The organism is Nitrospirota bacterium (assembly GCA_030684575.1).
In the GTDB taxonomy this organism is placed as follows: Bacteria; Nitrospirota; Nitrospiria; order Nitrospirales; family Nitrospiraceae; genus Palsa-1315.
Map to the genome: position 1 here is coordinate 1 of JAUXVD010000015.1, position 57671 is coordinate 57671.

The window sequence follows — 57671 nt, forward strand, 5'->3', positions numbered from 1 at the left end:
AGGAGCCTGACCTGAAGCGGGCCCTGGGAATGAACGCGAACCATGACGGCATCGACGGAGCCCGGAAGGCTCCCTAACCCGGAGGACGGACCCCACAGTTCTAATTGTCGCCAACCATCAATTCTAATTGACGTCAGACACCCCTGCTGCGACAGAGAGGCGGCATAATGCCCTGCGGCAGTGATCGCCAAGAGCTGATCCCCACTTGAGAGCTTGAAAAACAACACCCTCGTCGCCTCCCTCTCCAACTTCTTGCCGTTCCGATGTGGGTAGATCCGCCAAAACTCATCAAACAACGCCTGCACCACTACCGCTGACTGTTTCCCTATCGCTGGTACCGCCTTCACAACCGCGCGCTGTTCAATTGACTGTTCATCTGACTGTTCAGATGAAGATTTGGGTGCATGTGGTGCACCCTCCCCCCGCACCTGGTGCACCCTCCCCGGTGCATGTGGTGCACCCTCCCCCCGCACCTGGTGCACCCCTATGGGTGCATCTGCTGCACCCTCCCCACAAGCTGTAGTGGGTCGCTCGGCGCCGACATTCAGACGATAGAGATTACTATCCTGTCTCAGCGAGGCCTTAAAACGAGGGGAGACGGAGATCAATTGCTCCTCGACCAGACGCCGGAGCGCCACCTGAATGGCCCGCGTTTTCCAGCCAGTGCGCCGCTCTAAATCTCCAATGCCTGGCCAGCAGTAGCCGTCCTCATCGGACCGATTCGCCAACGCCACCAACACGCTTTTCGGACAGGGCGGCAAGTCCACAGTAAACGCCCATGTCATGGCTTCCACGCTCATAGGTGAACTCCATCTTTAACTATCAAATTCAGTTGTTCTAATTTCCTGGACAACTGACCCCTCACCATCCCGGCAGCAAGGCTGCCACTTTGCCGGTCTTGTAGGCCTCTGCGATCAGAGGCCGGGCATGCTCCGCCACCGTCTGGCCATCCGGCATCACAATATGAGCCATGAATTCATCCTCGAACCCGACAATGCCACTCTGTACCGCCTCCAGTTTCGCCTTCACCACGAGCGCCAGCGCCCGCCAGAGCCGTCGCAACTCCTGCTCCCAGGCCTTCACCGCCTCGCCCTGCGTGCGAGGCTTCCAGTCGTACCTAGCCTGATGCGTGAACCTCTTCTCAGTCTTGTCCGGGATCGGCAAGACGAAGCGCACATAGCGCCCGTTCGCCCGGAACTGGATCCGGGCTTCCGACTCCGCCCATCCGGACACGAACTGATCCGCCCCATAGCGCGTCAACATCCCCTCGATCTCCGCCTTCGACCGCTCCACCGGGACGCTGGTGCCTTCCGCAAAGCTCATCGCATCCTCCTCATGGCTCAATTCCTTCTTTCCACTTAAAATGCAACTTCGCCTTATCAGTCCATTCATCACCGCACAGGCCCCTCACTGCCCGCTCCAGGCAGTACTGTTTGCTGGCTGCCAAATCGGTAATCAGCCCCATCAGGAGATCCTCAAGAACAGGATCAATGGCAGCCCTTACTTGCTTCTCAACCAGGTCCATCTCGCCACTCCATTCATCCACCTCAACCGATCCAACAACGGCCCCGCCGCCACTGCGAGGGGCAAGCCAGGGATGCGCCGGTCGATCGAGGTATTAGTCACCATCACTCTCCCCTTTCAGCCACCGCACAAACCAAATGCCCAACAGAATGCACACCACCACGCCGAGCTCGGGCCAGCCGATCATGCTGGCACCATTGGAAACTCCCGCACGCGCAGATCCGCGGGCCACTCGGCCATGTCTCCGCCCTTCTTGTCCTTCGTGTGAATCCAGCCGCAGTCGTCCATGATCGCCGTGGCATTGTTCGCATACCACTCCTTGGCAGTACGGCTCCCCTCGACCACACACGGCCGTGCCCCCAGCTGCTTCACAAACACCGGCACTCCCGACGCTTGGCATTGGTCCTTGATCGACCGAATCCACGTTACGTTACAAGGCCTGGCGCGAGGCCCACTCTCGCCACCGACGACGACCCAATTCAGATGCCACGGCGTTTCAGGCCGACAACCACCAGTCAAGGCGTCAAGATGAATACCCTTCGCTTCAGGATCGAGCACGGCCCCATCGATGCGCGTCAGATCCACAGGCCCCAGCAATGGCTCGGCCGACACGAACCGCACTGCGGCTGGCGTCTCCAGGAGAATCGGAATGCGCTCATCGGCCGTCGCTTGGTCCTCGACGGAGACGCCAAGATGGACGTTCGGAAGCGGCCATGGACGAGTCGTAACCTTTTGATGATCGAAGGTGGGCATCTTGCCAAGCATTGACCAGGATTCACCTCGCACGGCTTGCCCTAAAGTGTTCAGCGAGAGCCAGTCCTGCATCCTATTCGGTCGCTTGGTCAGAATTTGATAGGTATGTTGAGGCGTGAGCGCCATGACGGCGAATACTTTTACGAGGAATTCGTGCGGAACATCCCGATGAAACAGATCGCTCATCGAGTTCACGAAGATCTTGCGCGGGTTCCGCCAATGCAACGGCTGGAGGAGCGCATCAGGCACCAGCCGGATCTCTCCCGTCCACCGTGCCCCCTGCGGGCCGAGCTCCGTCAGACCGTCGTAGGCTTGATCTGGTCCACTGAACCGGTGCGCCTGCTTCATCGCGTAGCAGTTCGTGCAGCCCGCGCTCACCATCGAACAGCCACGCACGGGATTCCAGGTTTTGTCGGTCCATTCGATCGAGGTTGCGGTGCTCATACCGACTCCTGCATCAGGTGCTGCGCCTCGTCCATCCGTTCCTTCTTCTGCCGTCGATACTCGGTGAAATAATCCAGATGTCGCTGGCAATAGTGATGTCCCGCTTTCGCATCGTCTTTACAGTTCGAGCACGGTCGTCGGCGGCCCTGCCTCGGCTCCTCCGGCGCGCGCAGGACCACCAGAGGCCTCGCCCCACAATTCATGCAACGCACATCGCCAAAGTCATCCACGACCAGCCCCTGGCATCTCTCGCAGATCATGCCATCCCCTTCAGCATGGCCATCGCCTCACCCACCGCCGCCAGGTGCGCAGGACTGCCCTTGTACCGGTGATAGCCCAGCATCAGCCGCCGGCGCAGCTCGACCGGCAAGTGCGACCAATGGAACGCGCAGGCGAGCTGCGAATCTTTGCGACTCTCCGGACAGGTCGTCACGGAACAGGGTTTCATCGAGATCCGCCTCTCGCCACGTTGGTTTTCGAAAAGCGTGCACCCTTCAGTTTCGCCAGCGTCAGGATGACGGGCTTGACCTCCGGAGACGCCTGGTCGTAGTTCGGTCCGCGATGGCCGTTGAGAAAGGGAAGCAGACTGCGCGGGATCGGGTTCCAGTTCGACGGGTCGGTATTGAGGCGATTCCCGTCGAGGCTTTTCAGCACATGGCCATCAGGGACGGGACCATGCTGCTGTTCCCACAGATGCCGATGCTTCAACACGTAGCGACGGCCATACCCGGTATGCGGGTTGGTGTCCGCGATGCTGATTCCCACATAGCCATCGACGGTGACGCGCTCATGACCGAGATATTTGACGTTGGGAGGGACGCCGCCTTTTTTGAATTGAGTCCTCGCGCTGTTGGCGTTATAGGGCATCGTCTTGCCGAGGTTGGCGGGCGCGTGACCCTTGGGAAAGCACCCGGTGCGGCCGGTCGTCCATCCCTTCCTGGTGCAGAGGCTCTTGAAATTGTCGTAGGACACGTCGGGGCGGCTGAATGTGCGGCAGAACAGGGCATGCGCGGCTCTGCGTGGCAAGGAGCCATGCCTCTTGATCCAGGCGAGCTCCTTGGGCGAATAGGGAATCGCGCGTCCTTTTCCGCTCATTTCTTGGGCCCCTCGATGACCTTCGTCGATCCGCCCATCATCGGCAGCAGGTGCTGGAATGCGTCTTTCCCACCGTATTCCGCGACCAGCGCCGCGCCGCGCAACACCATGTTGGCATTGCTGATGATCTGCTCGCTCACCTTCACGAGGGCATCGGTGCGAGTGACTTCCTTCGCGATGGCCTCAGCGGTCAATTCTTCGTCATTCAACCGTTCGAGTTGCGCGAAGAGATGATCGCTCAGGTCGGTCAGTTTGTTCTTCATCACGCCGCCTTTCTCCGCGCCGTGGCCTTCTTCGCCTTCTTCGGTGCAGACGTCTGCGCGTTCTGGTCTTTCTCCGGCTTGGCCAGGAACGTCTTCGGATCCAAGCCGCACGCCTTCATCGTTTTCGCGCCATAGTCTTCCCCGTGTTCGATCTTTCTCGAAAAATACAGCCATCCGAGATGGCGCAACAGCTCCTCGGCCGTGGTCCCCGGCGGGACCATCTGCTGGAGCGCCTTCGAGCACCCATATCCGCGCACCTGCTCGATCAACGCCGAGGCCAGCACGCTGCCCGCCTTCACCGGCAGCTTCTTCACCTGTGCCGCCAGCGCCGTGCGCATGGCCGGCACCGCCGCATCCCACCGTTCACGCGCTTTCCGCTCGCGTTCCTGCTGTTGTTGCCAGGTGTCCGCTTTGGGCTTCTCCGCCTTCTTCGACGGCGCCGCGCCACCGGCCTTCTCCTTCTCGCGTTTCTGTTTGGCCCGGATCTCGGCGCCCCAATGGACCTCGCAGCGCTCCTTGTTCGTGCAGACGAGAAAGGCCTCGCCCTGCCCCGCGCCGGTCGCCACCACGCCCATCACCGAGCGGTCGCAAGTCTTCGAGCCCTCTTTCCCGTCCGCCCGCCTCCAGGCCCGTTCGCCGTAGACCTTGTCCTTCGAGACTCGCCGGACATCCTCATCCGCCAGGTAGTCGTGGGTGATCTCGATGATCTTCGTCTTCGCCTGTGCCGCCTCCTGGATCTTCGAGACTGTGTCGGGGAAGAGAAACCCGTCCGCCTCTTGCGCGTTGAAACGGATATGCCGCTTGATATAGTCAGCCAGCTCCCGCACCGAAACGGCCTTGATCGGTGGATTCCCCTCACCCTCCGCGTGCTCGTCATAGAGCAGCTGCTCGATCCGGAAGAGCCCGCCGTTCCGATAGTCGTTTGGCAGATCGCCGATCACCTTGGCCTGGTCCGTGAGCGGCAGCCGAGCGAGCAAAATGGCATGGCCCGCCTCGATCTTGCCTTCCCAGAACAGGGCCCGCGCGGCCTTGGACAGCGCCAGCAACTTCACGCGATCGTAGATATATTTCACCGACTTCCCGACCCGCTCCGCGATCTTCGCCGGGTCCATTTTGTAGGGCGCCGCCATCAGCGCCTCATAGCCCTTCGCTTCATCGAGCGGATGCACGTCCTCACGCTGGAGATTCTCGATCGTGAGGACCTCCATGAACTGCTGATCCGTCATGGTCCGCACGATGCAAGGCAAATGCGTCAGCCCCGCCAGCTTCGAGGCACGGTAGCGGCGATGGCCCGCCGCCAACTCAAAACCATGTGCTTTCGGCCGCACCGTCGCCGGGGTAATCACGCCGACCTTGCGGATGCTCTCGGCCAGCTGCTCCAGCGCGGGCCCATCGAAATGCCGACGCGGGTTGTGCGTCGATTCGTGCACGTCGGCAAGGGGAATCAATTTGTATTCGCTGGTCGTCGTCATGATGGAATGCCTCCGAAGCTGGATTGAAACTCGTCACGCCCTCACCGCATCTGCATCAGCCAATAGTTCAGCTGCAGCACCGCAAACCAATACCCCACATTCCGCCAGTGCCCCTGCCACGCATAGGCCACGCCCGCCGCGACGTTCAGGGCCATCGAGATGCCCAGCACATAGTCGCCAACTCTCACGGTCTAGGCCATCACCGGCATGCCGAGGTTTTTGGATTCGAGCCAGGTCTTGATGGCCAACACCGCGTCGAGCTTCCACTTGCCGCCGTCCGCCTCAAAGAGCGCACAGTCAGGCACCGCGCCATCTCTGGATTTCAAGCGAAAGATGAAATCCGAGGCCGGTTGCTCAATCTCACGGAACGTGCGGTAGGGCTGGAGGCACACGCGCCCTTTGACTGTCACCGTTTCTTTGAGGGAGATGCCCTGCTTCACGGTCGTGCGCTGCGAGATCCCGTCGTCCTCCGCCATCACGACCGTCGAGACCTCCAGATTGCTGCACAGCTTCACCACGCCCTGCTGGTCAGGGCTTTGCACGAATTGAGAATGCAGCCCAATGACGAACTCCTCGCGATTCAGAAACCGCCCAAACGGGAACGGCTGCCCATCGTCGAGCTTGACGGAGGCCAGTCGCACGCGGCGGCCATAGGCATCGGTTGCGCGATGCAGGAGCGAGACATCGGCGTGACTCCCGACATGCAACACCCAGTCGTCCGCCTTCAGCGCGTCCAGGTGACACTGAATGAGATCCACTAGCCCGGTCAGCGTGAGCAGGGAGACGCCAGCCAGACACGGCGGCGCGACGACATGCAGCGCGCGATCCGTATAATCCAATGTGCCGATCGTCACCAGATTGACCTCTGCGAGACTGAGTATTTTTTCCACGAACTCTTTCAACATCGGACCCTCCTTCGGCACGGTAAAAGATGGCGGCCGCTATTTCACAATCGAGATCGATTTCCCGTCCGCATCGGCCCCGCCGAACATCGACACCTGCCGATGGTCGAGCGCATAGGCCTGCAGCTGGCCACTGTGCCGCGACAAGAACACGGGACTCGTCGCCACCTTCACCGGCTGCAGCACCGGCCGACAACTGAAGGAGACAATCGCCCCCGAGCGATCGTCCAATGGTTTGAACGTGAACTTCAGCGTGAGCCCGCGGGGCTTGCCCGGCTCCGTATTCGGGTCCGAGATATTCGCCAGCACCTCCGCCAGCTCCCGCGCAAACACTTCCGGCACCCCGCCATTGCAAATCGTCGCGATCGTAATGACATTCGACTCAGACTCAGACATGCGAGACTCCTCCCTTCGTGACATTTTTGGTTGCGGGGGCTGGACTCGAACCAGCGACCTCCTGGTTATGAGCCAGGCAAGCTACCCCTGCTCCACCCCGCACCGCGCACAGCATTCGACTCTCGCCGCACTAGCGGCCCTCTTTACCAGGCACGCCAGGCAAGTATGGATCGCATAGGTCGGAGAGATGCGCCTCTGACGTGCAGACGTCCGTGCCAATCTGGACGAGCAGCCATCCACCCAGGAGAATCAACGTGATCCCCACCGCGAGGAAGAGCAGAAATGCACAGACCCTCCACCAGCGCGGCACAGTGAGAGGGTCAGGCGTGCCATGTGTCCGCTGAGTCATAGTCGATCTCCTTTCACGAGGAACCCCAATCGTTTCACCACCGCCCGCGCCCGCTTGGCCACCGACGCCAATCCCTGCGCCCGCCTCGCCCGCCACTGACGATGCCGCTGGCGCATCAGCCGCCCGTTGCAATGGCGACAACGCTCCGTGCTGCGCGTACTCACTGGCCGGTCGCACTCGCAGCAATGGCCGCTCATGCTGAGCGCCTGGCCTCCTCCGGCGACATCCCGCGACGAGATTGCTTCAGATGTTGATAGGCGCGACGCAGAGGATCGGCCGTCACACGAGTCGTCCATAACCGTCGCAACGCAATCCCGATCTCCTGGCCAATCCGATCCTTCAAGCGAATCCCCCATACCTTCGGCGCGTCCGCGCTCGACCATTCCCGCATGCGGCTGCTCATGCCCTCGCCATAGATCTGGCGCCGCAACGCCTTCGCTCGCAATCCTCGCATCTCATCCTCCTCTTCGATCGAGCCCCCGAACGGGGACTCCCAGAGTTCAATTTTTCGCACCAGCGCCGCATCGGCCAGTGCCTTGCAGGTACCGCAAATAATCAGATAGCAGGGCTGCGCATTCACCAGGATCGGGCGCGTAAAGAGCGGCACCGTCCACCCCAAGACCCCGCATCCATCACAGACCGCCATGGCCGCCCCCTTTCGCTAGACCGTGAACAGCAAGGCCCCTAACACCACCGCCATCCCCGCCAGCACCAGCCCGCCGAACAGCTCACCAATCTGGATACTCGCCACAGGGAGACGGCGGTTGGGCCTGGGCGTCCGTCCGAATAGCCGAATCATCCGACTCGCCATTTCCTCGTCCTGCATCGGCAACCGTGACTCCCGCACCGTGAGTAGCATCCGCATGAGCAACCTCCATCCTGATCGTTAAGAGCGCCTTCCCGTCCCGAAACCCCTGCTCGAACCGTTGCTGTAAGTACAGGTCGGTGGAATAGGGAAAGTGGCAGGTCTCAAATCGTGCCGCCGCCCGCAGCCCCTGCCCCTCCGCCCCTTGCCCCGCCTCCAAGCGATCGCACTCGGCAATGCGCGCCAATAATCGTGCGTTCATCGCCCCACCTGCTCAATCTCCGCCGCCGTCGACAGCAATTTCGCCACCATCCAGTTCTGCGGAATGCCGATGATGTCGTGCAGCACGGCCTGCGTGAGCGACCAGGCCCAGGCGATCCGCTGCAGCTCATCCGGCACCGAAGCCAGCACTTCCCCACAGGCCTGCACCCAGCCGGGGAACCGATCCGCATCCCACGGCTTGATCTCGCCCGCCTGGCGCTCCAGATCTACCCGCATCTCCGAGAGGCAATCGTGCTCGCGCAGCCGTGTCGTCACGATTGAACCGCCTTTCTCGTGAAAGGCCAATTCCGCGCCTTCTCTTTCAGATAGCCGACCATGTCGATCGACTTCGGCGCCGCACTTGGTCTCGACACCATCACCGGCCCCTTCGGCAAGGCCGATACGACCTCGGCCCACACAAACCGCTTCACGGTGCCCACCAGGCGAAACGGAATGGCCCCCGCCGCCACCAATCGCCGCACCGAGCGCAGCGAGAGCCGGAGCCGAACCGCGAGTTCTTGGGGGGTAAGGAGATCGTCGGTGGCAGACATTGGCGGACACGATTTCATTTGTCAGACACCTTTTCTGATTGTCTGCCAATCGCGCCCATGAGCGCCGAATGGCCGACATCGTCGCCTAGTCCGCCGGCCAACAACGCTCTAAGCTGGCCGTAGTAATCGAGGCGATAGGTGCCAATGCGAGAGAGATCGTTTTCAAAACAGCAGAGCGCGACTTCGTTGACGCTGACTCCCCGGCGCGTCGCCGCCGTCGTCAGATCAGCCAACAGTTCCTCGGGAAGGCGAAGCGTGATGCGTTCAGTGAGTTTCGGTCGTCCCATCAGGCCACCTGCCGTACTGAGGTGGCGAGATCCTGCTTCACGAGGAACTCACCATGCTTGGAGACAGACCGGCTCTGCTCAGCCGCGCGCGCCATGAAGGCCTCGACGAGTTCTCGCGTGGTGTAAATCTTGATGCAGGGCTGCTTCGATGTTTTCGAGTGGGGGTGTTTCGTGCGCTTCATAATGGGCGCATGATAGGCCCACGTTGCGCCCATGTCAAGACCATTGCATAAAATAATTCTAGACCTAGAATGGGCCTAGCTATGACCGACAAGCACGAAAATGATAAGCCGCGGGAAGTAAAGGTATATTTCACGCCTTCCGAGCTTGATGCGATCGAATCCTTTCGGATGGAATCCACCACACTGAGGTCCCGCAATCATTTATTTCATGTTGCGATCGACTACTACATGGAGATGGTCAAACGGAGCGGGGGCGTCTTAACTGGCAAGGGTTTTCCCGTACAAATGGCGGCGGAATCTCATGGGGAATATCGTATCCGCGGGAGCACTGATCAGAAAAAGAAGGGCGGCTCCTAGTTCTAGCGCTGGGCTAGTGGCATTGGTGGGCGGGCAACATCACAGCGTCGTCGAGAAGTCACACCGGTACAAGTACTGTCCTCGGCATCAGCAGGCGCTCATCGATGGCACCTATTGCGAGACCTGTCCACTCAATCGATAGGACGATCATGGCCTTCTTCCTCGTCATCATACTGAGTCTGCTTGCACCGGGATGCGTGGCGCAGAACGCCGCCGATATTCGCGCGAAGAAATTCGCTCAACGCAGCGCCACACCTACACCGATCGCGATCAATACACGTACGTGCGCGAGCGATTCCTTGGAGCTGGCTCGTATGGGTAAATTTCTGTATCAAGGGAAAGCGGTCTGCTCGGGATGTCATGGCAGGGAAGGCAAGGGAGACGGAGACCCGGCTTCCCTGCAGCTGATGAACCCAAAACCAACAGACCTCAGCAATGACGCCATGCTAAAGCACCGAACCGACGAAGCACGATATTCGGCCATTCGTCATGGCATCCCAGGAACCGCCATGCCCCCATTCCGTGGGCATCTGACCGATCAGGAAACTCGCCTGATCATCGAATACCTGGAAGTCCTTCGAACTGGACAGTGCTGAGGAGCGATTATGCGTAGAGCGGCCCTCACCTAGGCACTGACTCGACTACTTGAGTCAGTGCCATTTTTACTGAGTAGGGTATTTTATGTGGCATATCATGCTAGTGGTGGCGGCGCTCTTCACGTTCCCTGGCTGCATCAATATGACGACGAATCTGCAGCCGATTGACCAGACGGTGCGAGCCGTCGTACAGGGGCACGATTGCATCCCGATCATCTTCGGCATCGGCATCGGTGTCAATACGGTTGAACAGGCCAAAATAGCCGATCTGCATCGCGCCACGGAGAGCCGGCTCGACGAGGGAGTTCCCGTCACCACGCCAATCACGCGCGTCCGAAGCATTGCCCTCACGGATATGCAATTCCTCATGTTCGGTGAGCGCTGCCTCGATGTCGAGGGCGAGCCGTAGCCGATGGCCCTCCCCCGCAACCCCGATCGCGGCCTCTATGCTCGCGTGAATGTTCACGGTGAGGAGCGCTGGTACGTGCGCATCGCGGTCAATGGCCGGATGCGCACCTTCGCTCCACATGGCGGTTTTCCCGCCGAGAAGGAAGCGCGGGAATTTCTCGACAACACCCGTGCCGATATCCGCAGGGGGAAATTCTTCCCCGACTCCTTCACGCGCCAAGTCCTGCCCCTCAAGGCGCTTCTTGAGCAGCAAGAAAAACGGCGCCGGAACACACCCAACAGCAAGAACGATGCGCAGTATCAGACCTGGTGGATCCAGCACTACGGCCAGCGCGACCTGCGGACGCTCGACCCGGCCCTCATCGATGAGGCGAGACGGCAATTAGAGACCGACAAGAAACGTCCGCAGACCATCCATCACTATCTCAAGTTCCTCCGCCACGCACTCAACCTCGCCATCCGGGACGAGCAGCTCGACCGTTCCCCGTTTCAACGTGTCAAGTTGCCACCGGTCCACAATCTGCGCGAGCGGTTTTATTCCATGAAAGAACGCAGGGCCCTCTATGCGGCGCTGGGGCCCATCTGGCGGGAGGCGGCGGAACTGGCAGGACTCACCGGCCTCCGTTGGTCGGAGCAGTTCGGGCTCGAACGCAGCCGCGTGAACGTGAAGGCGGGCCATCTCGTGCTGGCGACCACCAAGGCCGGACGGCCACAGACCAGGCTGCTCAATACTCGAGCCCGAGAACTCTGCCGGATCCAACTGAAACGCGCGGGCACAAGCCGCTGGCTCTATCCCAACCAGACCAAGACCGGCCCGATCGACTATGCCAATTTCCGGAAACGCATCTGGCTCCCCGCCTGTGAGGCCGCAGGCTTGACGAACGCGAGGTGGAACGACTGGCGGCACACGTTCGGCAGCGATCTCACGATGGCGGGCCATTCCGACCGCACCGTGGCCCATCTCCTCGGCCATACCAGCACGCAAATGGTCAAACGGTACGCCCACCTCGCGCCGAGCCACCTGAAGGAAGCCGTCGAAGGGTTGGGCACTGCGAAGCAACTGCAAACTCGCCGACCATCCAAAAAGCGGAAGTCGTTGTAAGTGGTTGATTTATTTGGTGCGCCCGGTTGGGATCGAACCAACGACCCTCAGCTTAGAAGGCTGATGCTCTATCCAACTGAGCTACGGGCGCACTCTATTTATCAATCACTGATGTGCAGAGTAATCGGCCATGGTCTCGACAACTGTTCCCAGCTTGTTCGCCTGGAGGTATTTGTGAACCTTTTGCGCTGCTTGCGTCAAGCCCCGCTCACGCGAGGGATTATACCGGCCTAGAATCTAAATTCCCACATGCCTGCGCATCAGCCAGGTACCACGGGAAAATAGACTGCGCATGCTCTGTCGGGACAGGAACGGTCCGGAAAGGACATGACCCTGGCCGCCCCCTCCGTCACTCGTTACCGAGGCTGACATAGCCGCGCCCAAGACTGCCACGGCGAGCCAGCCGGTGAAGGAAGCCTCACAAAAAGCGGCCTATCTTGCATCCGGGATCTACCTATCAAATGAAGCAGCGTGCGAACGATTTTTTACGCAGATGAATACCTCTCCATCATTGATCCGACTCACACCCGTGATATACTTGACCGCGATACGTTGCATATCCCGACCGATCGAACCGGGAAAGGTAGATGATGCTCATCACGACCATGTTTCCAGGCCAAGCCCTTGTGTCCCTCCTCCTCAGTCTGCTGATGCTTGCAACCACGTCATGCGACACCCTGGACGCACTCACGGAAAGCACAAAAGAGAAGATGCTTGAGAACAAGGAAGCGCTAATCGGCAGCCTCGCCGGCGGCACAGCAGGTGCGACGATTGGGGGCCTGGCCGGGAAGAAAAAAGGAGCCATCATCGGGGGAACCGTCGGCCTCGTATCCGGTGGGCTGATTGGAAACTACTACGCCAAACGAGAGCGCGATCGGACTCAAACGACGGCCTCCGTTGGGTATCGCCCCGAACAAGGCAACATTCTGACGATCAGCGACACACTGGCATCGCCCTCTGTTGCCAAACAGGGAGACTCCGTAAAGATCAATGCCAAGTACACCATCCTCAGACCAGACGAAAACAAGGCGACCATCAAGGAAACACGTGAGATCCGTTATAATGGAACAGTCGTGGACACACAAACAGCCGAAATTCAGCTGGATCAGGGTGTGCAGAACATTACCTGGGAATATCCCATCTCCCGTGAAGCCAAATCCGGCAACTACCAAGTCTTAACCACCGTCGCCATCGATGACAAAAACGCTGCAGCCACAGCCACGTTTTCGATTAAATAAGTCTGTCGGTCGTTGCTCCACCGCTTTTCAGCAGGTCATCCTGTGACGCGGTGGCTTTCGGCCTCAGCTTGGGCATGCCTGCTGCTGCTGACCGGTACAGTCGTTCAATCTGTACCGAGCGGGTGGGCCGCCTCACCGACTCAACCAGAGCCACCTCCTTCTTCACCTCCCCTCCTCCGTATCGAAGCCGGTCGGCACACCAGCAGCATTCTGCGAATCAGCACTGACGAACACAACCGCTACTTAGCAACGGTCTCCCTCGACAAGACGGTACGCATCTGGGGACTGCCGAAACTTGAGCTTCAAACCGTCCTCCGTCCACCGATCGGCAGTGGAATGAAAGGCACCTTGTATGCCGTTGCCATATCCCCCAATGGCCTCAGCATTGCGTGTGGAGGTGTGGAGGGAGAAGTCCTGATATTTGATCGGGAAACAGGGCGTCTGACCAATCGATTGCATGGCTTTCCCAACATCATCAATCATCTCACCTACTCGCGGGACGGTCGGTGGCTCGTCATTACGCTAGGAGGCCAACAGGGTATCCGGCTCTACGCCACCAAGACCTACACCCAGGTCGATCAGGACTCCGCCTATGCGGCGGCGAGCCATTATGCAGAGTTCAGCCATGACGGACGATTGATCACCGTATCGGACGATGGCCATCTTCGTCTCTACGAGGTAGGCGCAACCAGCACGTCACCGCTCACGCTCATCGGCAAACGAAAACTAGCCGGTGACCGCCCTCGTTCTGCCAGCTTCTCCCCTGACGGCAACACATTGGCGGTGGGATTTGTGGACCATCCCAGGGTGGATCTGGTATCGGGAAAGGACCTCACCGCGCTGACCTCCCTCCCCACGTCCAAAGTGGACGAAGATCAGTATTTCATATCCGTCGCATGGTCCGGCGATGGTCAAGGCCTCTATGCGGCAGGAAGTTATCAAGAACGCGGCAAGACCGGACATGCACGCGGCACGACCTTCATCCGCCGGTGGACGATCGGTGCAAACAAAACCTTCCAAGACTATCCCGTGTCAGAAGGCTCTATCGAGCAATTACTCTCCCTGAAAAACGGGGACGTGATCTTCGCCTCGCACGATCCTGCGTTGGGTGCCATCGACAGCTCCGGCATTCGCACTCAATATCTTGGCCGTCCTATTCCGGACTTTCGCGGCATGGGCGAAGAGTTCATGATCTCGGAAGATGCCGCAGTCGTGAAGTTTGCCTACAACCGCGGCAACTCGTTTACCATGTTTTCGCTCCCTGCCAGATCCTTCGCGCAAGATCCCCCGCCAGGCCTTGTGTTGCATGGCCCAGACCGTGGAGAGTCCACCTTCACGATGTTCGGGCTGCTCGGAGACGACAAGAAAGATCTCCGGATCACAGACTGGCATGACTCGCCGGCGCCTCGACTCAACGGCCGGCCGCTCCCCCTCCAGCCGGGGGAACTCTCTCGCAGTCTCGCCATCGCACCGGACCAAAACAGCTTTCTGCTCGGCACGGAATCCAAGCTACGGCTCTTCGCACGTGACGGGACCCCACGGTGGCACATTTCCGTTCCCGGCATTGCCTGGAACGTGACCATTTCGAAAAACGGTCGCCTGGCTGTCGCCGCACTAGGAGACGGCACGATCCGATGGTTTCGCCTCCAGGACGGTCAGGAACTACTGGCGCTCTACCCCCACACCGATCGAAAGCGCTGGATCGTCTGGACGCCCAAAGGCTATTTCGACGCCGAGACAGATGCGGAAGCACTCATCGGGTGGCATCTGAATCGCGGCAACAACCGCGAAGCCGAGTTCTACGATGCCTCGCACTTCTTCGAGCAGTTCTACCACCCGGAACTCGTGGCACGAGTGCTTCACACAACAGAGGCCGATACAGCCGCGCTCCAATATTTCGGCCAACAGGAGCGAGTCAACTTGGCCGTCGGATTTACTTCCCCGCCGACGGCCACCATCACGGCCCCTACGCTGAATGCCCAGTTGAACCAAGAAGAGATCGACGTGACCGTAACCGCTGAGGATCAAGGAGGCGGGATCGGCGAGATACGCCTCTACCACAACGACAAGCTCGTCGGAGCCGACATTCGCGGGATCGCCGTGGCAGCAGATACCGCGGTACGGAAGCAGCGAACCCTCCCGTTTCATATCCGCCTCATTCAGGGAGAGAACAACCTGAGAGCCGTGGCCATCAGCACGGCCAGGATCGAAGGGAAATCGGTCGAGCTGCGAATGACCTTTAACGGGCCGCAGAAACAAGCCGTCCTGCATCTCATTGCAGTCGGTATCAATCAGTATCAGAACTCTGCGTTGAACCTCAATTTCGCCCAACCTGATGCCGCGGGCATTCTGAAGTTTTTCTCTGCGTCATCGTCCAGTCTGTTTCGAACCGTCAAAATCACCGAGCTGTTCAACAACGGTGCAACCAAGACCGAGTTACTCACGAAACTCCAGAGCCTGAAAGGCACGGCTCCGGAAGACGTCGTCATCGTGTATCTTGCCGGACATGGTGAAAGTGTTGGCGCAGACTGGTACTTCCTCCCACACGAAGTCGTGTATCCCGAGCGGCCGGAAGAAATACGGCAGAAGGGCATCTCGTCACAAGAGATAAAAGACCTGGTGATGCAGATCGGAGCCAAGAAGGTGCTCTTGCTCATGGATGCCTGCAAATCGGGCTTTGCCCTGCAAGCATTTTCAGCCAGAGGCGTGGACGAACGCCAGGCCTTGGCTCAGTTGGCGCGGGCCAATGGCGTTCATATCGTGGCTGCGTCCACAAAAGATCAGTTCGCCAGCGAAGTCAAAGAACTCGGACATGGGGTGTTCACCTATACCCTCCTCGAAGCGCTCCAAGGGCAAGCCGACGGGAGCCCGAAGGACGGCATCGTCACGGTGCGAGAACTCCTCGCCTTTGTGGAAGCCCGCCTGCCAGAACTCAGCCTGAAATTCAAAACCGAACGGCAGTACCCGGTCGCCGAATCCCGTGGCATGGATTTCCCCATCGCAGCGATCAAATAAACTGCGGCACAAGGTTAATTTCTCCGCATACGCCAACCAACCAATGAGCCAATGGCATCAATGGCGAACGGCTATATTTTATGAGCCTGAAAGCGGGTACTAAAAACTGGAGGTCTTGATCCAGCCGCCTCAATGATGCGGCGACGGATCAAGTAGACTGCGGTTGGTCGGGGCGACAGGATTCGAACCTGCGACATCCTGCTCCCAAAGCAGGCGCGCTACCGAGCTGCGCTACGCCCCGACGCTGGGATAACAATCAAAGATACTATGCCCTAAGGCTTGAGAACAGGAGAAGCCTTTGACGAGCCTCTCTTTATACAGGAACACCCGGTGAGAGTCCAGGCTACAGGCCTTCCAGGAAAGACACCGTAGGCAGTAGGGGCTATGAAAAACGACCCCCGTAGCCGGCCACAAGCTCTCCTGCCAAACAACCGTGAGCAAAACAGACCTACTGGCTGTTGCGCTCTGCAAACAGAATTGCGCGGGAAATTTCCGGACTACGAATTACTGAAACTGTGCGGCGAGATCGGCCGGCTTGAAGACGCCGCGCTCGGTGATGATGCCGGTGATCAACTCTGCCGGGGTGACGTCGAAGGCTGGATTGTAGACGGCGACCCCTTGGGGTGCGATGGGATGGCTCCCGTGAATGGTGGTGACTTCGAGAGAATTGCGTTGCTCGATGGGAATGTCGGCGCCGGTCTTGGTCTTCAGATCGATCGTGGAATAGGGCGCGGCGACATAGAAGGGAATCCCATGCGCCTTCGCCAGCACCGCGACCGAATAGGTGCCGATCTTGTTGGCCACATCGCCGTTCGCCGCGATGCGATCGGCGCCGACGACGCAAAGCTGAATCTTCCCTTGGCGCATGAGTGAACCGGCCATATTGTCGGTGATGAGCGTCACAGGAATCTTGTCCTGCATCAACTCCCAAGCCGTGAGCCGCGCGCCTTGCAACACCGGCCTGGTTTCATCGGCAATAACCTGAATCTTCTTCCCCTGCTCCCAGGCTGCGCGAATGACACCCAATGCCGTGCCATAGCCGGCTGTCGCCAGCGCACCGGCATTGCAATGGGTCAGGATCGTTTGGCCGCTCGCGATGAGCGTCGCTCCATGCTGTCCCATCGCCTTACAAAGTGCGATATCTTCATCGAGAATGACTTGTGACTCGTTCAACAAGGCTGCTTTGATCGAGGCAACGGGCTGCGTGCGTACCGAGGCGAGCAGGCGCTTCATCCGTTCGATGGCCCAAAACAGATTGACCGCTGTCGGCCTGGTCGCAGCCAGATGATCGCAGATGACGAGCACTGATGTGGCGAAGGACTCATAGTCAGAGGCCGTGACGGTCTGGGCGCCGAGGGCGACTCCCATCGCCGCAGTCACCCCGATTGCTGGAGCGCCCCTGACTTTCAATGTACGAATCGCATCAGCGACGGTTTGGTAGTCGCGGCAATCCAGAAACTCGACATACTCAGGCAGCCGGCTCTGATCGAGTAGCCGAACCGCGCCGTCTTTCCATTCAACAGTGGGAACCATGAGGCATCTTGTAGCGGGAACTGTGGCACAGTGCAAGGGGGGAGGGAGAGAGACTCTCCGCTCGGGCAGTCGACATGCTGCTGGGTGCCGTAACTGCCCCAGCCGATTGACTGACCATTCTGTTTCGCATAGTATCTACATCGTAGATACTCACGGAGGCCCACATCATGAAAACGACCGCTCAGAAATGGGGCAATAGCCTGGCCGTCAGAGTTCCGAAAAGCATCGCGGAGCAAGCGGGCCTCAAGGTCAACGATGATTTGGACATTGAAGTCAAAAAAGGCATGCTCATCCTGAAGCCTCACCTCCGTCGCGTGTACAGACTTGAGGACTTGCTCAAACGCATGACCTCTGAGAATGCCCACGATGAAGTCGAGTTTGGTGGCCCTGTCGGGCATGAGGCACTCTGATGGCAGCCAGAAAATACGTCCCTGACCGTGGAGATATCGTCTGGCTCCAATTCACGCCGCAAGCCGGACATGAACAGGCAGGACATCGCCCGGCCCTGGTCCTCTCGCCGGCCAGTTATAATCGGCGCAGCGGTTTGATGCTTTGCTGCCCGATCACCAGTCGTGTAAAGGGCTATCCATTTGAAGTGGCATTAGGAGAGGGAGAGGATTTGGCAGGCGTGGTCCTCGCCGACCAGGTCAAAAGCTTAGACTGGAAGGCCCGGCAAGCCAGCAAGAAAGGAAAAGTCTCCACACAAGTCATGGCAGAGACTTTGAGCAAATTGCACACACTACTCTGATCGGGCTATCCCCTCGAATTCCCACATGTCCTCTTGAAGTCACATGTTCATCGGATTGAACCGGAGAGGTTGTGCCAGCACTCAAAGTCTCTGGCGTCCGCTCCATTCGAGAATCGTGATCATGACCACAATTAAGCAGGCCTGGATGAGGAGCAGTACCGCTTCAGCCGTCCCGGCGTGACGGAGCGCCAACGCCGCCAACCCGAGACAAATCGTCATGAGGAAGATCATCGCCACACTCGCCTGGCGAGACCCCAACGCACGCTCAAGACGATGGTGGAGATGGTCTTTCCCCACGTAGTCCAGCCATTCTTTGACGGAATGCACTTTCCCCATCGCCACCCGCTCTACGGTAATGTGGATCATGTCGTAGATCAGCACACCGAAAATGAGGAGCGGATTGCTGAATGAGACGATCGGACTGGCATCTGCCCAATTCCCCTTGACGGCCAAACAGGCCAACGTGAACCCGAGGAAGGTCGCCCCTCCGTCTCCCAGAAAAATGACGGCCGGTTTCTTTCCTCTAAAATTATAGGGCAAAAACCCCACCCCGGCTCCGATGATGGCGATGGCAAGCCAGCCCACTCCCGGCTGGTTCGTCTCAAACGCCACCGCTCCCATGAATCCGGCAATGAGAATCGCCAGCCCCGTAGCCAACCCATCCATGCCGTCGAAGAAATTGAAGGCGTTCGTGATCCCGACGATCCAGAGTAACGTCATCATCACGTTCGCCACATCGCCAACCGGCCCGACAGGAAACAGGGTCAGAACCTTCCCCGTGGCAATGACAATCCCTGCCGCGATGAGTTGCGCAATCAACTTCACCGATGCAGGCAATTCCCAGACATCGTCGATCACACCGACAATCAAGAGCAACGATCCGGCGACCAACGTCGCAATCATCCAGTCCGGCAGAATCGAATTCAACAGCACCGAGCCCAGAAAACCCAGATAGACGGCCACTCCACCGAGCCTGGGAGTCGGGTATACATGGATCTTCCGGTCGGAGGGCTGATCGACCAGCCCCCACTGATGACTGAGATGCACCATGAGCGGCGTCAACGCACCGGCGCCGAGAAAGGCAAAGAGGAGGATATAGAGCCACCGAAGCCCTTCGAAGACAAAGAGCTGCCGCACCGTGGGAACGGCCAAGGCCACCACTCCCAATAAAGCCCCCAGCACAGCAGGCGTCAACCAACGCCAACTGCTACGGACTGCGAACGGCGACAGCTCGACCACGATGGCTTTCACAACAAAACCTCGTCCAACGATAATAGAATCTGCCTGACTTCGTCGTCTGCGAGATTGGGATAGAATGGAATCGACAGGGCCGTTCGGTCTGCTTCGTCGCTGTTGGGAAAACCGGACTGATCCAGATAACGGTGAAGCGGTCGAAAGACGGGCTTGCGACAATGAATCCCCTGTACCTCCAATGTGCCGATCAGCCCCATGAGGCCATCGGGATCGGTCCGGAGATGCGGAAGTCTGACCACATATCGATAATATCCGTGGGCCCTGCCAGGAGGCGCGGTCGGGCAGACGGCAGTCTTGGAGGAGAGTGCCGCACGATAGGCTGCTGCGAGGATTTGGCGCCGTTCATGAAAGGCCGAGAACCGTCCCAACTGGGACAGCGCAAGTGACGCTTGCAGGTCGGTCAGCTTCACATTACAAGAGAAGGGGTCCAATGTCGGTGCGCCGTCATATTCGCGCAGCGACCGGACTCGCTCGAGATCCCCCTTCACATTCGACAGCACCATCCCACCTTCTCCGGCGCACAACAGCTTCGTCGCGTAGAATGAACAAACCGTGAGCCGTCCTACCGTCCCGACAGGCCGACCCTGTTCCGCAACCCCCAACGTCTGCGCACAATCTTCAATCAGCGGAATCCCGATCTGCTCAAGTGCTGTCAGATCGGCCGGCAGGCCGAACAGATGCGGGACGATGATCGCGCGAGTCTTCTTAGTCACGGCCTGGCAGGCGGCAAGCGGGTCGATATTGAACGTATTCAGGTCGATATCGACGAGTCGGGCCTGTGCCCCGACCCGTTGCGTCGCAAGCCATGGCGCCTGGCAAACATAACTCGGCATGATGACTTCGTCGCCGGCGCCGACGTTGAGCGCCCGCAGCGCCAGTTCCAGCGCCGCAGTCCCAGAACTGACCGCCACCCCACCCCGCACCCCCATGAACGATGCCATGTCGCGCTCGAATCGCTCGACCAATGGCCCTTGGGCAATCTGCCCTGAACGCAGGACCTCAGCCGTCGCGCGCAGGTCTTCTTCGTCGATTGCAGGTCGTGAATGGGGAATGATGATCGCCACAATGGTCATACGCCGATATTAATAAACAATCGCAGCGGAACAAAGCCTTCTGCGTTTTTCACCCGGCCCTGGATGCCACGAAAATGCGCTCCGGCCCGAATCACATCTACGATACTCAGGCCTTCGATGTTGGTCTTTTTCACCTGCGAGACATGGGCCTCGATCGATTTCACCTTCGCCTCGACCACTTGGTCAATATCGACGAAGACGGTCGGAGAAAAATTCTGGGTGGTCGGCCCTTCGTAGAACAGCACATTCTTGGTGTAGCGGGTCGCGGTGATCGTACTCATCGCCAAATGCCGATGGTCCTGATGGGTATCGTCGTGATAGTGCGAGAAAATGAAATGCGGCTGCACTTCCTGCACCACCTGCTCGATTTTCTGAATCACGTCCAGCCCCATCGGCACCGCCGTGTCCTTGTATCCACCCCAATAAATCTTTTCGACGCCCAATTGTTTCGCCGATCGTGCCTGCTCGCGTTTGCGTATGCCGCTCGCGCCCCCCTTATCGCCGGAGGTCATCACCAGGAGAAAGATGCGATGTCCCTTTTGCGCATACTTGAGCAACGTACCTCCGCACCCTGCCTCGATATCGTCCGGATGCGCGCCAATGGCCAGAATCCGCATCGGCACTCTACGCTCAGTTGCCATCCCATCCTCCTCGATTACCAGGATGCTCAAACAGTCTGCCAGCTTCGTGCTCGCCTCGAACGCATCCTCAACGTAGCCCTGAGGCTACGCCTCCGGCGCGTTCGTCGGCTGCGGCCTTGCTGGACAGCCTGTTTGAACATCCTACATGACTATATCGATCTCACCAATCGCAGCCACTCCATTGTTCGATGAACATCGTGCCACAACAGTTTTCCTGCCGACTCTTACTGCTTTGTCACCGCATTGACGTTCTGCCCAGCCTGCGCTTCGCGCAATCGCGTCAGCGCCTCCGGCCCGCAACAACACAACAGATCGATCGCCGACATCGCCGGCATAAACGGTTCGTAGACTTGTCCATACAGCGGATGCTGGAACCGTTGCATCTCTAACGTCAACCCGGACGATTCAAACCGAGGCACGTCCAGATAGGCATCCCCGCCGGGGCCCGACAGATAGACCGATGCGCCAACGGCATGGCACAGATCGATTAATCGATCGGTAGGCTCTTCACGCGCCTCCCACTCCGACGCGCACCGAACGGGCGTCGTAATCCCGAAGGCCCCCAGCAACCAGCGGATGACCGCAAGATTCACGTCATGCAGCCGTTCCCATGGGGCCTCATAGAGGCTGCGCAACTCCGGCAGATAGCGGTCACGAAACGGCGCCTTCGCATAATGGATCTCGAGCGCCCGCAGATGTTGAGCCCGCCAGTTCACCGTCTGATTAATCCGCACATCCTTCACCAATTGGCCGAAGCGATGGATCACCGGCACCGTAATCCATTGGCACCCGTCTGCCGTTCTGATCCGATTGCGATTCTGCCATTCATTTTTTTTGAACTGCACCGTGTCTAGTGCGATAAACAGATCCGCCTGATCGATCTTGTCCAGATACCCCAGCCAGGGCAAAAACTGCGGTTGATGAATGGTGACGCGCATAAGCTCAGTGATCCGTGATGCGTGATGGGTGATGAGTACGGAAATGCGAAGATTCTCTCTTGTACCCTAGTCGTCTCGCATCACTCATCACCGATCACCCATCACTTCCCCACAAAAATCGGGTTACTCAACAGTTCTCCGCTACCGGTGATCTCGACACGATAGGTCATCCGCTCTGCTGTCGGCATGGTGGGGTCCGGCCAATCGGCGAGAAAAGGCGTCTCTCCTGCCAATTGCGCCACGACCTGCCCGGAACGAATCAGCCGCACCTTCACAGGATGGCGTCCGTGATCGGCCGCAGAAATCGAGAGATGGACCGTCAGATCGCGAGCGCCGACTGGATCCAGACGCTCACCCATTGAGGCCGATCTCGCTCCGTCCTGACAGAAAACTCGAAACTCATCCAACCGAAGCTGGACATGGCGATCTCCCTCACCCACTGCATATGCACGACCTGCACTCAGCGCCTCCAGCACCGCTGGCACCGTTCGTTCCTTCACCGACAGGACCGTGACCAGACGATGCAGGTCCTTCCCGGCATCCTTCATTCCATGAAACGCCAACTCCCCGATCAATACCGGAACCGGACGCTGCGCATCTACCGGCACTTGAAGCAACCGATCCCAGAGTTCACCAGGCCTATTGAGGGTTCGTTCGTCCTGATAGAGCCCGCCGAAACCGGTATACCCGGTCGTCCGCAGCAACGATTCCGGGTGAGCCTCCGTCTTGACGGTGACCGTTCCCAATGGCCCGAATCCATACTCGTGAAAATCGCGCGCTTCCGTCATCGACCAGAACGACAGTCCGCCCTTGTTCGCCACATCATCAATGAGAGCCTGATAGGGACGATACCCCAGCCCTGCGTCATAGGAACTAAACGCCGGCTGACTCAACGGCCAGGCATTGGCCACCAGCGCCACCGCCAAGACGATCAAGACCACGGAAGCCATTCGCCGTGGGGATCGCCGGTCAGCCGCAGACCGGAAGGGCCTCCAGAGCCAGACGGCGGGAACGACCAACAAGATCGGCGCGCCATTTACCGCCCCTCGCCAATCGAAGCTGTAGGATCCAGGGTTTCCACTGGCAGGAAGGGACCGGTATTCCTCCGGCTTGGTCAAGCCGAGCACCAGGAGGTTGCGCTGCGCATTGTGCATCGTCAGCGTCCGTTCAACGAGAGAACCGGTCCAATAGTAATATGGCGCGACTTCAACCCCAGGCACAATGATGAGTCTCGGATGACGGCGCTGCGAGGCTGCAATCTCATCGAGATACCGTTCAATCCCATACTCCAGCACGGAGGGAACAGTGACTCGCTGTTTCAGGATACCCCGCAAAGGCCAGAGTCCATACTCATATCGCAGCGAGAAATTATCGGTCAGTATCAGGACATCCAGGCCGAGCTGCTCCGCCCTTACAGCCAAGGCCTCGACCGTCATATCGCCGGTACTGGCGGTGCTATGGACATGGAGCGTAGCCAATAGTTGTAGGCGCTCGTCCGACGCTGCGACATGCCCGACCATGCCACATAGTACAATCGCCAGCGCCATCAACGGCAGCATCAACCGCACGACCCATCGCTTCTGTCTCTCTCGCTTACCCATGAACCGTGAGCGCCTCGGCAAAGATAGATTCGATGGCATGGACCATGGAGCGCGATCCATATCGGCTATCCACGCTACGGCTCGCTGCGACGCCCAACTGCCTGGCCCACTCCGGTCGCTCGAGCATCCGCCGTAACGCCCCTGCCAATGCACCGGCATCGCCTGGCGAGACCAGCAAGCCGGTTCGTTCGTGATCGACCACGGTCGGAATACCGCCGACGCGTGAAGCAATCACCGGAAGTCCAGATGCCATGGCTTCGATCAACGCACGGCCCATCCCTTCATTCAGCGAGGGTAAGACAAACAGGTCCATCCCCGCGAGGCAGATATCGACATCCTCCCTGTGACCGAGGAGATGTACGGCATCGCGGATACCGAGCGATTCTGCCTGCTGTAACAATGCGTCCTGCCGACCCCCACTCCCGACGATCACGAGGTGAAGAGAGGGGAAATCCTGTTTCAATGCAGCGATGGCTTCGATCAGATGTTCGTGGCCTTTAATATCGGTGAGCCACCCGACCGACCCGACGACCAATGCATCCGCGGGGCAACCGAACCAGTCCGGCTGTTGTTTCCCGTGAGCCCTCGCCTGTCCGAACTTCTCACGATCGATCCCGCTCGGCACGACAGCGAATCGGTCAGCCCTGCCGACTGTACGATCGAGGTGGTCCTGCCGCTCCGCGTCCGTCAATGCGATCAGACGGTCTGTGATCAGGCTCAACCCTCGTTCGATCTGCAGAAACAACCATGACCGGAAGGGACCGAAATGGCCGTAGAACACATGGCCATGCGGCGTATGGACGATGACTGGCACCCTCGCCAACCAAGCTGCCATTCGTCCCACCACGCCGGCCTTCGACGTATGGGTATGGACCAATGCCGGCTGCTCTCGCCGGAAGAGGCCGATCAATTGCCACAAGGCCTGAAGATCTTTCAGCGGGTGAACGGCTCGCGTCAGGGAAGGCAGCAGCAGCCAACGAACTCCGGCCTGATCGAGTCTCCGGCAATTCTCCTCTGTCGCAGCCTGTCCACCTTGCGCATCCCACGAACCCGGATAACCAGCCACCACCAGCGGCTCGAACTGCTCAGGATCATGACCGAGGGCCGTCAACATCGTATTCTGCGCAGACCCGCCATAGTCGAGGCGCGTGATTACATGGATCACCTTCCTCGCCCCAGTCACTTGTCCGGCTTTCGAACCAGCGGCAAAGAGACGATCCAACTGCGCCGTATGGGCTTCCCAATTGAAGCGCCGCTCCACGACCTCACGGCCTTTCTTCGAAAGGCGCTCCCGCTCACCAGGCTGCTCACGGAATCGCGTCAGCCATAATCGCAAGGTCGTTGCGAGAGACCCTCCATCTGTCCCTTCTGTCACCAACAACGGATCGACCGTACTCAATACTTCCGGAATCGCGCCAACTGGCGTCCCCATCACCGGAGTGCCGCAGGCCAGCGCTTCGACCGTCACCAGGCCGAACCCTTCGAGCTGCAGCGTCGGCATCACGACCAAGTCAGAGGCCTGGTAATACTTCGCCAACTGTTCCTCCGGCACAAACCCGAGCAACTGTACGGAGTCTTGCAATCCCTTGCTGCAAATCAGCTCCTCCAATCGCTGGCGGAGAGGGCCTTCCCCGCCGATCAAGAGGAGTAGGTTCCGCCGCTCCTCCCCGAGAAGCGTCATGGCTTCAATCAGATGTTCCAACCCCATGCGAGGGACCAGATTGCGCACCGTGAACAACACGGTACGGTTCTCGGGAATTTTCAGCTCTCGCCTGACCTCGGCCCGATCCTCTGCCGGATAGAACAGGGCAAGATCGGCTGCACCAGGGACCACCGTAATGTCCTTCGGCGCAATGCCATGAGCGGCTATGACCTGCCGTTTCATGAACTCGCTCAAGACCACCACATGATGACAGCGGCGCATCACCATTCGTTCAATCCACCGTCTGGCGCGCGCGCTCAGCTTCCGTCTGATCCGTTCCAATGTCGAAGGTGCCCGCTCCGCCCTCGTGAGGTATTCCTCATGCGCCAGCGAATGACAGACATAGACCCAGCGGCCGACCCTGCGATAGCGAGACAAGATCGGACCGAGACCAGCCAACGATTGATGGATGACCCCGACATCGATAGGACCGGTCTGCCCCATCACATCGAAGGCGCGCAGGGAATTCTGTACCGACGACCAGACAAAGGCCGGCTCGCTGGTTCTGGTCACGGGATAGCGCCGTTCAGTCACGTTGCCGATCGAGCATGTCGCCTCGGCAGACTCGCAGGGAGCCCGCACGATGACGCGCACCTGATGGCCCAGCTTGGCGAGACCTAACGACTGCTGGAGAAGGACTCGCTCGGCACCGCCGATCACCCGCTCGACCGTAACCTCTGAGAACAGAACGACGTTCATGCCGCGCCCACTCCCATCGTCTGGTTCGAAACAGGCTGCGCGACCTGCCGATGCCATAGTTCCAACACCATGAGCGCATAAATCTGATCGGTGAAATTCCGTCTCCCGCTCTGATGCTCAGCCAGCAACCACTGCACATAGGAAGGATCGACATAGCCTCGCCGGCGAATCGCCTCATCGGACAACAGATCCCGGCTCATCTCGCGAAGATCCTCCCGCAGCCATCGTCCAAGCGGTAGCATGAATCCTCGCTTCGGACCAGAGACGATGCTGCTCGGCAAGAGGTCTCGCAGGGCAGACCTCATGAATCCTTTCAGCTTCCATCCTTGCAGTCTCGTGGCAGCCGGCAAGGAACAGGCAAAGGCCAGCAGATGGTGGTCGCAAAACGGCACGCGAAGTTCAAGTGAATGGGCCATGCTCATCCGATCACCCATTCGCAACAGATCGTCCGGCAGATAGGTTTGCAGATCGACACCCATGGCTCGATCGGCCGGCTCATCAGACGGCCATTGATCGAAGAGACGCCCGAGATTGTGGAGCGCCGAGCGATCGGCGACGGCCATACGCAGTCCATCGGCCAACAATGGTCCATCCCATCCGGCTGGTTGAAACGTCGTCCAGCGGAGATATTGCTCATGGAGGGGACGGTTGCCATCGAGCAGAAACCGTTTGATGCGGCCGAGCGCATTGCGGCTCCCTGAACCGTCAGATAGAGACTCTGCTCGGGCGGCGAACCAAGTACGCATCGCCACGGGAAGCGCGGCATACTGAGCTGCCGCACGTATCCCGAGATAGCGGGGATACCCGCCGAAGAGTTCATCCCCGCCGATACCGGACAGCGCGACCGTCACAGACTGCCTGGCCACCTCGGACACCAGATAGGTGGGGATGGCGGACGAGTCGGCGAATGGCTCCCCCATACCGGCCACGACACGAGGCAACAGCGAGACCGCATCCGGACGCAACAGGGCTTCCGTATGGTCGGTCCCGAAATGCGTCGCAAGGAGCCTGGCGGCCTTGAGCTCATTGTACGATTGGTCTTCCGGCGCCTCGTACCCGATCGAAAACGTTTTGATTGATCCAGGAATGACCTCGCGCATACAGGCCAGGATCGACGCGGAATCCAGCCCACCAGAGAGAAACAAGCCGAGCGGGACGTCGCTGATCAAGTGGGCCTGTACAGAGTCACGGAGCATGCTCCGAAATTGCTCCCGCTGGTCGCCCTGCTGAAACTCGACCTGGCGAAGGACCTCTTCCTCGGGACGGTAATAGCGCCAGAACTCCAACCGGCCCCGCACAATCTTGAGGGCCTCGCCCGGCCGGAGCTGATAGACCCCTTCCACCAGCGTATCGGGGCCAGGCACATAGAGCAGCGACAGGAAATCTGCGATGGCCTGCGGACGAATCCTCCAATCCGGCAGACCTTCCAACAGCGATGGGAGCTCCGACGAAAAGAGCACGCGATGAGCCGCGCCGGCATGCCCCGGTTGAACGGAGTAGTAGAGCGGTTTGATCCCCAAGCGATCGCGGACCAATAAAACGAGCTCCCGCTCTCGATCCCAGATGGCATAGGCGAACATGCCGCGCAGCCGATAGACCCCCTCTGGCCCCTCCTCTTCATAGAGATGCACCAGCACTTCGGTGTCACAATCGGACTGAAAGCGATGGCCTTTCCGGATCAACTCCTCGCGAAGTTCGCGATAGTTGTAGATCTCCCCGTTTAAAACCGCCCAGACAGAGCCGCTCTCGTTGCGAACCGGTTGATGGCCGCCGCGCGGATCGATCACTCGTAATCGCCGCGCACCCAGTGCGACGCCTGCGGCAGAATGCATCCCCTCATCGTCAGGCCCACGATGGATCAGGCGGGCAAGCATCCGCTCAAGCAGGACCGGATCGTTATCGCCCACAAGGCCACAAATACCGCACATGAAATGAGGACCCCCATGAAACGTGGCTACCGATTCTTCTCCATCACGGCTCGCTCCCGCCGGTCGTACTCGTCCCTCTCTTTTTGGTGCCGCGGCGAGACCTCCTGAGGCGGCACATCGACAGGCTCGTACCGCATATGTTTGGCAGACCCCACCGAGGTGAACATCGAGCGCACCGTGAGTGCAGCCAAGGCACCAAGCAGGCACAGTGCCACCAGCAGCCCCACAAATCTAAGTGCGCGTCTCCCTCGGAGGCTGAACCAATGAGATTGACTCATGACAATCCCTCGTTCCGCCTGGCAATGAGCTCAAATGACGGAGCCCAGACCACACGCCCGCCTGTCACCCTGTAGAGCAACTCCGCACAGGACCAGAACGCGGCCGCACCGATCCGCCACTTGAGGCGGCTCATCCAGGGATTCGCGGGAGTGAGCGGCCCTCGGCTCGGAACTGAGTTATGGATCGCGATCGTCTCCAATCCAATCCCCTGCAACAGCGAACGGAGGGCCTCTGGCGAATAGAGAAAGAGATGAAAGGCTTGATCGTAGCGCGATCCAACCCACCGAGCCGGTGTCCGCATCGGAAGGTGGAAGGCCCCGTTGGTCGCTCTGATCACCACGAGACCGGATGGCGCCAAGGCACCAGCGACCTGCCGGAGGACAGTCGCCGGACTCGCGACCGTCTCCAACACGTTCACCAACGAGATGACATCGAACGGTTCGCACTCACCGATCCGCTCCAAAGAGTCTGGAGGCAACACCGTCACACCACGACGAACCGCGCGCGCAGCGGCCCGCTTCGACAACTCCAGTCCGTAACAGCTCCATCCCGCAGACTGACAGAGGAGGAGGAATGCGCCATCCCCACAACCGACATCGAGCAGCCGCCCGGGCGGCTGCCGGTACTGGGCAAGACGACGCGCGACACTCTCGAACACCGGGTCGCGATCCGACGAGGCCTCGATCTCGCCATAGGCTTCGTCGTAGTCTTCGCGGTAGAACTCCTCAACTTTTGTGGTCAACGGCCGAGGATTCAGAAACACCAACTCACAGTCTGGGCAACGGACATACCGTCTGGTCGGCGTCTGAAACACCTTGATCGGTAGGACCTGGCTCCCACAGGGACAGGAGATCTGTTCTGTCTCCGGCATGACTGCCGTCTTCACGCGATCACCTGCCTCTGGACCGATAACGGCCCGCCCGCGTCTTGCACTGCCGCATCGAAGATGGCCGTCGTATTCGCTACCATGCGATCCGCCGTGAACTGCTCTCGTACCACCGTTCGTCCCGCGGCTCCCATCCTCGATGCCGCGACCGGATCGCTCAACAATGCTTGTATGGCCCGCGCAAGCGCCTGATGGTCTCGCGCAGGCACAAGGAGCCCCGTCTTCCCGTTTTCAATCAGCTCAGGAATACCGTTCACCATTGACGCAACGACGGGACAACCTATCGCCAGCGCTTCCAACAGCACAAAGGGAAACCCTTCAGAGATAGAGGGCAAGACGAACAGATCCGCCGAAGCCAGGATATCGGCGATGTCTGTACGGACCCCCACAAACAGGCAGGCCCGCTCGACACCCAGCTCTCTCGCCGTCCGCTGCAACGCGTCTTGTAATTCACCTTCTCCCACAAACAGGCAGCAGAGCTCCGGCCACCTGTTCAGCAGTCCTGGAAGCGCCTCCAGCAAATAGCGATGTCCCTTTGCTGCGGTCAACCGCGCGATCGTCACCAAGACTGGCCGCTGTCCCAGCCCTAACTCCCGTCTGATTTTCTGGCGATCCGGCTGTGCAGAAAAGTCCGAGGGGTCTATGCCGTTGTGGACCACTTGCACCTTCGCCACCGCGGCCGAACATTCGTCGATCAAATCACGGCGAGTGGCGTCCGAGACGCAGATGACCCGTTGGACCAGTGCGAGCGTCAGGCGAAGTGCTGCCGCATAGACCCATCGTGTGAAGACAGAAACTTCATAGTCTTTCAGTGAATTATGAACGGTTGAAATAATGACTGGGACGCCGGCCAGACGTCCCGCAATCCGCCCATAAAAGTTTGACCGGGCACCATGCGTCTGGAGAATGGTCACTCGTTCCTGAACCAACAACCGACTCAACCGCCAGAGGGCAAAAGGATTGAACAAGGGCGCCAGGTGCACGAGGTGAGTCTCCACGCCTCGCGCTTCCATCCGCCCTATAAACGAACCGGGCTCTGGACAAATCAACAGCGATCGATACCGCGTGCGGTCGAGTCGCTCAAAGAGTAGTTCTAGATATCGCTCACCGCCTCCATACGCCGCGGACCCGGCCAGTTCTGCCACCACGACCGGCATCAGGGTTTTCTCCCCAGGATCAACAGACTCCCGCGCAAATGCGGAACAAGATAAAACGGCAGCTTGGTCCAGTCGATCGCGCTCTGGCGGGCGGTCTGTTGGCAATCCTGCGTGTCTTCGCCCAAGAAAAACCTTGAGAGCGCGATCTCGAATCCGACGTGACGCAGCATCTCCGCCAGTTCATGCATCGCATATTCCCGCGCATGCGGTCGCCACTCATCGTTGGGATCGTTGTACCCGGGAGGAGCCAGCCGATCGTTGGGTGATCGGCCGACCAGCAGCTTGAAAATATTGCCGATGCGGGTGACATTCGGGGTGGTGATCACCACATGCCCACCGGGCTTCAGCAATCTGTAGGCTTCCGTCATCAAATGAAACGGCGATATCAGATGTTCGACGATCTCCAGGGCAAAGACGAGCTGTGCGGAAGAGTCCGGCAGCGGGACCGTCTCCTGGTACCCTTTCGACGTGAACTGTTGCCCGGCAGGATCGAGATTCACGGTGAGAATCTCTACATCGGCATCCTGCTTCATGAATTGCACAAACTCCGGACTCGCCATCAAACCGGCGCCGAACAGCCGCGCCGTCTTCGTCGGCTGAATCCCCCGCAAGAGGCGCAAGAGACTGCCTGGGAAGGGACCGAAATCCACAATCGTCTGAGGGCCTTCAGGAAGACGCTGCAACCCGCTTCGTAGCGCCACATGAAGGCGGTCGCGAGATTTCAAGGCATGATTCATCGGGGTCGTGAAACGCGCGTCTTCCGCGCCAAACGTTTCATACCGCGAGGGCTGGTACGCGCGCACCAGGCGATTGAACTGGCTTCTGGTAAGGTCATAACCCATTAGAATCACAGCCTCAGGAAAAGAGATTACCGATGGCGTCCAGACATTCTCGAGAGGCGAACGTGCGCCAATCCCGCCACCGACAGCACCATAAGGCACGGTAGCACAGGCAACGCATACCGGCCAGCTTCTACTGTGAATAGTACGTAGCCCGACATCAGGCCGATGGGGAACAGATAGAGGGGAAGAAGTTCCTGCCAGCGCGTTCGATGAGACCAGGCGCTCCAGACCGCCAACAGGACCAGACCAGGAATCAGGAGCAGTCGTTTCCCGACACTGTAACTAGCCACCAGCCAGCCTCGGTCTGCAACATCCTTACTGAGACTAGAGACAAATCCCTGATCTGAGTTGACCAGGTAGTAGGAATTCCCGATCCAGAAATCGAACATTCTGGTCAGCGTCAGCCAGAGGTATCGAACCGGCGCTTCTCTGATACGCGCCCAGCCCTTCTCCCGCAAGAGCTGATCGGTCGACACCTCGTACATCGCATAGGCATGAGGCAAGGGGGTAATCCCGGCGGTTTCCCAAATCTGCAACTCAGTCTCATTGGACATGGGCCAACTCCCTCGCGAGACGGGGTCACTGCCCATCCAGAGGCCGGCCCCGACTCCGGCAGACACGGGCATGACCGCATCGAACGTCAGATAGTTACGGATGGTCCAGGGCATCACGATCAGCAGACAGGCGAGCAGATACACCGTCGCAGAGCGGGTCTTGCATCCTATGGTCTCGGCTCCCCCATAGGCCAGCGCGACGACACCGATCCCCAGCAGCATCGCAGCCGGCTTACATAGCAGGCTCAGCCCGGCGAACATGCCCATGATGGCAAAGTGGCGGAGTCGTCTTGATTCGATCGAGACGATCGTCGCCCATAACCATGCGCTCATCAGCAATGTCAGCAGGCTCTCACTCCTGATCCGAGGATCGTAGGTCCAGTAGGTTGGATAGAGAAACATGACCGATGCCGCGATCGCACCGGTCCAAGAGCCAAACAGTCTCGTTCCCACCAGGTAGATACAGCTGCTTGTGCCGATGTCGAAGACGACATGCAGATAGGGCACCCAATCCGGTCTGTGACCGACCAGGTGATAGAACGCGGCTAAGACAGCGGGATAGAGAGGACCGACATGGGCCGACGGCGTGCTCCCATCCAGAGTGAACCGTCCAATCGATGCAAGATTCCAGGCCAAGGTATCGAACAGATCATCGACGGCATAACCCTGCCTTGGCGTATGGGAAATCATCCAGGCCCTGGCCAACAATCCCAGCAGACCGGCCAACAACAACAGCGCCGTGGGAGACCATCGTCCGGCTGATCGCGCGTCGTTGACCTGCGTCATTTCATGCAAATCCCGATGAGATTCGTATCGCTGGCGACGCCTTCCGTATACTCGATATCTTCCGGAGTCAGGGCTCTCAATGAGGGTCCACCCTGAAGCCGGCTGACCACACCGCCGAGCCAATGCCGAATGGGACGAGGCACGATATTACGGAGTCCGCCGGGGTCGAATCGACGCACGGAGTCCATCGATCGCTCAGCCGCTTGCAAACGTGCGCCTTGACGGCGACCGAACCAGCGGATGCTCGAAAAGTAGGGCGAGAGTATCTCGCGAAACTCTTCCTGGTTGTACTCCCGCACGTGGTAGGGATCTTCTGGCTTGTCCAGGGTACTCTTACCGTGAGGCGTAAAAATGACGAGAGTGCCAGTTTTGCGCAAGACGCGTGCGACCTCGTCCACGAACCGCCGGTCGTCCACGATATGTTCGATCGTATCTTGCGATAGGATGCAATCGAAGGATTCGTCCTGAAAACCGAGCGCACAACCGTCCATGGCTAAAAACGACGCGCCGGAATGGCCGTAGCGGGCACGGTTGCGGGCGACGATCTGAGGGGCACAGTCCACCCCGACGACTCGACCGGCCTTTCCACTCAGATAGTCGGACCCGTAGCCCGTCCCACAGGCAAGATCGAGCACATGCAACCGATCCAGCCCTGGAATCTGTTTGGCTGCCCAGACATAGCCTGACAAGTTCACGATATGTTGCGTATCGGTCGGATAGGCTTCGCGGCGTTCCATACGATCTGTCCTCTCTACCGGTGCGGTGCTGATGAATGGGCCGGCACCTGCTCGACCGGCTGCGGTGCGCTCCACAATCGGCGCATGACCGCCACACCACTCTGGATCTTCAGGCGTCGCGTCTCGGGCGCACAACCCAGCGACCGCGCCAATCGCCACCCGATGCCGACTGCAATCCACCCCTTCATGAGCCAGCGCTTAACCGGAGAAAAATGCTTCTCGACATATCGAATGCGGCTGAACTCCCACACACGTTGTAAGAAGTCACGATCTCGGCCGCTGCTCCGTCCAATCAAATGAACGATGGCCGCCTCAGCGAGATGCCGCACACGATATCCCTCATGGTGCAGGCGCCTGCACAGATCGGCGTCTTCGAAATACATAAAGAATGATTCGTCCAATCCCCCCAATTGTTCAAACAACGATCGCCGGACCATCAAGCAGGCCCCATTCGCCCAATCGACATCTTGAGATATTGTACAATCGACCGCCTGTGCCGACGCGGCAGCCGCTTGCATAGACGGGGCGACTCGATGGAACAGAGCCGAGTAGAACAGGTGGTCGCGAATAGAAGGAAACGGGAAGCAGGTTTGGTTCAGATGTCCCTCTCCTGTCCACTGTTTACCACTGACCGCCCCAACATCAGGATGCTCGTCCAGATACCTGACCATGGTCGTCAGTGCTTGATCCCTGACAAGCGTATCGCTGTTGAGCAGGAGCAGATGCCTCCCGCGACTCACCGCTCCCGCTTGATTCACCGCCTTGGCAAATCCACGATTATCCTGATTCGCAATGATCGTGATGGCGGGATAGGTGTTTCTCAATGCCGATGTCGTGCCGTCGCGTGAATCGTTATCGACGACGATCACGTCGAACCTGATTCCAGGAGTGTGGGCATGGAGCGAACGAAGACAATCCAGAAGGAGATCCTTCGTATTGTAACTCACGATCGCAATCGACAGATCGATCATCGCATCATCCATCCGTCAGTGATGCTCCCAGAGCACTTTCAACCGTGGAACCTCGATCAGCCAGAGATAGCCGCTATAGAGTCCGCCTGCGCTGAGACAGGCAGTAACTACTACCCATGAGGATGGCGTGGCTGAGGTGGCCCCAGACATCAGAAGGATCGCTCCGACAAGGGTCCCTCCAATGAGGCAGGCTCTCCCGGTCGACCAGTACACGGCGTCCACTGCCGTACCGATCAGATCTCTCGTCCCGATCCCTTGTAACAGGAGTCCCATCAGGTAACTGGCGACCAGCGCAACAGCGGCGCCAGTGAGACCAAATCTCATGGTGAGCGGCACTATCGACAACGCATAAAAGAGACATTGCCCGATCCAGCTCTTCATCTGAAGATCCGGCCGATTCGCCCCATAGTGCAGGGCGGTCATGACGCTCGAGTACCCCGCACAAACCGCGTACAAGCACAGCACCCTCAGAGGGTCGACGATGGCAAGCCACTGGGGACCGAATGCTACGGGCACAATCACCGGAGCGAACACCGCGACTGCCGAGGCCAATGGAATAAATATGAATCCCACCAGCCCCATTTGCAGTTCGAAAACACGGATCACTCCTGGTCGATCCCGTTGAAGCAACGCATAGGTGGGCATGCTGATCTGATGGATCAACACGGTGGCCCGTACGCCCAACAGCAGTGGAATCGCTAACGCGATCTGATAGAGGCCCAGCGAATCCTGACCGAGCATACGGCCGATGATCAGCTCACCCCCGCTCATGACCACGAAGATACAGAGCGTTGTGACGTTCAAATGTTTGCCGTAACTCCACAAGTATTCCCGTGCAGGACCATAGAGCGAGAGGCGCGGCTTGAACGGCGCCACCCAGAAGGACAGGATGCTGCCCACGCACATCCCCAGCAGTTGCCCAAGCAAGAGCGCCCAGACGTTTCTGAGCCACAACGCGAGTCCGATGATTGCGCCAGCTTCAATGACACGTCTGACGAGATCCATGGTGACACGAAGGCGCAGGTTGAGACTTTTTGCCACGAGTGCCATCGCCGGACTCTGCAATCCCTGCAGCACGAGCAACCAGGCATGGACTCGTAACAGCGACGCCAGTTGAGGCATCTGCATGACCTGACCGATCACATCGGCCGTGGCCCAGAGGCAGGCAGCCATGGTGACTCCCCGCGCGATCGCGATGGTCCAGGCGACCGCCAAATCCTCACGGTCAACCTCAGTCTTGGTAATCAACGCCGACTCAACACCCAGCTCGCTGATCATCATGAAGGCCAGGACGATGGTTGCGGACGCCGCCATGACGCCGAAATCGGCAGGACTCAAGAGTCGAGCCACCACCATGAGCTGAATCGCTGCGATCACCTTATCCAAGACAAATCCAGCCCCAGCCCATCCACCGGCCTGGAGAATCCGATGGCGGAGACGGAGTGGAACCGGCGCTACCAGGCCCTGCTTCATCTGAGAGTCCGTGATCGTCATCTCGCCCTGTGTCATCATGCTGTCCGCTGCGCTGCGGCATGAGCCGCGACACAGACCTGCTCCAACTCTTGTGCACGCGCTGCCCAGGTATGGGACTGCACCACTGCCATCCGTCCACGGTCCCCCATTGTTGCCCGCGCATCCGGGTCTTCAAGCAAGCGGAGCAACTGTCGAGCCAAATCCTCTGCATCCTCAGGCTGTGCTGCGAGCCCACAACCGATCGCCTCCACCGTCTCTCCGTACCCGGGGCCGGCTGTCGTCACAACAGGCCGCCCACAAGCAAGATATTCCCATAGTTTCATGGAATCGCCGGGATAGGATCGTGTGTGACGATGCAAGACGACACAGACATCGCAGGCCGCAATCCATGTCGGCACCTGGGCCCAGTCGGCCCGACCGACAAAACGGACAATCTCCGTCAATCCCCGTTGCCGAACCAGTTCTTCGAGCGCAGGCCTTGTCTGGCCGTCTCCCACCAGCAAGAACGTGGCAGTGGGCACCTTGTCACAGACCAGCTCCACTGCTTCAATCAACGTCTCCAACCCGTGCCACGGAAAGAATCCTCCGACAAATCCGATATAGGGGCCTGAGGCAGGAAGGCCGAGGACCTGTCTCGCCGCTCCATGCGATTGAGGGTGGAACCGATCCCCATCGACCCCGTTACGAATGACGAAACATCGCTCTGGATGGACGCCCCAAGACTGCTGCATCTGTGTGACGATCTCGCCGCAGATACTCACCACCGCCTCCACACGGTGCGTCGCAGCTTTCAATGCCGTACGAAGCACCCACCGTATGAGCGGAAACCGCCAGAACCCTTGCACTTCTTCCTCCGGGAATCCGTTGACGAACAATACGCTCGCACAGCGATGGCCGGACAAGGCGAGCAATGGAGCCATCTGCCCTGGCGAATCGAACCAGAGCAACACCTCCGGTCGCCACGTCACCAGTTCTTTCCGGAGCACAACCCATGACGCGACCAAAAATGAAAATGGCCTGAGTCCGGCCACCCGCCAGACCCGAATAGGATGGAACGACAGCGAGGAAAACTCCTGCGCAAGTCGATGGCCGTGAGCAGGCTGAGGGCCCAGAATTTTAATGGTATGGCCGCGTAACGAAAGAGCCTTGGCAAATTCTAAAACCTGCCTGGCTCCGCCTGCTGCAATACTCAGGTCTTCATCACAGAACAGAAGAATGCGCATGTTGTATCGGGACCTGCCTGGCGGCAAGCCATTCTTTCAAACGAGTCGTGAGATGCGTCCAACTATAATCCTGCTCAATGAAACGACGGCCCTGCATGGCCATATCAGATTGCCGTTCCCCATCGTCCAGTAATGCCACCACCGCTTCAGCCAATGAAACTGGATCGTCAGGCGGAACCAATGTGACTCCGGCCTCAACAGAAAATGTGGCAGAGACTGAGGGAATCGCGCTGGCAATCACGGGCCTTCCGCAGGCCAGGTAATCGAACACTTTGACCGGAGATGTTTCCCCCCTATCTCCTCGGAATGGAGCCAGACAGAGCGTCATCGCACCGATCCAGGTCGGAACCTCCCGATAGGGTATCCTGCCGGCCCAGGTAATGCACGAAGTCAGTGCCAAGTGGTCTGCTTGCTGCTTCAACTCCGGCGCGGCTTCTCCATCACCGACTAACAAGAGATGCACAGAGGGTCTCGTCCGCCTGACGATAGCCATCGCCTCCAATAAACACTGCAGCCCTTGATAGCGATAAAAGCTCCCGACAAAGCCGATGTACTCCCTCTCGGGGTCTAACCCAAGTCGATGCCGACATGTCGTGGCATCCTGAGGAGCAAATAGGTCGGTATCCGTCCCGCTCGGTACGACGGCCACTCGTTCAACAGCAACCCGATAACGGTGAATAACGAGCTCCCGCAACCCATCGGTCAAGACCACGACCCGATCGCAGCGCCTGAGTGCCCACGACGCCAGCCAATGTTTGAGCCTCTGCTTGAGCCCGCGGTCGGCCCCCGACCAATCGGGCACCGGCTCCCCATTCACTTCACAGACACATTGCGCGCCGACGAGTCTCGCAAACAGTAACGGATGAGGGCTGTCCATCCATCGGTAATAGACGATGTCGGGTTTCGACTTGCAGGCTTGGACAAGTCCGACGAGGCAGGACAGCACTGCATAGGACAGCGGTCGCAGGACCGGCCAAGAAAGAAGGGGGATCGGCGCGGTCGAAAAACCACGTTGCAGCAACGAGGACCGGTATCGCGGGGGGAGCACCGTCACGCGGTCGCCTTGCTCGACGAGCTGGCGCGCCAACGTCCAGATCCTGACGAGCCCGACGGGATCGGATGGCGCATCCGGCTCATACCAGTAACAGAAGATGAACCATCTCATGCCTGCGCTCGCTGAAAGGTACCGTCTGTTTGCTCCGATGTCAGCCGTGGCAAGATCATGACGAGTCCCGCACAGAGCCAGAATGGTTCCATGATACGAATGATGATGAAGGTATTGGCTCCCACGCCATGCGCCAGCATCGCCACCATGCCGAGCAGCAACCCATGGGCCAATCCTTTACAGAAGGGATCCTGTTCGGACAGGAAGGTCTCCCGCGCGCGGCGCCACAAGCGGACGATCAGGAAGATGAACGCGACCATACCGGCGAGACCCGTTTCGCCGAGAATTTTGACATATTGCGCGTCCGCCCAGGCATAGCCGGTGACCCCTCGCCCGAGCAGAGGGCTATGCAGCCAATCCTTCAGCACATATTGCCAGGAGCGCAGCCGCTCAGTCGTGGACAGGTCCAACCCGACATGCCCGACTTTGATTTCACCGCCGTACTGCCGCCCGAAAAACGTCTCGTTGACGCGGTTTTTCACGTTGTCCGGCACAACAAACGGGAGGGCCACGGCGAGCAGGAGCATCAGCGCGAGCACACCGGGTCTCCGCCATTGCGTCGCAGCGACAGCCAGCATCAAGACTCCCGCAGCCAGGTACGATGAACGAGACAACGTGGCCATCAGCGCGAGACTGATGAACCCCATCAGCAACACGAGTAACACCCGAATCGGATTGGACTTCAAGTGGAGAAACAGGCCCATGACGATGGCCATGATGAAGACCAGATACCCGCCGAGGGTATTGGGCTCTCCGCTCTCCCCTTCAAACGGCGCACTCGCCCGTTGTCCGCTCGAAATTTGAAGAATCGCATAGACACTGATCACGAAGCAGGTGGCAAGCAACGCGGTGACCAAACTGACGACCTGCCGTTTGGTCGACACATGGTTGACCACCATAAAGAAGACGAAGAAATATTCAAAGTATTTCAGGATGAAGAAGAATCCCGTCAGTGGACGGACCCGGCCGGCGATGACACCCAGCAACGTGGCAAGTACGCAAGCCAGCATGTAGTAGGCGATCGGACGGTTGAGTGGCGTCTCGCGAATGAGAGCCAGATCGCGGTAGATAATCGTTTTGACCAACCAACTGAATCCGATAATCACCAGCAAGAGGTCGTCCACACGCAATGAGAGGTCACGCGCCCCGACGCCTCTCCCGGCCACCTGCCCGATCGATATTTCAGGAGAGAGCAACATGGAGAAGATGAGCAGGAAGAGCGCGGCGGGAACCGAAGTGAACGCGATCAAGACGATGAGAAAGCCGAAGACGACCTGGATGCCGACCATGGGAGTCGTCAGCGTGAGGCCGAACGCGAGTACGGCGGCCAACACCGAAACGATGACGGCATCTTGCGGTTTCACCAATGACGCATGCATGGAATCTCAGCTCCTAGCGCCGCGTCAGCGATATTCGTAGCGGTACACGCCATAGTCCGGCGTGACTTCGGACTTCACGTTCGTCAAGACGATGCCCATCACATTGGCCTGCGCATGGTCCAGGAGGAACTTGGCCCGCTTGAGGGCGTTCCGACCGATGCGCCCGACTTGGTAGACCAGAATTGTCCCATCGACGCGCGAGCTGAACGCGACCGCATCGGTGACCGGAAGAATGGGAGGCGAATCGAAGAGCACGAGATCGTATTCCTCATTCATCTCATTCACGAGTGTTTTGATCTTGTTCATGTTAAGGAACTCGTTGGGATTGCCGACCTCAGACCCGCTGGTGAGGATGTGTAGATTATCCAATCCCGGCGTACTCATCACACGATCGACTCCCATCGGGCCGAGCATGAGATCCGTGGCGGATCGGACATGGTGACGCCAGGACGTACTGCCGACCAGGGCATCCGCCAAACCAGGAACCCGTTCGAGGCCAAGCCGCTGGTGCACAATCGGCCGCCGAAGGTCTGCGTCGACAAGTAGGACTCGCTGCCCCTCCTGGGCGAGCGTAATCGCCAGGTTGGTGACGCAGGTGCTCTTGCCTTCTCCAATGCCGGCACTGGTAAAGAGGATGGATTTGACCTTTCGATCCATACTGGCGAACTGAATATTCGTCCGCAACGACCGCAGACTCTCCGACAGCACGGATTTCGGGTCGATCAGACAAATGAGTTTCGAGAAGTTCTCAACGGTCGATGCAGTGGCACGGGCTGGAAGCCCCGCACGTGCGGCTTCCTCCATTTCCTTCGCGTCGAACTGCGGGATGACGCCCAGGACCGGCACCTTGAGAAACTCCTCAATGCCTTCGATCGTCCCGATCGAGGTATCGAACGATTCGCGTGCGAACGCGACCACGATCCCGAGAAAGATTCCCATCAGCGAGCCCACCATGAGGTTCAGCTGCGTATTGGGTGCATTGATCGGTCCGCCTGGCATGATCGCCGGCGCCACGATCGTGACCTCCTCGATCTGTTCCGCACTCTTGATCTGCAGCTCTTGATGCTTGGCCTTGAGCGTCGCCAACAGGTCGGCGTTGACTTTCACCTCACGCTCGAGCCGGCTCATTTGAATCGCCGCGCGAGGGAACTGCAAATACCGGCCTCGGTAACGATCCCGCTGATCCAGAAGTGTCGCCTCACGATCCTGCATGGTCTTGAGCTTGGCTCGAAGTTCGAGGACCATCTCGCCCCTGACGTTGTCGATCTTCTGCTGCTGTTCGCGAACTTGCGGATGATCAGTCGTGTAGTTGATCAGAAGGGTGTTGCGTTCCTGAATAAGGTCGAGGAGTCGTTGATTCAGGATCGTGAGCAGCGCATTCTGCTCCTCCGTGAAGATCCGGCCGGTTTGATTGCCAATCACCGCATCGGTTCGATTGAGCACCGAGATCTGCCGCTCGCCTTCCGCCCGCTTTCGCATGACCTCATTGTGCTGTTCTTCCAGCTTGGTGAAGGTCTCCAGCGCAGCGCGTGCCTCATCGGTCAGAAAGACCTGGCCCTCGCGTTCTCGAAAAGCCCGAAGCGCGTCTTCTGCATTATTCAACTGCTTCTCAAGCCCGGCCAGCTGTTCCTCGACAAATCGCCTCGATTCCATCACGAGCCGATTTCGGGTCATGATGTTTTCCATCCGATAAGCAGTCGCCACGGAATTAGCCGTCTTCTCCGCCATCTCCGGACGATCAGAGGTCGCGGTGATACGAATGATGTTCGTATCACCCTCCCGCTGCGTCTTAATCTCCTGCCCAAGGTTATAGACCATGTTCAGGTACACCGCCGACCGCTTCTCTTCCGCCGTCACGCTGGCTGGCACCAGCCCTAATTCCATCGCCACGCGCTCCATGACCGGGAACCCACGGATAAACTCCGTCTGTGAGTTGAGATCGTTGGCGTTGGAGAACGACATGGTCTCGATTAGTTGTTGCGCGACGGTACTCGTTCGGTCGAACTTCACCCGCGCCGATGCTTCATAAAGCGGGCTCGGCTTGAACATTTCCGAGAATAAGAATGTGAACAATACGACCAGACCGGCCGCCAGCAGGATGAGATACTTCCGCTTCTTGACGATCAGCCAGTAATCGATGACGTTGAGTTCGTATTGGGCCATAGGGTCAGCGTCCTTCTCTCATCTCGATTGTGACGATCATCGCCCCAACAACGTGGGAATAATAAATGCCGGGTAGAATGGGGCAATCCCAGCAGAAATAATCGGCATGATCAATCTCCCAGCTTCGGACGCGTCGCCCAGATGCTGACGCGGCACAAAGACGATGTCGTTTTCTTCCAACGCGAGATTCCTCGTCATATCGCCATAGGTAAATGCGCGCGCAAGATCGGCCATTAACATGTTCGGCTTTGAGAGGTCGCCGCCCCGGATCACCCGAACTTCTTCCATCAATGCCGTCTCATGATACATGTCGACCGCAGCAAGGGCCTGCATCACGGTCATATGCCTCGACATGGGAACCATCCCGGGCTTCTTCACATCCCCGAAGACGAAGACACGCTTGACCTTTAAGACCTTTTTCTTCAGCACCACTTGTACACGAGGTTGTTTCATATAGGGGATCGCCGCTTCTTGAACCCGGGCTTCCGCCACTGCCGCGGTCATGCCTCCGACATCCACTTCCATGAACCCCACAGAAATATTTCCGTTCTCCCGGACCACGCTGGAGAACTTTTCCTCGCCGGCGCCGCGGCGAATCACCACCTCGAGCGTATCACCGGTTTCGACTGGCGTTTCCGCAGTCGGGACCGTTTCATCGGCATAGACATCTCCCTTCGGCAACGGCGGGACCACCGTTCCGGGAGGACTGATGGCCGAAGGAGGCAACGAGGAACTCGCCGGATTGTGGCATCCGATGAACGCCACCGCGAGGATCGAGCCGGCCCCTAGAACAGCTATGAGATGTCGGGATATGAGCTGTCGCACGTTCTCATCTCCTCTTGTTTTATCGCGGATCAACCGATAACGCACCGATAGGCATCACTTCCACAATATGCAGAGATGTATCGGCCCGCAAGTCCACGGTCTTTGATAACGGTGATTGACCAGAGAGAGCCTGTTGCGAAATCTGTAAAATCGGACGCAACGGATACTGGCGGTTCAGTTGAAACACGACTCCGGTTTCCCCGGTATTCAAGCGAACGGCCGTGCCTAAGGGGTAGATCGAGAGTTGATCGATCAACGCCTTCAGGAGATGATGCGGAAACACCGTTTTGCATTCGGCGAGCAATGTACGAATCGCCCGGTGGGGGGACCCCCCACTTCGATTGGGCCGCACGCTCATTAACGCATCGAACACGTCTGCCAGCCCGATGATCAGCGCGACTTCGTCGATCTGTTTCCCCGATAATTGTCTGGGATAACCGCTGCCGTCCCATCGCTCATGCTCTTGAAGGATGACCGTTCCCACCCAAGGATAGACGTCTCCGGCTTCCTTGAACACATGAGCCCCATGCTGTGGATGCTCCTTCATCTGTTTGCGTTCTTCCGCTGTCAACGTCCCAGTCTTGTACAGCAACGAGTCTGGTAGGGCGAACATACCGATGTCGTGCAGCAATCCGGCCAAAGCAACCCGTTCGAGCTTTGCTGGCTCATACCGAAGGGCCTCCGCAATCTTCACACTCACAATTGCAACGTTTACGGCATTTTTGATGAGATAATCGCCGGCCTCGTGCTGTAGAACAGTCTGGATCAGCTTGTCATGAGCGCCGATAGCCGCCACGATACCGGATGCGATTCTGGCCATTTCATCAACTGACCAGGGTTGTCTCGCCTGGACCGCTCGTTTGATTCCCTGGAGTTCCTGGCATGCCCGCTGATACCAATTGATCTCTGGAACAGACGATGCCGGTGTGGAGAGTGAAACAGGAAGGCCGGTCGGCGCAACCGAATGAATGGGATTTTTCGCATCAGGACCAAGGGCGTTCTGACTTGACTGCTCTCGTAGAAGATCGGTTAACCTTGTCACGTTTCCCCCGGCTTCCCTCATACTCAAATATGCCACATACGACTATCGGCTATTCGCCCGTCTCCCGACGGGAAAAGGCGTGACTGGCTTCTCTTCCATCTTGGCAAACTCTCGTTCTAACATTGCCCTGATGAAGCCACTGGTGGTGTATCCCTGTTGTTTCAGGTTATCGAGCTGGGTTTTGAGGTCGATCGGTAACTGAATCACGATACGTACGAGTTTTGGCATACCCTAGCTCCCTTAAAAATAGGCACACAGATCCTAAGTCACCACGAATGAATGCACATGCTATGCCTTGCTAGCAGATGATGAATAATGAACAAAATTGAAGCCTTATGCTATGAAGACTTCTCTGGGGGTAAAGGGAGGGACGAAATTCGTCTTACCAGGACGTGAAATGTGCACTCTCTCATGCTCCGGCCGGCCCGAGAATCGAACCAATAGTCAGGTGGGGGCTTTCACGCCATGCGGCAGGGTGCCGCATTACCGATCGTGCCACTGATTCCATAGCCGAGTCCAATTCGCCCGTTCACAGGCCCACAAGCACGAAGCGCTATCCGTCGGCTGCCACTGCAAGTCGCGTGTTCGATGCACATGAAGTGTCGCCTCGGAGATTCCTCCGTCAAACCACAGCCCACCGTCTCGATCCGTTCGCAATACGATACTCCCTTCCTCGACATATGCAGCAAGAACCGCGGCTGCCGGATGTCTGTATGAATTATGGCGACCGGCTGAGAATACCGCATACTGGGGATGTACTGAGGCCAACCAGTCGCGATTCAACGAACTCACCGCCCCGTGATGAGGCACCTTAAGTACCTCGATCGGACCATGAGGCGTCGATCGCATCATTCTCGACAAGCCATCTCGCTCGACATCCGCAGCAAAGAGCATGGTATGCAGACCACAGGTCAGGCGCGTCGCCACCGATCGATTATTGAGCCCATGTCCGCCCACCTGGCTATCCTGGAGCAGTCCATCGCGAGGCTCTTCCGCTGACGGGTTGAGGGCCACCATCCGACAGGGGCCGGATGCCACAACCTCCAGTCCTTCTCTGACGACCCCTTCTTGTAGACCTCGATACGCCAACGACTGCTGCAGCCGTTGATAAAACAATTCTGCTCTGGCCTCTCCCGATCCCCAATAGTGCCGGACATTGAAATGGCGGACTACCCAGGCAAGACCACCCACATGATCAAGCTGGGGATGCGTGCCAATAACCTGGTCGATGGTGCGAATTCCACGGCTCCAGAGAAACGGAGCAACTACCCCACGGCCCATGTCGAATCGCTCATACGTCGCCCCCCCATCGATCAAAACGACCTGACCATCAGGTAGCTCGATGACCGCGCTATCACCCTGGCCGACATCAAGAAACGTGACTCGGAAATGATCCCCATCGGGAAATACTCGTGGTGACCAGGCCCACCAGAGTAATACCAGCAGCACTCCGGCACGGACACCCCATCGTATGGGCACCAGGCCTACTCGTTGCCACAACAACACAAGACATCCGTAGAACAGCACTATGGTAAGCATCGATGGAGCCGCCACATGCCATTCCCCTCCAGGCAACGTTGACAGGAGGCGAACCGCATCCACGAAGGATTCGAGTAACCACTGGTTCAGCGAAGCCATGGGCAGCTGCGTTCCCCCGACCAAGATATGCCAGATGCCTGCGGCCAGTCCGATTGGAACCAGCAGAATACCCATCACCGGGACCGCCAGCACATTGGTGAAGACACCAAGCCAGGGCAACTGATTGAAGTAGTAGGCCACAAGAGGAAGCGTGACGAGGGTGACCACTCCACTCATCAACATCGAGTTCCTCCCCCATTGAACGCAGGTCATCAGGAAAGACGGCGCAGCTGGTAGTTCTTCTACGTCAACAGCGGTATGCCAAGAGAGCCATCCGGCAATGGCGATGACGGACACAAACGAGAGTTGAAAGGAAATGTCGAATAGCGCCTGAGGGTCGTGCAACAGGATCACAACCGCAGCGGCAGAGAGGGCATGGAACAGACGACGATCCTGGCCACGCCAGATCGCACTCAGCCCCACAGCCACCATCAACAGCGAGCGCATCGTTGCCAGCTCCGCCCCGGCCAAGCAGGCATAACCAGCCACTGGAATAATGGTACAGACCGCAGCCACGCGAGTCGGCGTGATGCGCCGGGACAGCGCCAGCAACCAATCCGCAGGCAACAGAATCACGCCCCATCTGACCACCGCAAAGATGAGCACCGCGACAAGGCCCAAATGACTTCCTGAAATTGACAGGAGATGGACCGTCCCGGTTACCATGAACTGATCGCGCAGGTCCGGGTCCAAATACCCCCGATCACCGATGATGATGCCTAGATACAGCCCCAGTGCCGGTTGTGGAAGGGTCTGCAGCGCAGCGAGCCGGATACCACTCCTCCACCGATCGAACTGATTCCAGATCGCCCACCAGGCATGCGCGCGCCCAGACTGAAGAAGCTGCACCGCATCAGCTCCCGTCACCGTACCGATGACATCGATCCCTTGATGCTCAAGGTAGACCGCATAATCGAATCCGCCAGGATTCAATGACCCGCTTGGAGGGCGCAACCGAGCCTGAAAGCGGATCCGATCCCCTTGAAAGAAGAGTCGATCAGGAGTCCGCCAGGTCAGCCGAACATGCCTGATTACTCCTGAATATCCCGAAGAATCATCCGGTTTGACGATCATCACCAGTCGATCAGACGACTGTTGCACCGGTACCACAATACGACCGATCACTTGGGTCATCGTATCGGAAGGAGGCTCGACCATCGGAGCATGCAGAGGCAGGTGTACGGCGAGACTCCAATAGACGACGCCTGCCAAGAGCGCGCCGTAAAATCCTATCGCCTGGAGGCTGGAGAATCGATTGAATCGTTCGAAGAAGGTGCTGCCACAGGCAGCGAGAAAGAGGAGGCATGAAACGGACAGAGGGAAATAGGAAACCCGAGATCCGACGAAGAGCCCGATAATGAACGCCACAGTGAGGGACGGCAGCATGAGCCTCCCTCAACAAAATTGGGGAAGACGACAACTCTACCCTAAATGCGCCTTGACGACGTCGACCAGCCGATTGGCCACATCACGAATTGTATCGTCACGTTCTCCTTCGACCATCACCCGCAACAACGATTCGGTCCCGGAGTAACGCACCAACACGCGTCCACTTCCATTGAGCCGCTGCTCACCCTCACGGATAGCCTGTTGCAGTTCCGGAACGGTATCGAGTTTCGGTTTCTTCGTCACCGCCACGTTAAGCAATACTTGTGGCACCGCCGTCATGGCTTTGGCTAACTCTGACAACGGTTTGCCCGTGCGCTTCATCAGCGAGAGAACTTGTAATGCCGAGAGCAACCCGTCACCGGTCGTATTATGATCCAGGAAGATGAAATGGCCCGACTGCTCCCCCCCGAAGTTGTACCCCTCAGCAGACATCCGTTCAAGCAAATATCTGTCACCGACAGCGGTTCGCGCCAGCGTAATACCCGCTTTCGTCATGGCAAGCTCCAGTCCGAAATTGCTCATGACGGTCCCTACTACCGTTTGCTTCGCCAACTGGCCCTGACTATGAAGGTCCAACGCCAACATCGCCATGATGTGATCGCCATCCACAACAGTCCCCTGTTCGCAGACGAAAATGGCACGATCGGCGTCCCCGTCCAAAGCGATGCCAATGTCGGCGCCCTGCGTACGGACGGCCTGCTGCAGCAGTTGCGGGTGGACAGCCCCACAGCCGGCATTGATATTCATCCCGTCCGGTTTATCACCGATCACTTCGACCTTCGCCCCGAGCTCGCGCAGTACTTTCGGCGCCACCTTATAGGCTGCGCCGTTCGCACAATCCACCACCACTTTGATTCCCTGAAAATCGAGTTGCTTCGGCAACGATCGTTTGACGAACTCGATATACCGCCCTTCGGCATCATCGATTCGATAGGCCTTCCCAATGGCATCGGCCGTCGGCCGGAGGTGGGCAATCTCATTCGAGACGATCAAGTCCTCGATACGCGCTTCCATCTCATCGGGCAACTTCAATCCATCGTTGGAGAAAAACTTGATGCCATTGTCCTGATAGGGATTGTGCGAAGCCGAGATCATCACCCCTGCATCGGCTCGAAGACTCCTCGTCAAGAACGCAATCGCAGGAGTCGGCATTGGACCGACCACCAACACATCAACACCCATCGAGCAGATCCCGGAGATCAATGCCGACTCCAACATATAACCAGAGATACGAGTATCTTTGCCGATCACGATCTGATGACGTCCCGCGCGACGCATAAACAAATGCGCGGCGGCCCGTCCAAGCTGCATGGCCATTTCGCTGGTCATCGGATCAAGGTTGGCAACCCCTCGAACTCCGTCTGTGCCGAATAATTTACGCATGCTGAGCTTTCATGTGTACGGTCGTTTCCTGACTGATTGCTACGGTCACTTGCATCACATCTTTCATGGCAGTCACATCATGCACGCGAAGGATCCCTGCTCCACGCTCGACTGCCATCGCCACCGCCGCCGCCGTCGCCCACTGACGATCCTGAACCGGTCGATCCACAAGCTGTCCAAGAAACGTCTTGCGTGACACGCCCACCAGTAATGGACAGCCAAAACATGCGAAACGGTGAAGTCGGGCCAACAGCGTAAGGTTATGTACGAGCAGCTTACCAAATCCGATGCCAGGATCAAGCACGATTTGTCTTTGCCCGATACCATGGGTCGTCGCGAAACGAATTCGTTCCTCAAAAAATGCGACAACCTCGCCGACCACATCCTCATACTGCGGAACCTGTTGCATCGTGCGCGGCGTGCCTTGCATGTGCATGAGAACAATCCCGGCACCCGTGCGGGCAATGACCTCGACCATCGCAGGATCGCCCCGCAAGGCGGTGACATCGTTCACCAATACGGCCCCTGCATCGAGGGCCGCCTGTGCGACCGCAGCTTTCGAAGTGTCGATGGAAATCGGAACCGTGACGGCTCTTGCAACAGCGGTTACCACGGGAATCGCACGACGGAGCTCTTCTCCCTCATCGACGGGTTCGGCGCCAGGGCGCGTGGACTCAGCGCCGATATCCAGGAGATCGGCCCCTTCTTTCACGAGTTGAATGGCATGGGCGACGGCGGCCTCCGCATCAAAATAGCGGCCACCGTCAGAGAATGAATCCGGCGTCACGTTCACGACCCCCATGATCAATGGCCGGCCTGGAAATTCGATCAGCCGATTCTTCGCTTGCAGCGTCAATGTCCGAAGATCTAACACCCCACGACTGCGCCTCCACCTATGTAGATTAACCACGCGACCAGAAATAGCCACTCATCGTAGCCGCATCTGGATACCTGTGACAGCTGACCATCGCGAGAAGAAATTCCTTCTCACCTATCGTCTTGCGGATGTACTGTCCGGGACCCCAATGCCCTGAGATGGAGTCCCGGAATCAGTGGCTGATATTAGGCAGGAACTGTTTGCGATGTGGACTGCGAAATGATCTGGTCGATATCAGTTGAGTCGAGCACTTCTTTTTCCAAGAGTGCTTCCGCCAAGCCCTTCAAGCTGGCCATGTGCTCTGTAAGCAACCGCTTTGCCCGCTCATAGTTCTCCGTCACAAGCCGTTTGACTTCCTGGTCAATCTCCAACGCGATTTGATCACTAAAATCACGCCGGCTCCCAAGCTCTCTGCCGAGAAACACTTCTTCCTCTTTCTTGCCGAATGTCAGAGGGCCCAATTTTTCACTCATGCCCCATTCACAGACCATCTTCCTCGCAAGATCCGTCGCCCGCTCAAGATCGTTCCCCGCTCCGGTCGTAATGTGCTTCAACACCAACTCTTCCGCCACACGCCCACCCATGAGAATGGCGAGGTTGTTATACAGGAACTCCTTCGAGTAGTTGTGCCGATCATCGGTGGGGAGCTGCATCGTCACTCCCAGCGCACGGCCCCGTGGAATGATCGTGACTTTATGCACCGGATCCGTCCCAGGAATCAGCTTGGCGATCAACGCATGCCCGGCTTCATGATACGCCGTTGTCCGCTTCTCCTCATCGCTCAAGATCAGGCTCTTCCGTTCGGCCCCCATCAGCACTTTGTCTTTGGCCATCTCGAAGTCGACGACTTCCACTTCTTTTTTATTCTGTCTTGCGGCCCAGAGTGCCGCTTCATTCACCAAATTCTCCAGGTCGGCCCCTGAGAATCCAGGTGTGCCACGTGCAATCTTTTCTAGCTCCACGTTCGTGGCAATCGGAACCTTTTTTGTGTGCACCTTGAGAATTTCAGTGCGGCCACGCAAATCAGGGCGATTGACAACAACTTGCCGATCGAAGCGACCAGGCCTGAGCAAGGCAGGGTCGAGCACATCCGGCCGATTGGTCGCCGCGACCAAAATGACGCCTTCTGTCGTATCGAATCCGTCCATCTCGACGAGTAATTGGTTCAACGTCTGTTCACGCTCGTCATGACCTCCGCCCAACCCCGCTCCACGCAGCCGGCCAACGGCATCGATTTCATCGATGAAGATGATACAGGGCGCATGTTTTTTCCCCTGCTCGAAGAGATCGCGAACACGGGATGCGCCAACGCCGACGAACATTTCCACGAAGTCTGATCCGCTAATGCTGAAAAACGGCACGCTGGCTTCGCCGGCAATCGCCTTGGCTAACAATGTCTTTCCCGTGCCGGGAGGACCGACGATTAAGACACCCTTGGGAATGCGTCCGCCAAGCTTTTGAAACCGGCGCGGGTCCTTCAGAAACTCGATGATCTCAAGCACTTCTTCCTTGGCTTCATCGACGCCTGCAACATCGGAGAACATCACCTTCTTCCGCTCTTCGGTCAGCAGACGAGCGCGGCTCTTCCCGAATGAAAGCGCCTTGTTGCCCCCCATCTGCATTTGCCGCATCAAGAAAAACCACAAGCCCAGGAACAGGACAAACGGCCCCCAGGTTACCAGGAACGTAATATACCAAGGGCTTTCATCCGGTGGCTTCGCCTCAATTTGTACGCCACGCTCCCGCAACACCTTTACCAACTCAGGATATTCCACCGAGTACGTGCGAATACGGGTCTTGTCTTTCAGCACGGCACTGATATGGCTCGACTTAATGATGACTCGCTCGATCTCGCCCTTATCGAGCTTGGCCATAAACTCACTAAAAATGACATCTTCTTCAGGCGCATGGGTTGGTACGCTGAACAGGTTGAACAGCAAAATCATGAAGAGGCCGACGACGACCCAGAATAGTAGATTCTTTGCCCTGGAATTCATCCAGATCTCCTTGTGGATGGCACGCTTAATTGGTGAGAAAAACCAAGCATTTTGATGATGCTACCACATGCCCATTCATACTGACAACCGTACGACCATCCGCTTACTCTTGATCCTCCTCCACATCCAACACGGCCAGATAGGGAAGGTTTCGATACTTCTGTTGATAATCAAGCCCATACCCAATCACATACTTATTGGGAATATTGAACCCCACGTAATCGATGGTGACGTCGATGGTCCGTCGATCGGGCTTGCTCAACAACGTACAGACTTTGATCGAACGGGGTTTCTTCTTCGCCAAGGTCTTGACCAGATATTGAACGGTCAGTCCGGAGTCGACGATATCCTCAACCAACAAGACATCTTTGCCCTTGATATCCTCGGTCAGTTCGGTGACCATCTTCACTTTACCGGATGTTTTTGCCCGGGACCCGTAACTGGTCACCATCAAAAAATCCACCCGCATCGGGATCCTGATTGCGCGAGCCAGATCGGCATAAAACGCGTAGGCCCCTTTCAACACGCCGACCAAGACGAGATCCTTCCCGGTATAATCGGTCGTGACCTGCTTGCCCAATTCACGAATCCTCGCACGCATTTCTTCCTGCGTCACGATCGGTCGACCGAAAATCCGTTCCATGCTCCCTCTACTCCTTCTCTATGTCCCTATGGCTTACCGATACCACCAGACAGCTGGTTGTCCCTTGACGGACCGCGAACCGTTCATCCTGACGCATCCCCACGACCCATAGAATTCCTTCTGGCGCGACCAACAATGGAATCTCCTCCCGCCGGCAACGCGCAATCTTCCGATCGGTAAAGAAATCTTGAATCTTCTGACTCTTGCCCCTCATCCCTCGAGGAGAGAATCGATCGCCGGCTTGCCAGGACCGAACCAGAAGCGGCTCCGAGCAACGGTCGGCATCGAACAAGGTTCGCTGTACAGACGAACCCACGTCTCCCTGCTCCGCAGCATGGCGAGCCATACGTTGTACATGAATTTGCTGATTCGTTCTAGCCCAATAGACCGTTGACGGCACTGAAAGCAGCAGGCTCTCGTCCCTCCCCTGGCCCGAACCAGCCCCCACCTTGTCCACCCTGCCTACGGGACGAAATTGCACGGACCCCTGATCCAGAGTCACGAGGGCCTGTGCCAACGACAGCCGAACTCCGGTCTTTCCCTTGAGCAAAACATGCCGAACCGACTCCACAACCTGAAGGCTGCTTGCGCGCCCCTCTTCGTCATAGGTTCGTAAGATTGCCCGGACGAGCCGCCGCTGAAGTGCAACCGGCAACTCCATGAAGGCCTGGAGATTGACTCGTTGCACGCCTCCCAAATCAGGACTCACGAGCGCCTGTACCAGATCCCTCGTCACCTGTTCCAAATACCGTTCGTCTTCACGCACGACATCTGCCTGTCGCTGCAGCATACGGACGGCAGCCGGAGCCAACTGAGTGATCACTGGAAGGAGGACGTTCCTGATCCGATTACGATAATAGAGCGGCTTCTCATTGCTCGAGTCACGGCGGTAGGTCAGTCCTTCATGACCCAAATAAGTCAACACCTCATCACGAGTGGAGGCCAAGAGCGGGCGAATGATTCCATCCTCACGCATATAGGGCATCCCGGCTAACCCGGCCATCCCTGCCCCACGCAACATCCACATGAGCACCGTTTCGGCCTGGTCATTGGCGGTATGACCAACCGCAATGCGGACTGCCCCAACCTCGTGAGCCAATTGCCGCATGAAGTCATACCGCGCGTCGCGGGCCCTGGCCTGAAGCGATGAGCGCTGGCGTCGTTTGACCAACGTAGGCCGATGAATGACAAGAGACAGCTGCCGTTCCCGACAAAACTCCCTGACAAACGATTCGTCGCCGTCGGACTCGGCTCCACGCAAGCCGTAGTTACAATGGATTGCTGTGAGCGTGAGTCTCCAGGAATGGGCCAGGCGACGAAGCAGAGACAACAACGCGATCGAATCGGGCCCGCCAGATACCGCCACCAAGAGGTGCTGGCCGGGAACGAATAGCTGGTGCTGACGCACCGTTCGAACGAGATGCGTCAATAAAGCAGGCCGTGCGGCAGGCCTGCTGGACGGCCGCGTCATCGCCGCCTCAACAGCCATGGTCACTGCATTCCCTGTGGGATTCGCTGCAAGCTCCTGCGCGCCTGCTCCACATCACGGACGATCTGCTTCGACAGCTCATCGGCAGAGGCAAAGGTATGGTCGCCGCGCACGCGCGCCACAAACTGCACGGTGATCTTCTGGCCATAGAGATCGCAGCGCTGATCCAATACATTGACTTCAATCAGGCGCTCCCCCGCACCGAAAGTCGGCCTGGTCCCGATATAGGCGATCGCATCAGAAGTTTGAGCTCCGTGGACCGTTCTCGCGGCATAGACGCCATCAGGCGGTACGACGCGATCGACCGGGATCTGTAGATTCGCCGTGGGCCAGCCCATCGCTTCCCCCTGCTGCATCCCATGCACCACCGTACCGCGAATCCCATAGAAACGCCCGAGGAGCCTGGCAGCCTGCTCCACGTTCCCTGCCTGAATGAGCTGGCGAATCCTGGTCGAACTCACCACACCTCCCTCAAGCATCACGGGAGTCACAGGATGCACGCGGAAGCCATACAGCTTACCGAGACGTACGAGATCTTCGATATGCCCTGCCCGACCCTTCCCAAAGGCAAAATGATTCCCGACGAATAGTTCGGAGAGGGAGAGCGATCGATGCAGGATACCTTCTGCAAATTCATCCGGACTCATCGCTGCGAATGTGGGGCTAAACTCCAGAAACACCACTTCATCGATTCCTGCGGCCTCGAAATGCGCTAACTTTTCCTCGGGGCTGGTGAGAAAGCGAAGGTCGATATGGGGTGCAAGAATTTTGACCGGATGAGGATCGAAGGTCAGGACGAGCGCAGTCCCCTGCTCCTTTCTGGCCGTCTCGACTACCGTCTGCAACAGCGCGCGATGACCTCGGTGGTGGCCGTCGAAATTACCGATCGTAGCGACTGGATACGCACGTGGAGGACAGGTACCGGACAACCCACGCGTGACTTTGAGCATGGTCGTCAGTGAAGGAGACGCGCCGCGTCTTTAGCAAAGTAGGTCAAGATGAGGTCTGCCCCGGCTCGCTTGATCGAGAGCAACGATTCCATCATGGCGCGCGACTCATCGAGCCAGCCGGCTTGGGCGACCGCTTTAATCATGCTGTACTCCCCACTCACTTGATAGGCTGCCACCGGCAACAACATCTGCGCCCTGGCCGCAGCAATGATATCGAGATACGGCAATGCCGGCTTCACCATGATGATGTCGGCCCCCTCCTCGACGTCGAGGGCAATTTCTCGAAGCGCTTCCCGGCGGTTAGCCGGATCCATTTGGTACGATTGCCGATCGCCGAATTGCGGACTTGAACCGGCCGCATCCCGAAACGGCGCATAAAAGCAGGACGCGAATTTGGCGGCATAGGCCATGATCGGCAGCTCAGGAAATCCTGCCTGATCCAATTCCGTACGAATTGCCGCCACTCGCCCATCCATCATATCGGATGGAGCCACCATATCAGCCCCGGCTTGGGCATGGGTTCTGGCCATGGTACGGAGACAATCCAGCGTTTCATCGTTGAGGATGCGCCCGTCCTTGACGATCCCGCAATGCCCATGATCGGTATATTCGTCGATGCAGACATCGGTGATGACCGTCACGCCAGGCACCTGGTCCTTCACCGCTTTGACCGCCCGCTGCACAATACCGTTCGGATCGAACCCTGAACTTCCCCGCGCATCTTTCTGATCCGGAATCCCGAACAGGATGATAGCGGGAATACCCAAGGCCACAACCTCGCGGGCCTCTTTGACCAAGAGATCGACCGAGAGCCGGAACTGGCCAGGCATCGAGGCGATCTCCTCCCGCCGGTCTCGCCCTTCGACGACGAACAGTGGATAGATGAAATCGGAAGGGGCCAGATTCGTCTCCCGTACCATACGGCGAAAGGCCTCATGCTGCCGCAACCGTCTGAGCCGCTGAATGGGGAAAGCCATCGAATTACTTTCTTGGAAGATTCGTTAAAAACACGACGAGGTCGCGGACGGAAATCATGCCAACCAACCCGCCATCCCGCGTCACGCCAAGATGGCGAATATGCGTTTGAGCCATCAGATCGTTGGCATCGAGCAACGTCTTATTTTCCTCGATCGTCAAAATCGGGGCCGACATAATCTGCTCAACTGTCGTCTTATGAGTGTCCGCCCCAGCCGCCACCACCCGCCGAACCATATCGGTGTCGGTCAAAATGCCGACAATCTCCTTCCCGTTCGTCACGAACAGGCTGCCAATCCCACGGTCCCGCATGATACGTGCCGCTGTCTGGGCATCGGTATCCCGCTCAACCGTAATAAACTTCTCTCTCGGAACCATGAACGACTTGACTGCAACCATGAGAATCCCCCCTCTTACTAAACAAATCAGTTCCGTACCCCGTCATCTACCGCGACCTATCCATGCGCAGAAACGGCCACTCGCACCCCTTCACTGAAATGCCGGACAATAGCCTGGGTCAATGCCGGCACTGTATTTTCAGTCGGCATGATCGTCACCGTCAACCCATATTCTTCCGCCGTACGTGCCGTAATCGGTCCGATGCAGGCAATCGCCACCTGAGCCACGAGTTTCATGACCGCCTCTTGACCCCCAAAAAGCTCCACAAAGTTCCGCACAGTTGACGAACTCGTAAAGGTGAGCGCCGCCACCCGGCCATCGCAAAGTTGCTGCGTCAACGACGTGACATCCACCGTTGGAGCGATCGTCCGGTAGACCGGAATCACATCGACAAAGGCCCCCAACTCACTCAACTGTTCCGGTAAAATCTCACGAGCGACTTCGGCACGTGGAATCAGCAGGCGGCTCCCACGGATACCCACCTGAGCTAACGCGGCAATGACCCCCTCTGCTTGAAACTCGGCTGGAACGATATCCGCCCTCAATCCATAGATGCTCAATTCCTGTGCAGTGCGCGGTCCAATCGCGCAAATACGAAGCGACGCCAAGGCGCGTGCATCTTTACCTGCGGCATGGAGACGATCCATGAACGGCGTCACCCCGTTCACACTGGTAAAGATCAGCCAGTGATAGGTATGAAGATGATTGATCGCATCATCGATCGCCTGCCAACTGACCGGAGGGACGATTTGAATCGTCGGCACCTCCACTGGCTCCGCTCCGTAAGCCGCAAGTAACTGAGAAAACTCGTGCGCCTGCTCCTGAGCCCTGGTCAACACAATGCGTTTCCCAAAGAGCGGCTTGGTCTCAAACCAATTCAGCTGCCCTCGTAGTCGCACCACCTCGCCGACGACGATCACCGTCGGCGGTTCGAGGTGCACGGATTCGGTTCTCGCCACAATATTGTCCAACGTCCCCACTATGGTCAGTTGATCCGCCTTGGTCCCCCAATGAATCGCCGCTACCGGCGTCTCGGACGACCGACCTTCTGCCACTAAGTGGCCAACAATCGAGGGGAGGTTCTTCATCCCCATCATGAATACGAGCGTGCCGGATGCGCCTGCCAACTTAGGCCATTCCAACAGGGTCTCCGGTTTGGTGGGATCTTCATGACCGGTCACAAACGTGACCGTGGAGGCCAGGGTGCGATGGGTCACCGGAATACCCGCGTAGGCAGGCACCGCAACCGCCGCTGTCACTCCTGGGACCACCTCAAAATCGATCCCTGCAGCGGCCACCGCTTCCGCCTCTTCTCCGCCACGTCCGAATACAAAGGGGTCTCCACCCTTGAGCCGGACCACCACCTTTCCCTCTTGAGCCCGATCAATCAGCAGCCGATTGATATCGGCTTGGTCTCGATACTGACCACGCCCTCGTCGTCCAACATAGATGCGTTGCGCCGTGGCCGGAGCATACTGCAACAAGGTCGGATTGGCGAGAAAATCGTAGAGCACAACATCGGCCTGCTCCAGACAGGCCTTCCCTTTCAGCGTCAGGAGTCCAGGATCGCCTGGTCCCGCTCCAACCAAATAAATCTTTCCTGACCTTCTCGATATCGTCATGCGGTTCCGTAGATCCATTGGAGAATTCTCTCGCCCCCGCGCGCAAGCAATCGTTCTGCAAGTTGAACACCGATCGACTCAGGATCCTCGATCGTGCCTTCAACCGAATCGCGAATGAGCTCCTTACCGTCCACACTGGCCACGACGCCTTCCAATCTCACCTTTGCACCGGTCAATGTTGCATGGGCGGCGATTGGGACCTGACAGCCTCCTTGAAGCCGATGGAGCAACGCACGCTCAGCAAGAACAGCGATCTTACTCGGCGCATGGTCCAAGCCGCTCAAGAGGGAACGAATGAAGGCATCGTCCCTCCGTCCCTCAATTCCAAGCGCACCCTGGCCAATGGCAGGCAAACTAATCTGAGGTGCCAGATACTCCGTAATTTCATGCGCCCACGCCAATCGTCGAAGTCCGGCTGCAGCGAGCACGATGGCATCGAACTGTCCCTCGTGCAATTTCTTGAGCCGGGTATCCAAGTTCCCACGCAACATCGCAATCGTAAGATCTGGTCTCGCATGCAGGAGTTGCGATTGACGGCGAAGGCTGCTGGTTCCGATCCTGGCACCCAACGGAAGGTCCAGGAAGGACTTTCCGTCACGACTGATCAAGGCATCCCGCGGATCCTCACGAGGCGGCACACAAAGAATCTCCAGCCCATCGGGCAGTTCCGTGGGGACATCTTTCATGCTATGCACCGCCAGATCGATCTC

General features: G+C 58.1%; 62 protein-coding genes and 3 tRNA genes (1 of these 65 running past the window's edge). 8 read left to right on the plus strand and 57 right to left on the minus strand.

The annotated features are described in order from the left end of the window. The 21 genes from Q8N00_11265 to Q8N00_11365 all read right to left on the minus strand — a co-directional run. Window positions 1-800, minus strand: an 800-nt coding sequence (locus tag Q8N00_11265) for a helix-turn-helix domain-containing protein (GenBank protein MDP2383373.1), incomplete at its 3' end; no start/stop codon positions are given. A 61-nt stretch (window positions 801-861) separates the two neighbouring features. After that, a complete protein-coding gene (locus tag Q8N00_11270; protein MDP2383374.1) occupies window positions 862-1323 on the minus strand; it encodes a hypothetical protein in 462 nt (153 codons plus the stop codon). Between the two features lie 10 nt (window positions 1324-1333). Continuing rightward, complete coding sequence (locus tag Q8N00_11275; GenBank protein ID MDP2383375.1) at window positions 1334-1546, minus strand: hypothetical protein; 213 nt, start codon at window positions 1544-1546, stop codon at window positions 1334-1336. Between the two features lie 161 nt (window positions 1547-1707). Further along, window positions 1708-2721 carry a phage Gp37/Gp68 family protein gene (locus Q8N00_11280; GenBank protein MDP2383376.1) on the minus strand — a complete coding sequence of 338 codons (1014 nt, stop codon included), beginning with the start codon at window positions 2719-2721 and terminating at the stop codon, window positions 1708-1710. Further along, entirely contained in the window at window positions 2718-2981 is a 264-nt protein-coding gene (locus Q8N00_11285) for a hypothetical protein (GenBank protein ID MDP2383377.1), read from the minus strand. Before Q8N00_11285 ends, Q8N00_11280 begins: the two co-directional genes overlap by 4 nt. After that, window positions 2978-3169 (minus strand): hypothetical protein, encoded by a 192-nt coding sequence (locus Q8N00_11290; protein MDP2383378.1) that lies wholly within the window; start codon window positions 3167-3169, stop codon window positions 2978-2980. The genes Q8N00_11285 and Q8N00_11290 overlap by 4 nt, the downstream gene beginning before the upstream one ends. Next, the gene (locus Q8N00_11295) at window positions 3166-3816 is read right to left on the minus strand and encodes an HNH endonuclease signature motif containing protein (GenBank protein ID MDP2383379.1); all 651 of its coding nucleotides are present in this window, start codon (window positions 3814-3816) and stop codon (window positions 3166-3168) included. The genes Q8N00_11290 and Q8N00_11295 overlap by 4 nt, the downstream gene beginning before the upstream one ends. Next, the gene (locus Q8N00_11300) at window positions 3813-4079 is read right to left on the minus strand and encodes a hypothetical protein (GenBank protein MDP2383380.1); all 267 of its coding nucleotides are present in this window, start codon (window positions 4077-4079) and stop codon (window positions 3813-3815) included. The genes Q8N00_11295 and Q8N00_11300 overlap by 4 nt, the downstream gene beginning before the upstream one ends. Further along, window positions 4079-5551, minus strand: a complete 1473-nt coding sequence (locus Q8N00_11305; GenBank protein ID MDP2383381.1) for a ParB/RepB/Spo0J family partition protein — start codon at window positions 5549-5551, stop codon at window positions 4079-4081. Before Q8N00_11305 ends, Q8N00_11300 begins: the two co-directional genes overlap by 1 nt. A 41-nt stretch (window positions 5552-5592) precedes the next feature. Further along, the gene (locus Q8N00_11310) at window positions 5593-5739 is read right to left on the minus strand and encodes a hypothetical protein (GenBank protein MDP2383382.1); all 147 of its coding nucleotides are present in this window, start codon (window positions 5737-5739) and stop codon (window positions 5593-5595) included. 3 nt (window positions 5740-5742) lie between these two features. After that, window positions 5743-6456: a hypothetical protein gene (locus Q8N00_11315; protein ID MDP2383383.1), complete on the minus strand. Its 714-nt coding sequence runs from the start codon at window positions 6454-6456 to the stop codon at window positions 5743-5745. A 36-nt stretch (window positions 6457-6492) separates the two neighbouring features. Then, the gene (locus Q8N00_11320) at window positions 6493-6849 is read right to left on the minus strand and encodes a hypothetical protein (GenBank protein MDP2383384.1); all 357 of its coding nucleotides are present in this window, start codon (window positions 6847-6849) and stop codon (window positions 6493-6495) included. Window positions 6850-6876: 27 nt separating this feature from the next. Beyond that, a tRNA-Met gene (locus Q8N00_11325) sits at window positions 6877-6951 on the minus strand. Window positions 6952-6979: 28 nt separating this feature from the next. Continuing rightward, window positions 6980-7198: a hypothetical protein gene (locus tag Q8N00_11330; protein ID MDP2383385.1), complete on the minus strand. Its 219-nt coding sequence runs from the start codon at window positions 7196-7198 to the stop codon at window positions 6980-6982. Next, a complete protein-coding gene (locus Q8N00_11335; GenBank protein ID MDP2383386.1) occupies window positions 7195-7395 on the minus strand; it encodes a hypothetical protein in 201 nt (66 codons plus the stop codon). Before Q8N00_11335 ends, Q8N00_11330 begins: the two co-directional genes overlap by 4 nt. Then, window positions 7392-7844 (minus strand): hypothetical protein, encoded by a 453-nt coding sequence (locus Q8N00_11340; protein ID MDP2383387.1) that lies wholly within the window; start codon window positions 7842-7844, stop codon window positions 7392-7394. Before Q8N00_11340 ends, Q8N00_11335 begins: the two co-directional genes overlap by 4 nt. A gap of 15 nt (window positions 7845-7859) precedes the next feature. Then, window positions 7860-8063, minus strand: coding sequence for a hypothetical protein (locus Q8N00_11345; GenBank protein ID MDP2383388.1), 204 nt, complete (start codon window positions 8061-8063; stop codon window positions 7860-7862). Between the two features lie 198 nt (window positions 8064-8261). After that, window positions 8262-8540, minus strand: coding sequence for a hypothetical protein (locus Q8N00_11350; GenBank protein MDP2383389.1), 279 nt, complete (start codon window positions 8538-8540; stop codon window positions 8262-8264). After that, complete coding sequence (locus Q8N00_11355) at window positions 8537-8815, minus strand: helix-turn-helix domain-containing protein (GenBank protein MDP2383390.1); 279 nt, start codon at window positions 8813-8815, stop codon at window positions 8537-8539. Before Q8N00_11355 ends, Q8N00_11350 begins: the two co-directional genes overlap by 4 nt. A gap of 14 nt (window positions 8816-8829) precedes the next feature. Then, entirely contained in the window at window positions 8830-9102 is a 273-nt protein-coding gene (locus tag Q8N00_11360) for a CopG family transcriptional regulator (protein MDP2383391.1), read from the minus strand. Further along, window positions 9102-9317, minus strand: a complete 216-nt coding sequence (locus Q8N00_11365) for a hypothetical protein (protein MDP2383392.1) — start codon at window positions 9315-9317, stop codon at window positions 9102-9104. The genes Q8N00_11360 and Q8N00_11365 overlap by 1 nt, the downstream gene beginning before the upstream one ends. 48 nt (window positions 9318-9365) lie before the next feature. Between Q8N00_11365 and Q8N00_11370 the strand changes: the two genes are divergently transcribed. The 4 genes from Q8N00_11370 to Q8N00_11385 all read left to right on the plus strand — a co-directional run bounded on the left by Q8N00_11370 (window position 9366) and on the right by Q8N00_11385 (window position 11747). Then, window positions 9366-9641: a hypothetical protein gene (locus tag Q8N00_11370; protein ID MDP2383393.1), complete on the plus strand. Its 276-nt coding sequence runs from the start codon at window positions 9366-9368 to the stop codon at window positions 9639-9641. Between the two features lie 104 nt (window positions 9642-9745). Next, window positions 9746-10237 carry a cytochrome c gene (locus tag Q8N00_11375; GenBank protein ID MDP2383394.1) on the plus strand — a complete coding sequence of 164 codons (492 nt, stop codon included), beginning with the start codon at window positions 9746-9748 and terminating at the stop codon, window positions 10235-10237. 85 nt (window positions 10238-10322) lie between these two features. Then, complete coding sequence (locus Q8N00_11380) at window positions 10323-10646, plus strand: hypothetical protein (protein ID MDP2383395.1); 324 nt, start codon at window positions 10323-10325, stop codon at window positions 10644-10646. A 3-nt stretch (window positions 10647-10649) separates the two neighbouring features. Beyond that, window positions 10650-11747, plus strand: a complete 1098-nt coding sequence (locus tag Q8N00_11385) for a tyrosine-type recombinase/integrase (protein ID MDP2383396.1) — start codon at window positions 10650-10652, stop codon at window positions 11745-11747. Window positions 11748-11761: 14 nt separating this feature from the next. On the opposite strand, the gene Q8N00_11390 is transcribed toward Q8N00_11385, so the two are convergent. Continuing rightward, window positions 11762-11838 (minus strand) — tRNA-Arg (locus tag Q8N00_11390). A 496-nt stretch (window positions 11839-12334) separates the two neighbouring features. Between Q8N00_11390 and Q8N00_11395 the strand changes: the two genes are divergently transcribed. Beyond that, window positions 12335-12985 carry a glycine zipper domain-containing protein gene (locus tag Q8N00_11395; protein ID MDP2383397.1) on the plus strand — a complete coding sequence of 217 codons (651 nt, stop codon included), beginning with the start codon at window positions 12335-12337 and terminating at the stop codon, window positions 12983-12985. Between the two features lie 42 nt (window positions 12986-13027). Further along, entirely contained in the window at window positions 13028-16000 is a 2973-nt protein-coding gene (locus Q8N00_11400) for a caspase family protein (GenBank protein ID MDP2383398.1), read from the plus strand. A 164-nt stretch (window positions 16001-16164) separates the two neighbouring features. Here the strand turns inward: Q8N00_11400 and Q8N00_11405 are convergent. Together Q8N00_11405 and mtnA are read right to left on the minus strand one after the other, a co-directional pair. After that, window positions 16165-16241 (minus strand) — tRNA-Pro (locus tag Q8N00_11405). A gap of 263 nt (window positions 16242-16504) precedes the next feature. Further along, entirely contained in the window at window positions 16505-17533 is a 1029-nt protein-coding gene (mtnA, locus tag Q8N00_11410; protein ID MDP2383399.1) for an S-methyl-5-thioribose-1-phosphate isomerase, read from the minus strand. Window positions 17534-17700: 167 nt separating this feature from the next. Here mtnA and Q8N00_11415 point away from each other — a divergent pair, with 167 nt between their 5' ends. Together Q8N00_11415 and mazF are read left to right on the plus strand one after the other, a co-directional pair. Then, window positions 17701-17943 carry an AbrB/MazE/SpoVT family DNA-binding domain-containing protein gene (locus Q8N00_11415; GenBank protein ID MDP2383400.1) on the plus strand — a complete coding sequence of 81 codons (243 nt, stop codon included), beginning with the start codon at window positions 17701-17703 and terminating at the stop codon, window positions 17941-17943. Beyond that, window positions 17943-18281, plus strand: a complete 339-nt coding sequence (mazF, locus tag Q8N00_11420) for an endoribonuclease MazF (protein MDP2383401.1) — start codon at window positions 17943-17945, stop codon at window positions 18279-18281. The genes Q8N00_11415 and mazF overlap by 1 nt, the downstream gene beginning before the upstream one ends. An 81-nt stretch (window positions 18282-18362) precedes the next feature. Here the strand turns inward: mazF and Q8N00_11425 are convergent, their stop codons facing one another. From Q8N00_11425 to hemC, 33 genes are all read right to left on the minus strand, one after another. Beyond that, entirely contained in the window at window positions 18363-19532 is a 1170-nt protein-coding gene (locus Q8N00_11425; protein ID MDP2383402.1) for an MraY family glycosyltransferase, read from the minus strand. Beyond that, a complete protein-coding gene (locus Q8N00_11430) occupies window positions 19529-20608 on the minus strand; it encodes a DegT/DnrJ/EryC1/StrS family aminotransferase (GenBank protein MDP2383403.1) in 1080 nt (359 codons plus the stop codon). The genes Q8N00_11425 and Q8N00_11430 overlap by 4 nt, the downstream gene beginning before the upstream one ends. Beyond that, a complete protein-coding gene (locus tag Q8N00_11435) occupies window positions 20605-21249 on the minus strand; it encodes a PIG-L deacetylase family protein (protein MDP2383404.1) in 645 nt (214 codons plus the stop codon). Before Q8N00_11435 ends, Q8N00_11430 begins: the two co-directional genes overlap by 4 nt. A gap of 224 nt (window positions 21250-21473) precedes the next feature. Next, a complete protein-coding gene (locus Q8N00_11440) occupies window positions 21474-22187 on the minus strand; it encodes a WbqC family protein (GenBank protein ID MDP2383405.1) in 714 nt (237 codons plus the stop codon). A gap of 101 nt (window positions 22188-22288) precedes the next feature. Further along, window positions 22289-23788: a hypothetical protein gene (locus Q8N00_11445; GenBank protein MDP2383406.1), complete on the minus strand. Its 1500-nt coding sequence runs from the start codon at window positions 23786-23788 to the stop codon at window positions 22289-22291. Continuing rightward, on the minus strand, window positions 23781-26189 hold the full coding sequence (locus Q8N00_11450) for a glycosyltransferase (protein ID MDP2383407.1): 2409 nt from the start codon (window positions 26187-26189) through the stop codon (window positions 23781-23783). The genes Q8N00_11445 and Q8N00_11450 overlap by 8 nt, the downstream gene beginning before the upstream one ends. Next, on the minus strand, window positions 26186-28117 hold the full coding sequence (asnB, locus tag Q8N00_11455) for an asparagine synthase (glutamine-hydrolyzing) (GenBank protein ID MDP2383408.1): 1932 nt from the start codon (window positions 28115-28117) through the stop codon (window positions 26186-26188). Before asnB ends, Q8N00_11450 begins: the two co-directional genes overlap by 4 nt. A 26-nt stretch (window positions 28118-28143) precedes the next feature. Next, complete coding sequence (locus tag Q8N00_11460) at window positions 28144-28395, minus strand: hypothetical protein (GenBank protein ID MDP2383409.1); 252 nt, start codon at window positions 28393-28395, stop codon at window positions 28144-28146. Beyond that, entirely contained in the window at window positions 28392-29282 is an 891-nt protein-coding gene (locus Q8N00_11465; GenBank protein MDP2383410.1) for a class I SAM-dependent methyltransferase, read from the minus strand. The genes Q8N00_11460 and Q8N00_11465 overlap by 4 nt, the downstream gene beginning before the upstream one ends. Further along, entirely contained in the window at window positions 29279-30439 is a 1161-nt protein-coding gene (locus tag Q8N00_11470; GenBank protein ID MDP2383411.1) for a glycosyltransferase, read from the minus strand. Before Q8N00_11470 ends, Q8N00_11465 begins: the two co-directional genes overlap by 4 nt. Then, complete coding sequence (locus tag Q8N00_11475) at window positions 30439-31281, minus strand: methyltransferase domain-containing protein (protein MDP2383412.1); 843 nt, start codon at window positions 31279-31281, stop codon at window positions 30439-30441. Before Q8N00_11475 ends, Q8N00_11470 begins: the two co-directional genes overlap by 1 nt. A 26-nt stretch (window positions 31282-31307) precedes the next feature. Next, on the minus strand, window positions 31308-32621 hold the full coding sequence (locus tag Q8N00_11480; protein MDP2383413.1) for a glycosyltransferase family 39 protein: 1314 nt from the start codon (window positions 32619-32621) through the stop codon (window positions 31308-31310). Continuing rightward, on the minus strand, window positions 32618-33358 hold the full coding sequence (locus tag Q8N00_11485; GenBank protein MDP2383414.1) for a class I SAM-dependent methyltransferase: 741 nt from the start codon (window positions 33356-33358) through the stop codon (window positions 32618-32620). The genes Q8N00_11480 and Q8N00_11485 overlap by 4 nt, the downstream gene beginning before the upstream one ends. A 14-nt stretch (window positions 33359-33372) precedes the next feature. Continuing rightward, window positions 33373-34341, minus strand: a complete 969-nt coding sequence (locus Q8N00_11490; protein ID MDP2383415.1) for a glycosyltransferase family 2 protein — start codon at window positions 34339-34341, stop codon at window positions 33373-33375. Window positions 34342-34344: 3 nt separating this feature from the next. Then, a complete protein-coding gene (locus Q8N00_11495) occupies window positions 34345-35841 on the minus strand; it encodes an oligosaccharide flippase family protein (protein ID MDP2383416.1) in 1497 nt (498 codons plus the stop codon). Then, window positions 35838-37025, minus strand: a complete 1188-nt coding sequence (locus tag Q8N00_11500; protein MDP2383417.1) for a glycosyltransferase family 4 protein — start codon at window positions 37023-37025, stop codon at window positions 35838-35840. The genes Q8N00_11495 and Q8N00_11500 overlap by 4 nt, the downstream gene beginning before the upstream one ends. After that, complete coding sequence (locus Q8N00_11505) at window positions 37003-38190, minus strand: glycosyltransferase family 4 protein (GenBank protein ID MDP2383418.1); 1188 nt, start codon at window positions 38188-38190, stop codon at window positions 37003-37005. The genes Q8N00_11500 and Q8N00_11505 overlap by 23 nt, the downstream gene beginning before the upstream one ends. Beyond that, a complete protein-coding gene (locus tag Q8N00_11510) occupies window positions 38187-39569 on the minus strand; it encodes an O-antigen ligase family protein (GenBank protein ID MDP2383419.1) in 1383 nt (460 codons plus the stop codon). Before Q8N00_11510 ends, Q8N00_11505 begins: the two co-directional genes overlap by 4 nt. A gap of 24 nt (window positions 39570-39593) precedes the next feature. Further along, window positions 39594-41732: a polysaccharide biosynthesis tyrosine autokinase gene (locus Q8N00_11515; GenBank protein MDP2383420.1), complete on the minus strand. Its 2139-nt coding sequence runs from the start codon at window positions 41730-41732 to the stop codon at window positions 39594-39596. Between the two features lie 36 nt (window positions 41733-41768). Further along, window positions 41769-42557 carry a hypothetical protein gene (locus Q8N00_11520; protein ID MDP2383421.1) on the minus strand — a complete coding sequence of 263 codons (789 nt, stop codon included), beginning with the start codon at window positions 42555-42557 and terminating at the stop codon, window positions 41769-41771. A gap of 19 nt (window positions 42558-42576) precedes the next feature. Continuing rightward, window positions 42577-43599 carry an HD-GYP domain-containing protein gene (locus Q8N00_11525; GenBank protein ID MDP2383422.1) on the minus strand — a complete coding sequence of 341 codons (1023 nt, stop codon included), beginning with the start codon at window positions 43597-43599 and terminating at the stop codon, window positions 42577-42579. Window positions 43600-43641: 42 nt separating this feature from the next. After that, complete coding sequence (locus tag Q8N00_11530; GenBank protein MDP2383423.1) at window positions 43642-43827, minus strand: hypothetical protein; 186 nt, start codon at window positions 43825-43827, stop codon at window positions 43642-43644. Window positions 43828-44082: 255 nt separating this feature from the next. Further along, window positions 44083-46623, minus strand: coding sequence for a DNA internalization-related competence protein ComEC/Rec2 (locus Q8N00_11535; GenBank protein MDP2383424.1), 2541 nt, complete (start codon window positions 46621-46623; stop codon window positions 44083-44085). A gap of 36 nt (window positions 46624-46659) precedes the next feature. Next, window positions 46660-48009, minus strand: coding sequence for a phosphoglucosamine mutase (gene glmM / locus Q8N00_11540; protein MDP2383425.1), 1350 nt, complete (start codon window positions 48007-48009; stop codon window positions 46660-46662). Further along, window positions 48002-48883: a dihydropteroate synthase gene (gene folP / locus Q8N00_11545; GenBank protein MDP2383426.1), complete on the minus strand. Its 882-nt coding sequence runs from the start codon at window positions 48881-48883 to the stop codon at window positions 48002-48004. The genes glmM and folP overlap by 8 nt, the downstream gene beginning before the upstream one ends. 188 nt (window positions 48884-49071) lie before the next feature. Beyond that, a complete protein-coding gene (gene ftsH, locus Q8N00_11550) occupies window positions 49072-50883 on the minus strand; it encodes an ATP-dependent zinc metalloprotease FtsH (protein MDP2383427.1) in 1812 nt (603 codons plus the stop codon). Between the two features lie 103 nt (window positions 50884-50986). Continuing rightward, entirely contained in the window at window positions 50987-51526 is a 540-nt protein-coding gene (gene hpt / locus Q8N00_11555; protein ID MDP2383428.1) for a hypoxanthine phosphoribosyltransferase, read from the minus strand. A gap of 7 nt (window positions 51527-51533) precedes the next feature. Further along, window positions 51534-53015, minus strand: coding sequence for a tRNA lysidine(34) synthetase TilS (gene tilS / locus Q8N00_11560; protein ID MDP2383429.1), 1482 nt, complete (start codon window positions 53013-53015; stop codon window positions 51534-51536). Window positions 53016-53017: 2 nt separating this feature from the next. Continuing rightward, on the minus strand, window positions 53018-53965 hold the full coding sequence (locus tag Q8N00_11565; protein ID MDP2383430.1) for a bifunctional riboflavin kinase/FAD synthetase: 948 nt from the start codon (window positions 53963-53965) through the stop codon (window positions 53018-53020). Between the two features lie 5 nt (window positions 53966-53970). After that, window positions 53971-54942, minus strand: a complete 972-nt coding sequence (hemB, locus tag Q8N00_11570) for a porphobilinogen synthase (protein MDP2383431.1) — start codon at window positions 54940-54942, stop codon at window positions 53971-53973. A 4-nt stretch (window positions 54943-54946) separates the two neighbouring features. Beyond that, a complete protein-coding gene (locus Q8N00_11575; protein MDP2383432.1) occupies window positions 54947-55339 on the minus strand; it encodes a CBS domain-containing protein in 393 nt (130 codons plus the stop codon). 56 nt (window positions 55340-55395) lie between these two features. Then, window positions 55396-56961 (minus strand): uroporphyrinogen-III C-methyltransferase, encoded by a 1566-nt coding sequence (cobA, locus tag Q8N00_11580; protein ID MDP2383433.1) that lies wholly within the window; start codon window positions 56959-56961, stop codon window positions 55396-55398. After that, window positions 56958-57671: the 3' portion of a hydroxymethylbilane synthase gene (gene hemC, locus Q8N00_11585; GenBank protein ID MDP2383434.1), read on the minus strand. Its footprint extends 234 nt past the window's final position; only the last 714 of its 948 coding nucleotides appear in the window; its start codon lies off the right edge, out of view; its stop codon occupies window positions 56958-56960. The genes cobA and hemC overlap by 4 nt, the downstream gene beginning before the upstream one ends.

Coding starts and splice junctions, on each gene's coding strand:
- Q8N00_11270 (MDP2383374.1), bottom strand. CDS start 1,323: ATGAGCTTTGCGGAAGGCACCAGCGTCCCGGTGGAGCGGTCGAAGGCG.
- Q8N00_11280 (MDP2383376.1), bottom strand. CDS start 2,721: ATGAGCACCGCAACCTCGATCGAATGGACCGACAAAACCTGGAATCCC.
- Q8N00_11285 (MDP2383377.1), bottom strand. CDS start 2,981: ATGATCTGCGAGAGATGCCAGGGGCTGGTCGTGGATGACTTTGGCGAT.
- Q8N00_11290 (MDP2383378.1), bottom strand. CDS start 3,169: ATGAAACCCTGTTCCGTGACGACCTGTCCGGAGAGTCGCAAAGATTCG.
- Q8N00_11295 (MDP2383379.1), bottom strand. CDS start 3,816: ATGAGCGGAAAAGGACGCGCGATTCCCTATTCGCCCAAGGAGCTCGCC.
- Q8N00_11300 (MDP2383380.1), bottom strand. CDS start 4,079: ATGAAGAACAAACTGACCGACCTGAGCGATCATCTCTTCGCGCAACTC.
- Q8N00_11305 (MDP2383381.1), bottom strand. CDS start 5,551: ATGACGACGACCAGCGAATACAAATTGATTCCCCTTGCCGACGTGCAC.
- Q8N00_11315 (MDP2383383.1), bottom strand. CDS start 6,456: ATGTTGAAAGAGTTCGTGGAAAAAATACTCAGTCTCGCAGAGGTCAAT.
- Q8N00_11320 (MDP2383384.1), bottom strand. CDS start 6,849: ATGTCTGAGTCTGAGTCGAATGTCATTACGATCGCGACGATTTGCAAT.
- Q8N00_11330 (MDP2383385.1), bottom strand. CDS start 7,198: ATGACTCAGCGGACACATGGCACGCCTGACCCTCTCACTGTGCCGCGC.
- Q8N00_11335 (MDP2383386.1), bottom strand. CDS start 7,395: ATGAGCGGCCATTGCTGCGAGTGCGACCGGCCAGTGAGTACGCGCAGC.
- Q8N00_11340 (MDP2383387.1), bottom strand. CDS start 7,844: ATGGCGGTCTGTGATGGATGCGGGGTCTTGGGGTGGACGGTGCCGCTC.
- Q8N00_11345 (MDP2383388.1), bottom strand. CDS start 8,063: ATGCGGATGCTACTCACGGTGCGGGAGTCACGGTTGCCGATGCAGGAC.
- Q8N00_11355 (MDP2383390.1), bottom strand. CDS start 8,815: ATGTCTGCCACCGACGATCTCCTTACCCCCCAAGAACTCGCGGTTCGG.
- Q8N00_11360 (MDP2383391.1), bottom strand. CDS start 9,102: ATGGGACGACCGAAACTCACTGAACGCATCACGCTTCGCCTTCCCGAG.
- Q8N00_11365 (MDP2383392.1), bottom strand. CDS start 9,317: ATGGGCGCAACGTGGGCCTATCATGCGCCCATTATGAAGCGCACGAAA.
- Q8N00_11370 (MDP2383393.1), top strand. CDS start 9,366: ATGACCGACAAGCACGAAAATGATAAGCCGCGGGAAGTAAAGGTATAT.
- Q8N00_11375 (MDP2383394.1), top strand. CDS start 9,746: ATGGCACCTATTGCGAGACCTGTCCACTCAATCGATAGGACGATCATG.
- Q8N00_11380 (MDP2383395.1), top strand. CDS start 10,323: ATGTGGCATATCATGCTAGTGGTGGCGGCGCTCTTCACGTTCCCTGGC.
- Q8N00_11385 (MDP2383396.1), top strand. CDS start 10,650: ATGGCCCTCCCCCGCAACCCCGATCGCGGCCTCTATGCTCGCGTGAAT.
- Q8N00_11395 (MDP2383397.1), top strand. CDS start 12,335: ATGATGCTCATCACGACCATGTTTCCAGGCCAAGCCCTTGTGTCCCTC.
- mtnA (MDP2383399.1), bottom strand. CDS start 17,533: ATGGTTCCCACTGTTGAATGGAAAGACGGCGCGGTTCGGCTACTCGAT.
- Q8N00_11415 (MDP2383400.1), top strand. CDS start 17,701: ATGAAAACGACCGCTCAGAAATGGGGCAATAGCCTGGCCGTCAGAGTT.
- mazF (MDP2383401.1), top strand. CDS start 17,943: ATGGCAGCCAGAAAATACGTCCCTGACCGTGGAGATATCGTCTGGCTC.
- Q8N00_11430 (MDP2383403.1), bottom strand. CDS start 20,608: ATGACCATTGTGGCGATCATCATTCCCCATTCACGACCTGCAATCGAC.
- Q8N00_11435 (MDP2383404.1), bottom strand. CDS start 21,249: ATGGCAACTGAGCGTAGAGTGCCGATGCGGATTCTGGCCATTGGCGCG.
- Q8N00_11440 (MDP2383405.1), bottom strand. CDS start 22,187: ATGCGCGTCACCATTCATCAACCGCAGTTTTTGCCCTGGCTGGGGTAT.
- Q8N00_11445 (MDP2383406.1), bottom strand. CDS start 23,788: ATGGGTAAGCGAGAGAGACAGAAGCGATGGGTCGTGCGGTTGATGCTG.
- Q8N00_11450 (MDP2383407.1), bottom strand. CDS start 26,189: ATGAACGTCGTTCTGTTCTCAGAGGTTACGGTCGAGCGGGTGATCGGC.
- asnB (MDP2383408.1), bottom strand. CDS start 28,117: ATGTGCGGTATTTGTGGCCTTGTGGGCGATAACGATCCGGTCCTGCTT.
- Q8N00_11460 (MDP2383409.1), bottom strand. CDS start 28,395: ATGAGTCAATCTCATTGGTTCAGCCTCCGAGGGAGACGCGCACTTAGA.
- Q8N00_11470 (MDP2383411.1), bottom strand. CDS start 30,439: ATGCCGGTCGTGGTGGCAGAACTGGCCGGGTCCGCGGCGTATGGAGGC.
- Q8N00_11475 (MDP2383412.1), bottom strand. CDS start 31,281: ATGGGTTATGACCTTACCAGAAGCCAGTTCAATCGCCTGGTGCGCGCG.
- Q8N00_11480 (MDP2383413.1), bottom strand. CDS start 32,621: ATGACGCAGGTCAACGACGCGCGATCAGCCGGACGATGGTCTCCCACG.
- Q8N00_11485 (MDP2383414.1), bottom strand. CDS start 33,358: ATGGAACGCCGCGAAGCCTATCCGACCGATACGCAACATATCGTGAAC.
- Q8N00_11490 (MDP2383415.1), bottom strand. CDS start 34,341: ATGGATGATGCGATGATCGATCTGTCGATTGCGATCGTGAGTTACAAT.
- Q8N00_11495 (MDP2383416.1), bottom strand. CDS start 35,841: ATGATGACACAGGGCGAGATGACGATCACGGACTCTCAGATGAAGCAG.
- Q8N00_11500 (MDP2383417.1), bottom strand. CDS start 37,025: ATGCGCATTCTTCTGTTCTGTGATGAAGACCTGAGTATTGCAGCAGGC.
- Q8N00_11505 (MDP2383418.1), bottom strand. CDS start 38,190: ATGAGATGGTTCATCTTCTGTTACTGGTATGAGCCGGATGCGCCATCC.
- Q8N00_11510 (MDP2383419.1), bottom strand. CDS start 39,569: ATGCATGCGTCATTGGTGAAACCGCAAGATGCCGTCATCGTTTCGGTG.
- Q8N00_11515 (MDP2383420.1), bottom strand. CDS start 41,732: ATGGCCCAATACGAACTCAACGTCATCGATTACTGGCTGATCGTCAAG.
- Q8N00_11530 (MDP2383423.1), bottom strand. CDS start 43,827: ATGCCAAAACTCGTACGTATCGTGATTCAGTTACCGATCGACCTCAAA.
- Q8N00_11535 (MDP2383424.1), bottom strand. CDS start 46,623: ATGCTGCCGTCCCTCACTGTGGCGTTCATTATCGGGCTCTTCGTCGGA.
- glmM (MDP2383425.1), bottom strand. CDS start 48,009: ATGCGTAAATTATTCGGCACAGACGGAGTTCGAGGGGTTGCCAACCTT.
- ftsH (MDP2383427.1), bottom strand. CDS start 50,883: ATGAATTCCAGGGCAAAGAATCTACTATTCTGGGTCGTCGTCGGCCTC.
- hpt (MDP2383428.1), bottom strand. CDS start 51,526: ATGGAACGGATTTTCGGTCGACCGATCGTGACGCAGGAAGAAATGCGT.
- tilS (MDP2383429.1), bottom strand. CDS start 53,015: ATGGCTGTTGAGGCGGCGATGACGCGGCCGTCCAGCAGGCCTGCCGCA.
- Q8N00_11565 (MDP2383430.1), bottom strand. CDS start 53,965: ATGCTCAAAGTCACGCGTGGGTTGTCCGGTACCTGTCCTCCACGTGCG.
- hemB (MDP2383431.1), bottom strand. CDS start 54,942: ATGGCTTTCCCCATTCAGCGGCTCAGACGGTTGCGGCAGCATGAGGCC.
- Q8N00_11575 (MDP2383432.1), bottom strand. CDS start 55,339: ATGGTTGCAGTCAAGTCGTTCATGGTTCCGAGAGAGAAGTTTATTACG.
- cobA (MDP2383433.1), bottom strand. CDS start 56,961: ATGACGATATCGAGAAGGTCAGGAAAGATTTATTTGGTTGGAGCGGGA.